The sequence below is a fragment of the Pseudomonas sp. LH21 genome, assembly GCF_036549575.1.
Taxonomy (GTDB): Bacteria; Pseudomonadota; Gammaproteobacteria; order Pseudomonadales; family Pseudomonadaceae; genus Aquipseudomonas; species Aquipseudomonas peradeniyensis.
Genome location: NZ_CP144367.1, coordinates 4751837 through 4808466 on the forward strand (window position 1 = coordinate 4751837; position 56630 = coordinate 4808466).

Below are 56630 nucleotides of genomic sequence, written 5' to 3' on the forward strand. Positions count from 1 at the left end.
CCCGGGGACGGCCTCGACCAAGGGCGTTCCCTCACTGGCACGGGCCTGCCAGAACACATCGGTAGCGCCTCCAGTTGCCAGGTGCTGCTGCAGGGCGAGCAAGGTCGGGCTGCCAAGGGGCGCGGGCGTACGGCGTTGCTCGCCGACAGGCAGGACCTGCTCCAGACTCAGGCTGAAGCGCGCCGCCGGGCGGATCGCCAGGGGTTCGGCGCGCACCGCGTAGCGACCGTCCCGCGGCGCGACGAAGAGGAACTCGCGGGGCTGGTCCAGGCCGTCGATCAGCAGGCGCAACGGCCCCCCTTTGGCGTCCAGCAGGCGCAGGCTGACATCACCGTCGACCCGGCCCCGCACCAGATCCCCGGCCTTGAGGGCCAACTGCCAGACGGGCGGATGCGCAGCATCAACCTGACCGGCGACCGGCTTTCCTACCTCGAGATCGGCGGGCGCGGCCGCCAAGGCCGCATTCGAGCAGAGCGCGGCCAGCAGCCATGCACCGCTCAGGCGCTTGAATCGCTGCATGCTCACCTCAGAAGTCGACGCTGGCGGAGAGTTTGAGCGTGCGCGGTTCGCTGACGGTGGCGTAGCCATCGTTGAACACCCCGGCCCAATAGGCGCGGTTCTCGACGTTCTCCAGACTGGCGCGCAGGGTCACCTCCCTGCTCAGCACCTTGGTCGCGTAGCGGGCGCCGAGGTCGTAGCGGGTCCACTGTGGGATCTTCAACTGGTTGGCGGAATCGAGGTACTGGGAGCTGCTGTGGATACCCAAGGCGGTCAAGGTCAGGCCCTCGACCCCAGGCAGGTCCCACTCGGCGCCAAGGTTGGCAGACCAGGCCGGCACGCCGCGGGCGGTGTTGCCGTCCATGGCGCCATTGGCGGTCTTGCTCAGCACGGCGCGGGTGTAGGTCACGCCACCGAGCAGGCGCACGCTGGGGACGACTTCGCCGAACAGCGTCCACTCCACGCCACGGTTGCGCTGCTCGCCGTCATCGTTGTAGCGATTGCTGGGCTTGTCGTAGATCATGCTGGGCTTGTCGATCTGGAACACCGCCAGCGTGTGGGTGAAGTCGCCCAGGTCCCATTTCACCCCGGCCTCCATCTGCTTGGCGACATACGGCGCGAACTGCTCGCCGTAGTTGGCGGCCTTCTGGTCGGTGACCATGCCGCCCTGGGTCAGGCCCTCGATGTAGTTGGCATACAACGACACCGGCGCGTCCCAGGGCTTGAACACGATACCCACGGCCGGGGTCAGCTTTTGCTCGTCGTACGAAGGGTTGCTCATCTTCTGCCGCACACGCTGGGAGCGGACCCCGAGGGTGAGCAGCACACGCTCGTCCATGAAGCCCAGGGTATCGGCCACGGCAAAGCTCGACAGGGTGTTGTCGCCGGTCTTGGTGCTGCTGCCGTGGTCGCCGGCGATGATCGCCTTGCCCGGGTGGTAGATGTTGGTGGGGTACTTGGCTCCGGTGACCGTCGGCGCACGACCGATATCCTGGTGCAGCAAGGTGGTGCTGAGCACCATCTGGTGGCTGACCGGGCCGGTCATGAAGTTGCCGCGCAGACCGGCCTCGGTGGACAGGCTGTGGGTGTATCCGGCCTGGTTGTAGGTTTCCCCCTTGGCCGTGCCGTCGGCCTTGTTCACCACCACCCGGGTGCCGTTGAGAAAGCCGTCGTAGCGCGTGCGGGCGCCACCGACGCTGGCGTAGGCGGTCCAGCTGTCATCCAGCTGGTACTCGCCACGCACCACCACGGCCTTGCTGATCTGCCGGGCGTGGATGCCTTCAAGGATGTTGGTGTCCGGCTTGGGTGCACGGGTTACATGATTGAGGCCACTGAAACCGGCCATCATCGGGCTGCCGTTCTCCAGTTTCTCGTGGTTTTCGTAGGCATCCAGTTCGAGCTTGAAATCATCGCCACGGTAATCCAGGGCCAGTGCCGCCAGGGTGCGGTCCTTGGACTGTTCGTCGACGCCCGTGTCGCCGCTGCCATAGACGCCATTGAAACGAATGCCGAAGCGGCCATCGGCGAAACGCCGGCCGACATCGACATGCTCGGCGACATAGCCATCGGACACGTAGCTGGTGGTCAGGCGGGTCAACGGCGCATCACCGGCACGCTTTGGCACCAGGTTGACCACCCCGCCCACGCCACCGTTGGGCGCCATGCCATTGAGCAGCGCGCCCGGCCCCTTGAGCACCTCGACGCGCTCGAGGAATTCGGTCGGTACGTGACCATCGGGCGCCAGGCCGTAGAGCCCCCCCAGCGCCAGCTCGGTGGAGTCCAGGGCATAGCCACGGATCATGAAGTTCTCGTAGGCATGCCCTTCACCGGTACTGAAGCGGATCGACGGGTCATTGCGCAACACCGCGCCGACCGTGCCGCTCTGCTGGTTCTCGATGGTCTTGGCGGTGTAGGCGGTGACGCTGAAGGGGGTGTCCATCAGGTCGCGGTTGCCCAGCATGCCGATGCGCGCGCCCCGGGCCACCTGGCCACCGCTGTAGCTTTCCGGCAGGTCGCTGTTGAAGCCCGAGGCATTGACCGTGGTCGCCCCCAGGGTCAGGGCCCCCTGGTCGGTCGGGCCGCGCAGGATGATCACACCGTTTTCTTCCACCGCCACCAGGTCGCTGCCGGCCAGCAGCTGGCGCAGGGCCTGCAGCACCGTGTAGCGGCCCTGCAAGGCTGGCGCGCTGCGCCCGGCCAGTACACGGCTGTCGGCGGCGATCGCCACCCCCGACTCATGGGCCAGGGCATGCACCGTGGCCTCCAGCGACTGACCCGGCAGGTCGAGGTTCAGCGGCGGGCTGTCGGCCAGGGCCAGGCCGCTGCCGCCGAGGGCGCAGGCCATGGCCAGGCGCCGCAGGGTGCCGGGGAAGCGGGAGGTGAAAAGCGACATGATCGGTCCTTGCAGGAGGTGGGTTCACTGCTGATGACGCGGCAGCGGCGGTTTACCCCTCAAAACAATTTCGCGGGATTTCAGCGCGGTGCGACCAGGCGCTGCGCCCCCTGTTCCAGCAGCCTGACCGGCAGGATCCCCGGCAACGCTTCGAGCAACACCTCGGGGCGGTCGCTCGGGAAACTGCCCGTCAAGCGCAGGTTGGCCACCCCCGGATCGACCCGGACGGTCCGCCCGACATAGGCATTGAGCTCGCCGATCACCTCGACCAGCGGCTGGTCGGTGAACGACCACCATCCCCGCTGCCAGTGCGCCAGGTCCGGGCCGAACCGGCCACCGCTACGCAAGCTGCCCAGCCGTCCCTGGCCATCCAGGCAGATGCGTTCGCCGGCCTGCAGCACCTGCTCGCCTCCCTGCAGGTCGCGCACCTGGACCCGTCCCCTGGCCACCGCCACCTGGACCCGGTCGCCACGGTTGCTGACCGTGAAGGCGGTGCCCAGCACCTGCACCACGCCCAGGCGCGTGCTGATCAGGAACGGTCGCCACAGCTCATGGGCGACATCGAAGAACACGTTGCCGTGCAGCAGAAGGACCTGGCGCTGGCCATGATCGAAACGCACGCGCAGGTTGCTTTCGGCCGCCACCAGCAACTGGCTGCCATCGGGCAGTGCCAGGGCCTGCGGCACCTGCGCGTGGGCCGTCTGCAGGTCGTGGTGGAGCGGCGCGGTGCGCTTGTACATCCAGCCCAGCCAGCCACCTGCGGCCAGCAGCACGGCCAGCGCGCCGCCCTGGCGCAGCACCCGCCGACGACCGACATCGCAGGCCTGCGGTTGCAACGCGCCACGCAGTTGCGGCGCGAGGCGGTGAACCATCTGCCAGCGCTGCTCGGCTTCCAGCCAGGCGCGCTCATGCTCAACGCTGCGCCCGCGCCAGCGCTGCGCCAGGCCGTGAGTCTTGCGCACGCGTTCCGGATCGTCCCCTTGCAGCGCCGCCAGGTAGACCAGCGCCTGCTGCACCTTGCGCGGCGCGGCCGGCTCAGTCATGACGGCTCGCCAGGCGCAGCTCGGACAGGTCGAAGACCGCCCGGGCGATATGCAGCTCGACCGACTTGGCCGACAGCGCCAGGGCCTCGCACACCTCTCGATGACTGTAGCCGTGCAGGCGCACGCGGACGAACACCTCGCGACGCAGCCTGGGCATGCGTTCGATGCGGGCGATCAGGTGCTGCAGCTGTTCGCGCGCGATCATGATCTCTTCCACGCTGGGGCTGAGCCGATCGGCCCGCGCCAGCCAGTCTTCCAGCGCCGCCAGTTCGGTGCTGCGCCGGCGGTACTGGTCGATGCACAGGTTGCGCGCCGCCTGGAACAACAAGGCACGGGCATTGATCACCGGTGCGTTGAGCGCATGGGCATAAGCCTGGGCGAAGCTGGACTGGGCAATGTCGGCGGCGTCGTCAGGATTGCGCAGCCGCCCGCAGAGGTAGCGGCGCAGATCGCTGTAATGGGCGAGCAGATCGTCGACGGCCGCCTTGAGGGCCGGCCGGGCGCGCCAAACGCTGGAAAGGGAGGTCATTGCGGATGTGGCGAGGGCCGTTAATAGGAATCCCTATCATTCTCACACATGTCATTCGGCCATCGCTAGTGTCCTGTCTCGGGAATACGTTCTCTTTTGGCGAGTGGCTTGGGTGTTCGGCCAAGGCGCCGCGACGAGTCATAGCAGGGCTATGGCGAGGAGTGGCAACGCCGGCCGGGCGCCCAAGACGCCGCCAAAAGTGAACAGCTTATTTCCGAGACAGGACACTAGCAATCATCTTGTCGATCAGTAACCCAGCTTGCGCAGCAACTGGCCCTCGTTCTGCGGCAACGGCCTGCCATAGAAGCGCATCAGCTCAGCGGCGCGGTTGGTGAAGATGCCATCGACGCCGGCTTTCATCGCCTTGTCGAAGTCCACCGCCTCGTCGAGGGTGTACACATGCACCAGCAGGCCCTTGGCATGGCTGGCCTGGTTCATCCAGGGCTGGATCAAGTCGGAATAGCTCTGCTCGCCCAGGTGCGTGCGGATCGCCGAAGGGCCGGTGCCGATGGCGCCGCCGGCCTTGGCGTAGTCGAGCCAGCGCTCGAACTCGGCGCGGTCCTTTGGCTGCTGACGGGCGTAGAAGGCCGACTTGTCCTGCTCGCCGGACTCGGCGAAGTCCTGCCCGGAGGCCGGTTCGATGCTGCCCTTGGCCACCCACAGCAATAGGATCTTCGGCACCTGCGGCATGGCTTCGTGCAGCAGCTTGAGGCTGTTGCGGTCGAAGGTCTGCAACACCACCCGGCCCGGCTTGTCGAGCCAGCCGCGGGCTTCGAGGCGCTTCTTCAGGTCCTGCTCGATGCCGGGGAACTGGGCCGGCTCCTTGGTCTCGATGTACAGGCCGGGGTGACGCTCGGGGTTGCCTTCGGCAATGTCGATCACCTCGTCCAGGGTCAGGATGCGCTGGCCCTTGAACGCATCCCGGGCACGCTCGGGATAGGCCTTGTTGAACCAGCTGCCGGCGTCCAGCGCCTTGAGCTCGGCCAGGGTGAAGGCGCTGACCGGGCTGGCCTTGCGCTCGGGGTAACGTTCCGCGACATCACTGGTGCGGGCCAGCACATCATCGTGGACCACCACCAGCACGCCATCGCGAGTGCGCTGCAGGTCCATTTCCAGGTAGTCGGCGCCCAGCTCTCGGGCCAGCAGGTAGGCGGGGGTGGTGGACTCGGGCGCGTCGAACGAGGCGCCGCGATGGGCGATCACGGCCGGATGAGGAATGTCCTGGGCGCTGGCGAGGGCCTTGCCGTCAGTGGCATGGGCGGCAGTGCTCGCCAGCAGGGTGGCCAGGAGAAGGGGCTTGTACATGGGGAGTCCTTTGCAGATCGGGGCCGGCCTCCGGAAGACGCCGGCAAGGTCAACGGTGCAGTCCTTGAAGGCGCAAGCCTCGCACACTCTGCATGACATGCTAAAGTCCCCGGCGTTTTCCGCCACACCCAACGGACCGCCCATGCCCGCTCTCGACGCCCACCTGCCCTCCTGGGCCGACCTCAACCAGCGCCACCCCAGCACGGCCCTGCTGCTGGGCAACGGCGCCAGCCGCGCGCTGTGGAAACCGTTCGGCTACTTCTCGTTGTTCGAGCAAGCCCAGCAGGTGCGACACAAGGCGCTGGGCGTGAGCGACCAGGCGCTGTTCAAGGCCCTGGGCAGCGAGCTGTTCGAGCCAGTGCTCAGCACCCTGAACACCACGGTACGGGCCAACGCCGCACTGGCGATCAACTCCACCGCGCCGCTTAACCGCTATTACTCGATCAAGGAAGCGCTGATCCACGCGGTGCGCGCCGTGCACCTGCCCTGGCCGCTGTTCCCCGACGCGGCGCGCACGGCCATCAACCAGGCGCTGCGCCAGTACCGCACCGTCTACACCAGCAACTACGACCTGATCCTGCCCTGGGCCATGGCCCAGGATGCGCAAGGTTTCGCCAGCCTGTTCGACGAGCAGGGTTTCTTCGATGTGCGCCGCAGCCAGGTCGAAGGCATTCGTGTGCTGCACCTGCATGGCGGCATGCACCTGCTCAAGTTGCCCGACGGCAGCACTCGCCAGCGCAGCGCGGAGCAGGCCGAACTGCTGGAAGGCTTCGCCGTCAACATCCCCGGCGAAGTGCCGCTGTTCGTCAACGAGAGCCGCAGCGAGGACAAACTGCGCGCCATCCGCCACTCGGACTACCTGTCCTGGAGCCTGGGCCAGCTGGCCCGCGAACAGGGTGGCCTGTGCCTGTTCGGCCAGCATCTGGACGCCAGCGACCAGCACCTGCTCGAGGCCATCCGCCAGGCACGGCCCCGGCACCTGGCCATCGCCATCCGGCCATTGAGCGAGGCCTCGATCATCAACCAGAAGCAGCACTTTATCGACCGTTTCGCCGATCTTGACCAAATTCCCCTGCATTTCTTCGATTCAGCCAGTCATCCCCTGGGGTTGGCCGAACTGGCGATTACCGTGCCCGCCAGTCACGCTCGTCGACATTGAATCGGCAACTTTGCAAATGTAAATAATTCTCGATAAGATCCGCACCCTTTCCTCCACGCCAGCCCGGAAAGCGTGCATGCAGCGCCCCAAGCCCGACCCTGTCGCCCACGGTTTCTATGCCGACATCCTGCATTTCCTGCGCAAGCGCATGGACAATGCCAGCGATGCCGCTGACATGACCCAGGATGTGTTCGCCCAGTGGCTGGGCTACCGGGACCGGGCCAAGGTGGAGCAGCCCCGCGCGTTCCTGTTCCAGGTGGCGCGCAACCTGCTGAGCGACCATTGGCGACGGCAGAAAGTCCGCCACGCGGTGCTGGCCGACGACAACCTGCCCGAAGCACATGAACCACCGGCCAATGACCCGCTGGACCATGCCCAACAGCAACAACGGCTGAATCAATTGCGCCAGGTGCTCAGCGAACTCTCGCCGCGACGCCGCGAAGCCCTTATGCTGCACCGTTTCGAAGGCCTGACCCAGGCCCAGATCGCCGAACGCATGAACATTTCCGTCAGCATGGTCGAGAAGCACATCGCCGCCGCCCTGCTGCAATGTAAGCAACGCCTGGACAGTGACAACGGCACGGAGCAGTTCCCATGACCCCCACCGACGAGCTCGACCCGCGCCCGATCGACGCCCAGGCGGCGAGCTGGTTCAGCCGCAACCGCAACCAGCCGTCGCGCCAGGAGCGCAAGGCGTTCGCCCTGTGGATGCAGACGCCCGAGCACACCCGCGCCTACCGCCAGTTCGAGCAGTTGTGGGATGACCTGGCCGCGCTCAAGCAGGCCAACCGCCCCGTGCCCTTGCCGGTACGCCGCGCGCCACGCTGGCGCCCGGCCCTGGCAACCGCGGCGGCCCTGCTCTGCGCGGTGCTGGCGGGCAACCTGGGGGCGGGCAGCACCGCCTTCAGCCAGCGCATCGCCGCCGGCCAGGCCTTGCAGACCCTGCAACTGCCCGACGGCAGCCAGCTCTTCGTCAACGCCCAGACCCGCCTGCGCCTGGACTTCAGCGCCGAGCGCCGGCTGATCCATCTCGATCACGGCCAGCTGTACATCGAGGTGGCGCCGGACAAGGAGCGCCCCCTGTTCGTCGACGCCGGCAGCGGCCGAGTACGCGTGGTCGGCACCGGCTTCGACCTGCGTCGTGGCGAGCGCGAGCTGGTGGTGGCGGTCGCCCATGGCCAGGTGGCGTTCGATACACCAGGTGAGCGGAACCCGCCCGTGCTGCTTGGTGCCCATCAGGGCGCCACTTACGACCTGGCCCGCGGCAGCCTGACCCGCCACGAACTCGGCGAGCAGCAGGTCGCCGACTGGCGCGAGGGCCATGTGAGCTTCCGCAACCGCGAACTGGCCAGCCTGGTCGACGAGCTCGGCCTGTATCGCCAGCACCCGGTGGTGCTGGCCGATCCGGCGCTCGGCCACTACAAGGTGTCCGGCAATCTCGACGTGCACGATCCGGACGCCCTGCTCAATGCCCTGCCCGCGCTGTTGCCGGTCAAGACCACCTTGCTCGCCGACGGGCGCCTGCGCATAGAGCGACGCTAAAAATAATTTGAGAATTTTTATCATTCGCAGGTGAGGTTTTGTCGCAACGCCGCGTCTTCCTCCCCGCCTGCCGCGTGATGGCGGGCTTTTTCCGGCCTTTTGCCGTTTGGGGGAATCCATGTTGTCCGCGTTGCGTCCATTGCACTGCCTGCCTGCCCGACCTACCCTGCTGGCCCTGTGCCTGGCCATGAGCCTGGCCGCCGAAGCCGCGCCGGTACCCTTCGACCTGCCGGCGCAACCGCTGGCCCGCTCGCTGAGCCAGTTGGCCCAGCAGGCCAAGGTCCAGTTGCTGTTCGACGAGGCCCTGCTCGGCAGCGCCCAGGCACCGGCGCTCAAGGGCGACTTCGAGGCCGAGGCGGCCATCGGGCGCCTGCTGCTGGGCAGCCGCTTCAGTGTCGTGCGCATGGGCAACACCTACGTGGTGCGCCTGCGCGAGGACGACCCGACTGCCGACAACAGCCTGCAACTTGGGGCCGTGAGCATCGTCGGTGACGGCCAGCAAGTCGACGCAGGCAACGTCGGGCGCTCGACCCTCGACCAGGAGCAGATCGACCGCTACCAGCCCAGCAACATTCCAAGCGTGCTGGCGACCCTGCCGGGCGTGAACATGGGCGGCTCGTCCAAGCCCGGCGGCCAGACCATCAACATCTGGGGCTTCGGCGACGCCGAGGACGTGCCGATGACCCTCGACGGTGCGCCCAAAAGCGGCTTCGAGCGCTATCAACAAGGCACCATATTCATCGAGCCCGAGCTGATCAAACACATCGAGGTCGAAAAAGGACCGCACTCGGTCAAGACCGGCAATGGCGGTTTCGGCGGCAGCGTCAACATGGAGACCAAGGACGCCGGCGACCTGCTGCAGGAGGGTCGCAACAGCGGTGCGATGCTCAAATACGGTTATGGCAGCAACGACCACCAGCAGATCTACAGCTCGGCATTGTTCGGCCGTACCGACGACGGTCGCATCGACGGCCTGGTGTATTACACCAAGCGCGATGGCGGCAACCTGAAGATGGCCGATAGCCTGCCCGACCCCACCGGCAAATGGCCGATCAACCCTCAGCGCATTCCCTACAGTGCCCTGGACCTGGACGGCGCCCTGCTCAAGACCAACATCCATTTCACCGACGAGCACAGCCTGGGACTGTCCTGGGCGCAATCGGAAAGCCAGCGCTGGACCACGTTCTCATCGACCGCCTTCAGCACACCGCCCACCGCGGCGGATATCAAGAAATACGGATACGAAGCTGCCCTCAAGCGTTTCCTGGCCAACCGCCGCACCATCGACACCACCTGGTCGGCCACCTACAAGTACCAACCGATCGAGAACCCGTGGGTGGACCTGCAGGTGAAGTACTCCGAATCGGACACCAAGCAGACCGATGAGCGCGACGCTACGGCGTTCTTCCAGCCCGCCACCGGTGGGCGCAAGATGGATACCGAGTACAAGGACCGCATGCTCGATGTGAAGAACACCAGCACCTTCCTCACCGGCCCCCTGGAACATGCTTTCACCGCCGGCGTGCAGGTGCGCCGCCATGACCGGGACACGCAGATGTGGATGCCCGGCAAGACCTACGAAGTACCCAAGTACAACTATGGCCACTACCAGCCGTACTTCATGCCCAGCGGCCAGGTCGACAGCCAAGGTTACTACCTGCAGGACGCCATCACCTTCGGCGACCTGACCGTCACCCCGTCGTTGCGCTACGATCACGTGACCAACGAGGGCAAGCCCAACCAGGCGCCGTACTACAACAATCCGGCGGCTGGCCACGACTACAGCGACAAGACCTACAGCGGTTGGTCGCCACGTCTGTCGCTGTTCTGGAAAATGAACGAGCAGACCGCGCTGTTCGCCGACTACAGCAAGACCTGGCGCGCCCCGGTGCTTGATGAACAGTATGAAGTGCAGGGTGTCGGCAGCCGCACCGCCACCAGCCGCAACCTCGACCCCGAGCGCATTACCGGTGTACGGGTGGGGAGCATCAGCACCTTCACCAACGTGTTCAGCCAGGGTGACAGCGCGCAGATTCGCACCATGGCATTCCACAACAAGGTCACTGACGAGATCTTCAAGGCCACCGGCATCGGCTGCCAGGAACAGCTGGTAAACGGCGGCACCATCGCCAACACCTGCGGCGACGGACTGATGGGCAACTACCGCAATATCGGTGACGTGACCTACAAGGGCTTCGAGATCGAGACCTTCTACGACGCCACCTATTGGTTCGGGGCGGTTTCGTACTCGTGGATGGAAGGCCGCCACGAGGGCGCCTACACCAATCCTTGGGGCCCCGACGTGTGGGCCAAGGATGTGCCGGCGCCGAAATGGATCACCACCCTGGGGGTCAAGATTCCGTCCTGGGACGCCCGTGTCGGCTGGACCGCACAGTTCGTCGGCGCCACCCACCACCTGCCCAGTGACAAGTACTTCGAGGGCCCGGCCAGTGCCCTCGGCGACCGCTATTACGACAACTTCGGCAACGAGAAGTACCAGATCCACGGCCTGTTCGCCAACTGGAAACCGCAGCAGCCGTACCTCAAGGGCACCGAGGTCAACCTGACCGTGGACAACCTGTTCAACAAGGCCATCCGGCCGGAGCTGTCAGGCGAGAACGCCTACACCCAGGGGCGCAATGCCAAGATCAGCGTGACCCGGTTCTTCTGATCCTGCGCAACGGCGATGATGCAATGGACTGCATCACCTGCCGCTCGCCACCCGCTCCTGTGCCCTGGCGACATTCACCTGCATCGCCACGACAGCCAGTTCATGGAGCGCCTGGGCAACGGCGTGGGTACCCCGCTCCTGCATCCAGGCCAGGATGTCGGCCAGGTGCCAGAGCGAAAGGCTGCCGTCATGTACCGGGGCCGGGAAAGTGCGGTGATGCGTGAGCATGAGCTTGCGCATGTTCTGCCGGGACACCCCCACCAGCGCCGCCACATCGGTCAGGCCGACCAGGTCGGGACAGGCCTCGATCAGGCGGGCCTCCGGCAAGACCTGCCGGACATTCTCCAGGGCGCTGTGCATCGCCTCCCATGCAGACTTCCCCTCGCGGGCAAAGGCCAGCGCCAGGCGGCCGGGCTGACCGCTACCGACCACCGCGTCATCGCAACCGGCCTCTCCCAGAAGCTCGATCAGTGCATCGACGTCCACGCCGTCGTGCAATTGGTACTTGAGGGTGAATTCGTACTCCATCACTTTCGCTCCACTGGCTGATTGACGATCCCGCGCATCGACGTGCAGTTGTCCACGACCCGGCGCAACTGGCGAGCGAAGGTGCCCGGATTTCTGGGTGTGCTCCACACGCTGGTGATGCAGAACTCGCCACAGCGGCATTCGCGGTCGTTGTTGGGGCAATAGATCCGCCCCCAGCAATGGCCACCCCGCACCGTGACTTTCCAGCCCTGCGCCTCAGCGTGAACCAGGGACTGCTCGACTTCCTTGTTTGGATGGAGAGGACGGGCCATCGATTGAGCTCCAGTATGGGCATGAAAAAAAGGTTGTCAAGTGACAACCATGCAACGCCGACGGGCGTCACCACAAGCCAGACTAGGTGCCAGGGAGGCTGCAACAGGCTCAGAAAGACTCTTTCGGAAAGGGCCTAACCGAAACTGGGAAGGTGCTGTAGGTTCAATCACCCAGCAATCAGGCCATCCGCCTGCAGCAGGGTTTCCAGGCAATGCTCGCGTACCCCATAGAACGCCTTGAGTTCGGCGATCTTCTCCAGCAACGCCGCATTGTCCTGGGGCTGTCGGCGCTTGACCGCAAGAATCATCTTGTTCTTGTTGGTGTGCTCGAGCGAGATGAACTCGAACACCTTGGTCTCGTAGCCACAGGCCTCAAGATAGAGCGCCCGCAGGCTGTCGGTGAGCATTTCGGCCTGCTGCCCCAGGTGCAGCCCGTACTGCAGCATCGGCTGCAACAAGCCGGGGCTGCGCAGTTGCGGACGAACCTGCTTGTGGCAGCACGGCGAGCACATGATGATCGCGGCGTTGCAGCGAATGCCGGTGTGGATGGCGTAGTCGGTGGCAATGTCGCAGGCATGCAGGGCGATCATCACGTCGATGGCATCAGGCACTACGCTACGCACATCACCGCATTCGAACACCAGGCCCGGATGCTCCAGACGCGCGGCGGCGGCGTTGCACAGCTCGACCATGTCCGCACGCAACTCGACACCGGTGACCTGCGCCTCACGCCCAAGGGTATTGCGCAGGTAGTCGTGCATGGCGAAGGTCAGGTATCCCTTGCCCGAGCCGAAGTCGGCGACTTTCAGGCACTGCTGTTCGTCCACCGGCGCGCCGCTCAAGGCATGGTCGAAGACTTCGATGAACTTGTTGATCTGCTTCCACTTGCGCGACATCGACGGGATCAGCGCGCCTTGCGCGTCGGTCACTCCCAGGTCGCGCAGGAAGGGTCGTGACAGTTCCAGGTAGCGCTTTTTCTCGCGGTCGTGCCCGCCAGCCCCCGTCTCGCGTGGCGCCGGCTGGGCCTGGGCCAGATGGCGGCGCAGCATCGGCTTGCCCTTCTTGCTGAACTCCAGTTGCACCTCGCCGGCGGCGGTGAACAGGTGCGCATTGCGAAAGCTCTCCGGCAGCAGCTCGGCCACCAGCGCCAACGCCGGGTCCAGCCCCAGGTTGCGGGTGATGTCGCGGGTCTGGTGACGGTAGACCAGCGACAGACAGGCCTGGCCCTTGATCTGCACCGGTTTGGCGATGATCCGCTGCAGGGTCTGGTCGGCGCCGACATGACGGGCCAGCACCAGCTTGCTCAGGCTGCCATCGGCCAGGGCATCGGCGAGCAGGCTCAGGAACTGGGCACGCGCGTCCGGCGCGGTGGGGGCGGAAGAAGGGGACGACATGGGAACGGGTGCCTCGGAATGCGGGGGGCGCTATGCGCAATGCCGGGCATTCTACGTTGATGTCCGGCCATCGCGAACCCCTGTGGGAGCGGGCTTGCCCGCGAAACCGATAACTCGATGCATGACACCGGCTTCGCCGGTGTTCGCGGGGCAAGCCCGCTCCCACGACAACAGGCATTGATTCAGACCACAAGAATCAGTCGAGAATCACCAAGCGGTTAGGCAGCTCATTGCGCGCATGGGTGGGCGGCACGTGTTCGCTGAGCAGCTCACCGCAGGCCTCGATGCATTCGACGAACCCCTGCAGGGTATGGCCCTGGCGCACCTGGTCGGTGAAGCGGGCGACGATCGCCTCGCGCGCCTGCTCCGGCAGGTGCCGGGCAATGCCTTCGTCGACCAGGATCTCGACATGACGCTCGGCTTCGCTGACGAAGATCAGCACCCCCGTGGCACCGGCGGTACGCTGCAGATTGAGCTCGAGAAACTGCTGGCGGGCCAGCCCCGACGCACGCCGGCGCCGCAGCACCGACGGCACCACCCAGGCCGCCAGGCGCGGGTGGCGCAGCAGCAGACAGAGGCTGATGAAGGTCAGCATCTGCGCCAATAGCAGGCCGTTGACGCCAATACCGCCCAGCCACAAATGCAACGCGCCGGGGATCAGCAAGGCCAACAGGGCCGCCCAGAGCAACGGCAAATAGGGGAAGTCGTCGCCGCGGCGGGCCAGCACGGTCACCAGTTCCGCATCGGTACGCCGCTCGGCGCGGGCGATCGCCTCGGCGATCTGGCGCTGTTCGTATTCGGTCATGCCTTCGTCTCTCGAGCGTTCTTATCGTTGTTATCCCGGCAATCGGGTGGGCGAGAGTGTATCTCAACAAACGCCTCATATAAGGCATAATCCGCGACTGCGCCGGATCATGGATGAATGATCCACAGAACCGCCAGCGGACGCGACAACAACAGGCGTACGAAACGTCTCGGCCAGCCGCTTATCACTCGACAACGGAATTGATGATGAAACTGTCTTTGCTGGGCCTGGCCATGGGCCTTGCCAGTCAGGCGGCCCTTGCCGCCCCCACCGCCGCGCCCCTGCAAGACAAGCAGGCGTTCATCGACCATCTGGTCGGCCAGATGACCGAGGCCGAGAAGATCGGCCAGTTGCGCCTGATCAGCATCGGCCCCGAGATGCCCCGCGACAAGATCCGCGAGGAAATCGCCGCCGGGCGCATCGGTGGCACCTTCAACTCGCGTACCGCCCCCGAGAACCGGCCAATGCAGGACGCGGCCATGCGCAGCCGCCTGAAGATCCCGATGTTCTTCGCCTACGACACCATCCACGGCGAACGCACCATCTTCCCGATCGGCCTGGGCCTGGCCTCGTCCTGGGACATGGACGCCATCGCCAAGGTCGGCCGCACCTCGGCCATCGAGGCCGCCGCCGACTCCCTGGACATGACCTTCGCGCCGATGGTCGACATTGCCCGTGACCCGCGCTGGGGCCGCACCAGCGAAGGCTTCGGCGAGGACACCTACCTGACCTCGAAAATCGGCCAGGTGATGGTCAAGTCGTTCCAGGGCTCGAGCCCGGCCAACGCCGACAGCATCATGGCCATCGTCAAGCACTTCGCCCTGTATGGCGCGGTGGAGGGCGGGCGCGACTACAACACGGTCGATATGAGCCTGCCGAAGATGTACAACGACTACCTGCCGCCCTACCGCGCCGCCCTCGACGCCGGTGCCGGCGGGGTGATGGTGGCGCTGAACTCGATCAACGGCGTGCCGGCCACCTCCAACACCTGGCTGATGAACGACCTGCTGCGCAAGGAGTGGGGCTTCAAGGGCGTGACCATCAGCGACCACGGCGCCATCCAGGAACTGATCCGCCATGGCGTGGCCCGCGACGGCCGCGAAGCGGCCAAGCTGGCGATCAAGGCCGGCATCGACATGAGCATGAACGACACCCTCTACGGCGAGGAACTGCCTGGGCTGCTGAAGTCCGGCGAAGTCAGCCAGGCCGAGCTGGACCAGGCGGTGCGTGAAGTACTGGGCGCCAAGTACGACATGGGACTGTTCAAGGACCCCTATGTACGCATTCCCAAGGCCGATACCGACCTGAAGGACTACTACGCCGACGACCGCCTGCACCGTGACGCCGCTCGCGACGTGGCACGCCGTGGCCTGGTGCTGCTGGAAAACCGCGAGCAGACCCTGCCGCTGAAGAAGTCCGGCACCATCGCCCTGGTCGGCCCCCTCGCCGATGCGCCGATCGACATGATGGGCAGCTGGGCCGCCGACGGCAAACCGCAGCACTCGGTCACCGTGCGCGAGGGCTTGCGCCGCGCCGTCGAGGGCAAGGCCAAGCTGGTCTACGCCAAGGGTTCTAACGTGACCGGCGACAAGGCCATGTTCGACTACCTGAACTTCCTCAACTTCGACGCGCCGGAAATCGTCGATGATCCACGCCCGGCCGCCGTGCTGATCGACGAAGCGGTCAAGGCCGCCAGGCAGTCGGATGTGGTGGTGGCCGTGGTCGGCGAATCCCGTGGCATGTCCCACGAATCGTCGAGCCGTACCACCCTCGAGATCCCGGCTGTGCAACGTGACCTGATCAAGGCGCTGAAGGCCACCGGCAAGCCCCTGGTGCTGGTGCTGATGAACGGCCGTCCGCTGTCGATCGCCTGGGAGCGCGAGCAGGCCGACGCCATCCTCGAGACCTGGTTCAGCGGCACCGAAGGCGGCAACGCCATCGCTGACGTGCTGTTCGGCGACTACAACCCGTCCGGTCGCCTGGCCATCACCTTCCCGCGCTCGGTCGGGCAGATCCCGATGTACTACAACCACATGCGCATCGGCCGCCCGTTCACCCCGGGCAAGCCGGGCAACTACACCTCGCAGTACTTCGAGGAACCCAACGGCCCGCTGTACCCGTTCGGCTACGGCCTGAGCTACACCAGCTTCGAGCTGTCGGGGCTGGCGCTGTCGCAGAAGGAACTCAAGCGTGGCGGCACCCTGCAGGCCAGGGTGACGGTGAAGAACACCGGCAAGCGCGACGGCGAGACCGTGGTGCAGCTGTATATCCAGGACCAGAGCGCGTCGATGAGCCGCCCGGTCAAGGAACTGAAGAACTTCCAGAAAGTCATGCTCAAGGCCGGCGAAGCGCGAACCTTGACCTTCGACATCAGTGAGCAGGACCTGAAGTTCTACAATGGCCAACTGCAGCACGTCGCCGAAGCTGGCCAGTTCAATGTGCAGATCGGCCTCGACTCGCAGGCGGTGCAGCAGCAGAGCTTCGAGCTGCGTTAAGCAGGTTCGGCCCCTTCGCGGGCAAGCCCGCTCCCACAGGGTTATGCATGTCCTGTGTGGGAGCGGGCTTGCCCATGATGAGGCCGGCACAGACAACCGAGATCCCGGATCCGCCCCATGCCCTCATCCTTCCGCGCCCTGCGCCTGGGTTTGATCATCCTGCTGATCCTGGTCGGCACCACCCTCAGCGCCGGCTGGGCCATGCACCAGGCCAAGCGCCAGGCCATGGAAACCGACGCCCGCCGGGCCAGCGAGCAACTGGGCCTGTATGCCAACGCCCTGCACACCCTGATCGAGCGCTACCGCGCCCTGCCCGCGGTGCTGGCGCTGGATCCGGAGCTGATCGCCGCCCTGCGCGGACCGGTCACCGAGCCGGTGCAGGACGCCCTGAACCGCAAGCTCGAACGCATCAACGGCGCCGCCAACTCCTCCACCCTGGAGCTGCTCGACCGCACGGGCCTGGCCATCGCCGCCAGCAACTGGCGCCTGCCGACCACCTACGTCGGCTCCAACTACGGCTTTCGCCCCTATTTCAAGCAGACCCGCAGCCAGGGTAGCGGCCGCTTCTACGCCGTCGGCGTGACCAGCGGCGTGCCGGGCTACTTCCTGTCCAGCGCGGTGAACGACGAACACGGCCGCTTCCTTGGCGCCATGGTGGTCAAGCTGGAGTTTCCCGAGCTCGAGCGCGAGTGGCGCCAGGGCAGCGATATCCTGCTGGTCAGCGATGCCCGCGGCATCACCTTCATCGCCAACCAGGACGGCTGGCGCTACCGCGAGCTGCAACCGCTGTCCGGCGCCGACCGCGCCGAACTGGCCGAAACCCGCCAGTACGACAAGCAACCGCTGGTGCCCCTGCAGCACCAGGCCCTGACCCGCTTCACCGACACCAGCCACCTGACCCGCGTCCAGGGCCCGGATGGCACCGCCGAGTACCTGTGGGAGCGCCTGCCCCTGGAGGCCGAAGGCTGGACCCTGCACCTGCTGCGCAAGCCGCAGGTCGCCGAGGACGGGCGCAACGCCGCCCTCGCCGCTGCGGCAATCTGGCTGAGCCTGGTGTTCGCCGTGCTGTTCGTCAGCCAGCGCCTGCGCCTGGCCCGCCTGCGCCAACGCAGCCGCGAAGAGCTCAAGCGCCTGGTCGAGGAGCGCACCCGCGAACTGCATACCGCCCAGGAAGGCCTGGTGCAATCGGCCAAACTAGCGGCACTGGGGCAGATGTCGGCAGCCCTGGCCCACGAGATCAATCAGCCGCTGACCACTCAGCGCATGCAGCTGGAAACCCTGCGCCTGCTCCTCGACCATGGCCGCCATGACGAAGCGCGCCAGGCCCTGGAACCGCTGGAGCAGATGCTGACCCGCATGGCCGCGCTCACCGGCCACCTGAAAACCTTCGCCCGCAACAGCCCCGGCGGCCTGCGCGAGCGCCTGGACCTGGCCACGGTGGTCGACCAGGCGCTGCACCTGCTGGACACCCGCATCCGCGCCGAAGGCGTCGAAGTGGCGCTGTACCTGGCGCGCCCGGCCTGGGTACGCGGTGACGCGATCCGTCTGGAGCAGGTGCTGATCAACCTGCTGCGCAACGCCATCGACGCCATGGCCGACAAGCGTTACAAACGCCTGGAGATCCGCATCGAGGCCGACGATGCGCAGTGGCGCCTGAGCGTGCTCGATTCCGGTGGCGGCATCCTCGACTGCGACCTGGACCGGGTCTTCGATCCGTTCTTCACCACCAAGCCGGTCGGCGAAGGGCTGGGCCTGGGCCTGGCCATCTCCTATGGCATCGTCATCGACGCCGGTGGCCGCCTGCAGGTCGAGAACCTGCCGGGCGGTGCCCGCTTCAGCCTCACCCTGCCCCGCGACCTGGAGCCTGTATGTTGAATTCGGTGATCGTCGTCGACGACGAAGCGAGCATCCGCACCGCGGTGGAACAATGGCTGAGCCTGTCGGGCTTCAGCGTGCAGCTGTTCGCCCGCGCCGAGGACTGCCTGGACAGGCTCGAGCCGCACTTCCCCGGGGTGATCCTCAGCGACGTGCGCATGCCCGGCATGTCCGGCCTGCAGCTGCTCGAACGGTTGCAGGCGAGCGACCCCGACCTGCCGGTGATCCTGCTCACCGGCCATGGCGACGTGCCCATGGCCGTGGAAGCGATGCGCAATGGCGCCTATGACTTCCTGGAAAAACCCTTCACCCCGCAACACCTGATGGGCAGCCTGCGCCGCGCCCTGGAAAAGCGCCAGCTGGTCCTGGAGAACCGCCGCCTGCATGAACAGGCCGACCTCAAGGCGCAACTGGAGAACACCCTGCTGGGCATGTCCCAAGGGCTGCAGCAACTGCGCCGCCAGGTGCTGGAGCTGGCCGGCCTGCCGGTCAACGTGCTGATTCGTGGCGAAACCGGAAGCGGCAAGGAGCGCGTGGCGCGTTGCCTGCATGACTTCGGCCCGCGCGCCGACAAGCCCTTCGTCGCGCTCAACTGCGCGGCCATTCCCGAGACGCTGTTCGAGGCCGAGCTGTTCGGCCATGAGAGCGGCGCGTTCACCGGTGCCCAGGGCAAGCGTATCGGCAAACTGGAGTACGCCAATGGCGGCACCGTGTTCCTCGACGAAATCGAGAGCATGCCCCTGGCCCAGCAGGCCAAGCTGCTGCGGGTGATCCAGGAGCACAAGCTCGAGCGGCTGGGCGCCAACCAGAGCATCAGCGTCGACCTGCGCATCATTGCCGCGACCAAGCCGGACTTGCTTGAGGAAGCTCGCGCCGGGCGCTTTCGCGAAGACCTGGCCTACCGCCTGAACGTCGCCGAGCTGCGCCTGGCGCCGCTGCGCGAACGGCGTGAGGACATCCCGCTGCTGTTCGAGCATTTCGCCCGCGCCGCCGCCGAACGCCTCGGGCGCAGCGCCCCGCCGCTGAGCGGCGTGCAGCTGGCGCGCCTGCTGGCCCACGATTGGCCGGGCAATGTGCGCGAGCTGGCCAATGCCGCCGAACGACATGCCTTGGGGCTGGGCTCGCCGGCCCTGGAGATCGAGTCCGGCGGGCAATCCCTGGTCGAGCAGATGGAATCGTTCGAAGCCCAGTGCCTGCGCGCAGCACTGCGCCAGCACAAGGGCGAAATCAAGGGCGTGATGGAGGCATTGCAACTGCCGCGACGCACACTCAATGAAAAGATGCAGCGCCATGGGTTGGTGAGAGAGGACTTTCTTGAGCGCGAATGAGCGGATTATTGCTCAGCAACCCAGGCCAACAAGCGGAAAACCGCCTATCTGGTGCCGTTGTTTCACACCTCATCGCGGGACAAGCCCGCTCCCACGAAGGTCCCTGAAACGCAGGCGGCACAGGCTTTGCGTGGAAGCAGGCTTGCCCCGCGACGCCCTCGAATGGATCACCACGCACTCATCTGGCACACCTCCTGCAAAACCCTTCTCAAGCTGCGCCTCGAGCGCGCTCCACAAAAACAACGAGAAGGTATCCCTGATGGATAACGCCAGCACTCTGCCCACCGGGGCGGCCGTTGCGCCCGCCGCGCAAAAGTCCACCGCCAGCCGCCTCAAATCGATCTTCAGTGGTTCCATCGGCAACATGGTCGAATGGTACGACTGGTACGTCTACGCCGCATTCTCGCTGTACTTCGCCAAGGCCTTCTTCCCCGCCGGCGACACCACCGCCCAACTGCTCAACACCGCCGCGATCTTCGCCGTGGGCTTCCTCATGCGCCCGATCGGTGGCTGGCTGATGGGCCTGTATGCCGACCGCAAGGGCCGCAAGGCGGCACTGATGGCCTCGGTGCTGCTGATGTGCGCAGGCTCCCTGGTCATCGCCCTGACGCCGGGCTACGAGACCATCGGCGTCGCCGCGCCGATCCTGCTGGTCGTCGCCCGCCTGATGCAGGGCCTGTCGGTAGGTGGTGAGTACGGTACCTCGGCCACTTATCTCAGCGAGATGGCCAGCAAGGAACGCCGTGGTTTCTTCTCCAGTTTCCAGTACGTCACCCTGATCTCGGGTCAGCTCATCGCCCTGGCGGTGCTGATCGTCCTGCAGAACACCCTGACCACCGAGGAGCTGTATGCCTGGGGCTGGCGCGTACCGTTCGTGATCGGCGCGCTGTGCGCGGTGGTCGCCCTGTACCTGCGCCGCGGCATGGAAGAGACCGCGTCCTTCACCAAGAAGGAGAAGTCCAAGGAAAACCTGATGCGCACCCTGCTGCGTCACCCCAAGGAGCTGATGACCGTGGTCGGCCTGACCATGGGCGGCACCCTGGCCTTCTACACCTACACCACCTACATGCAGAAGTACCTGGTCAACACCGTGGGCATGAGCATCAGCGATTCGACCACCATCTCGGCGGCCACGCTGTTCCTGTTCATGTGCCTGCAACCAGTGATCGGCGGACTGTCCGACAAGATCGGCCGACGCCCGATCCTGATCGCCTTCGGCGTGCTTGGTACCCTCTTCACCGTGCCGATCCTCAGCACCCTGCACACCATCCAGACCTGGTGGGGCGCGTTCTTCCTGATCATGGCCGCGCTGATCATCGTCAGCGGCTACACCTCGATCAACGCAGTGGTCAAGGCCGAGCTGTTCCCGACCGAGATCCGCGCCCTGGGCGTCGGCCTGCCGTACGCACTGACCGTGTCGATCTTCGGCGGCACCGCCGAGTACGTGGCCCTGTGGTTCAAGAGCATCGGCATGGAGACCGGCTTCTACTGGTACGTCACCGCCTGCATCGCCTGTTCGCTGCTGGTTTACGCGACCATGAAGGACACCAAGCAGCATTCGCGGATCACCACCGACTGATCCCTGCTCGCCGAACGTGAAAAGGGGCGCTCCGGATGACCGGGCGCCCCTTTTTAATGGATTGTGAGCCGAATAATAGCGCCATTCGGCTCACATACTGAGCCGAATGGCGCTATTATTTGGCTCATGAACCCAAAAGCGCACACGGCTGCAGACACCGCCTGGGTCTGGCAGCAGGCCGACTGGCCCGACTTTCGTTGGGATGCGTCGCAATTGGCAACCTTGCTCAGGGACTGCGTCCAGGCGCAGGGCTGCCTGCTGGGCAGAGCGGGGGCGGTGACCGAGGCCAATGCCAACCTCGATACGCTCGATACCCTGCTGCAGAACATTGTCACGTCCTCGGCCATCGAGGGCGAGCAGCTCAATGTAGAGTCCGTTCGCTCTTCCCTGGCCCGCCGGCTCGGCATCGCTGAGCCGGGGACGACCACGACACGCAGCGAGGGCTTGGCCGAACTGATGGTGGACGCGGCCATGGGCTATGTTCGGCCACTGGATCAGCAACGCCTGTTCCTGTGGCACTGCTGGCTGTTCCCCGAACATGACGATTCACTCGCACCGCCCCTGCCAGTCGGTGAATGGCGCGACGATGCTCCAATGCAAGTGGTGTCGGGGCGTATCGACAAACCCAGGGTGCATTTCGAAGCACCGCCGCGTACCGGCCTGGAGCAGCGGGTGCGGCAGTTTCTCGACTGGTTCGAGAACAGCCGCAGCGATCGGCAACTCGACCCCCTGCTACGCGCGGGGCTCGCCCATTTCTGGTTCGTCACCTTGCACCCCTTCGCCGATGGCAATGGCCGTCTGGCCCGCGCCATCACAGACCTGGCATTGGCCCAGGGCGAGCAACGGGCGGTCCGTTTCTACGCCATGTCCAGCAGCATCCTGGAAGACCGGGCCGGCTACTACGCAGTCCTTGAAAGCAGCCAGCGCGGCGGCCTGGACGTCACACAGTGGCTGGCCTGGTTCCTTGCCACCTTGCTGCGCAGCCTCCAGCAAGCGCTGGTGCGCATCGACCGGGTGCTGGCCAAGGCACGCTTCTGGCTGATCCATCGTGGCGACGGCTTGTTGCCCGAACAGGTCAAGGTGCTCAACCGCCTGCTCGATGGTGGGCCTCGCGGGTTCGAGGCCGGTATCAGCGCCAGCCAGTACCAGGCGGTGGCCAAGGTCTCCAAGGCCACGGCCACCCGACACCTTTCCGACCTGCTGGACAAGCACTGCCTGGTTCGCCTGCCCGGCGGTGGGCGCAGCACCCGCTACAGGATCAATACTCAAGAGATCTGAGCAAGGCCGGTCAAGCCGGCCAATCCATGGTTACGACAGCTCGGCCACCCGCTGCGGCTCGCGACGCTGGTAATAGGTGGCCATCAGCACCAGTACCAGCAGCACGCCGCCAAGCACCAGCGAAGAACCCACTGTGCCGAAGTCCAACCCGCCTTTCTCGTGTGACTTGGTCAGCACGTCGCCCAGCGTGGCACCGAACGGACGAGTGAGAACGAAGGCGATCCAGAACAGCACGACGCCCGAGATCTTCGTCCAGTAGCGGGCTGCGGCCACCAGCGCGATCGCCGAGCCGATCAGCAGCGCGCCACCAGCGAAGCCCAGGCCGGAATCATCGGCCAGGTAATCGCCCAGGGCGGTGCCCAGGGTGTTGGAGAACAGGATCGCAACCCAATAGAACAGCTCGCCACCACGATTGCGGATGCGACTGACGTCCAGCGGGTTGCCGCTCAGGCGCCACAGGGCAAAGGTCAGCAGGAGAATGCCGATCAGCAGTGCCGAGCCCATGGCGTAGCCCAGGCCCAGGGTCCGGTCCATGAAGTCGGACATGGTAGTACCGGCGGTACTGGTGGAGAGGATCACCAGCCAGTACAGCATCGGGTGGTAACGGCGTGAGTAGAGCTGTGTGACCAGGGTCACCAGGAACACGCTGATGAGCAACAGCGAACTCATGGCGTAGCCGATGTCCAGGGTCATCGACAGCAGGTCGCCGGCCGTCTCGCCGAGGGTGGTGGCGCAGATCTTCATGACCCAGAAGGCCAAGGTGATTTGCGGGAGTTTGTTCATGGGTGTGCCGCTCCAGGGGTTCAAGTGCGGCGATGGTGGCGAGCGAAGCCTGAAAAATCGGTTTGAGCCGCATGAAAAATCCGTTGATTGCTTAATCCCCAGGCTCGCGTGCCCTTAACTCCCCATTAATTTCCGCCTTTCATCTTTGTCGAACTGGAAAATTCATTGGCGGTCGTGCTGCACGCCACACGCGATGCCCACTGCAGGCCAGGGATAGCCGCACCCTAAACAATCGAATAAACAGATTCGTATGCGCTATTTTTTGCGCTTTTTTATCGATTTTATAGGCGTAGCATTGAACCCATAGAAACAACAACCCCTAGCAACTCACCGGAGCAACGACCATGAAAAACAAACTGATCCTCACCCTCGCCCTCTCTGTTCTGACCACTGGTGCCTTTGCCGAAGACGGCTTCGATCGTACCGGCGCCCACACCTTCGCTGCCGTGCAGAGCCAATCGGCCACCTACGCAGAAGATGGCTTTGATCGTACCGGCGGCCAGCGCTTCGCAGAAGACGGCTTCGATCGCACCGGCGGCCAACGCTTCGCAGAAGACGGCTTCGACCGCACCGGCGGCCAACGCTTCGCCGAAGACGGCTTCGACCGCACCGGCGGCCAACGCTTCGCAGAAGACGGCTTCGACCGCACCGGCGGCCAGCGCTTCGCCGAAGATGGCTTCGACCGCACCAACGGCCACCGCATCAGCTGATCGCTGATGCGTGCAACCAGCCCGGCTTCGGCCGGGCTTGATCATTTGCAGCCGGGCCAAGCCTTGGCACACTAGGCGCCTTGTCCCCCACCAGGAAGGGCCTCGCGGCCTTGCGCAGATGTACTACTACGAACCCGCAAAAGGCCACGGCCTGCCCCACGACCCGTTCAACGCCATCGTCGGCCCACGCCCCATCGGCTGGATCTCCAGCCACGACCGCGAAGGCCGTCTGAACCTGGCGCCCTACAGCTTCTTCAACGCCTTCAACTACATCCCTCCGATCATCGGTTTCTGCAGCGTCGGGCGCAAAGACAGCCTGAACAACATCGAGCAGACCGGTGAGTTCGTCTGGAACCTGGCCACCCGCCCACTGGCGGAGCGAATGAACCAGAGCTGCGCCGCCGTGGCGGCGGATGTCGACGAGTTCGTGCTCAGCGGCCTCACCCCGACCGCCTCGAAGGTGGTCAAGGTGCCGCGTGTCGGCGAAAGCCCGGTGAGTTTCGAATGCAAGGTCAGCCAGATCGTCCAGCTCAAGCGTGCGGACCAGGAGCCGGTGCCCAGCTGGCTGATCCTCGGCGAGGTGGTGGCGGTGCACATTGCCGAGCACCTGTTGAAAGACGGTATCTACGACACCGCCGCCGCCGAGCCGATCCTGCGTGGCGGCGGCCCGGCCGACTACTTTGCGCTGGGCGAGTTGTTCAAGATGGCGCGCCCACAGGTCTGATCAGAAGATCAGTTCACCTTCCTCGCTCACGCCCTGCAGGCGTTCGAGTTCGGCACACGCGGCCTCGTCGGCGGTGATCGCCGACTGGAACACCTGCCCATCCAGCACTTTGTGAAAGCGCGGCGCGCCCCCCATGCCCAGGGCCTTCACGGCGATCGCCGCGTGGTAGCCGCCGCCTTGCACCGGAACCATTGCCGAAACCGTTTCGAAGTGGGGGAATTCTCTACGTGCCATGTCGCTCTGCGCCTGTGTGATCGAGGGCGGCATTCTACACGCTAGGCGAAAGTATGCAGGTCGAGGCTGCTGACCACCTGCTCCTGCACCAGCTCCCCGAACACGTCGAGAGTGGGCGAGGCGAAATAGCCACTCATCGCCTGCTGGTCGCACCAGCTGCCGCTGAGCAGCCACAGGTCGGCATCGACCTGCGAGCGCTGCACGCTGAAGCTCAGGCAGCCCGGCGCACGTCGCGACGGCTCGAGCAGGTCGCGCAGGCGCACGCCGAGTTCCGCGGAACGACCGTTGCTGGCGCGGATGAAAGCCAGGTGTGTGACCGGTTGCTGCTGGGTCATGAACGATCTCCTTGAAGCGCTACGGACGGGAAAACCAGGCTGCCAAGGTTAGGGGTTCGCCCGCGCGGGCCGTTAGGCCATTACTGCCGGCCGATTGCCTGATCCTGCAGCGCGGCAGGATCAGGCAATCGATCTGCAGCTTTCGACTAGCATCTGCCATTGCCCAAACCTATGCTGCGTCGGTCAGCAGAGGAATCCCGCCATGACTTCATCCACGCCCCTCGATCCGCTTCTGGAGCAGCAACGCCAGGAGCTGGCCGGGCTGATCCGGCGTCACGCCCAAGGCCCCCATGGCTCGGTGTCGGCCATCGAAGACCTGTACCTGACGCGCTACGAAGAGGATGTGCGCGGCATGCCGGCCCTGGCGCAACCAGCCTTGTGCATCCTGGCCCAGGGCAGCAAGACCCTGTTTCTGGGCGACGAGCGCTATACCTACGACCCGCTGCACTACATGGTGGTCTCGGTGACGCTGCCCATCACCGGCGCCCTGCTCGAAGCCAGCCCAGAGAATCCCTGTCTGGGCCTGCGCCTGGACATCGATCCGGCGCAGATCAGCCAGTTGATAGCCGAGAGCGGGCCGATACTGGTCCCTGGCCAGGCTTCCGGCCGTGGACTGTTCGTGGAGAAAAGCGATCCGCAACTGCTCGACACGCTGCTGCGCCTGGTGCGCTTGCTCGACAGCCCGCGGGATATCGCCGTGCTCGCCCCACTGGTGCGCCGCGAACTGATGTACCGTGTGCTGCGCGGCCCCCAGGGCTGGCGCCTGTGCGAGATCGCCCTGTCCAGCAGCCAGACCCACCGGGTATGCCAGGCCATCGCCTGGCTCAACCGGCATTACCAGGAGCCCTTGCGCATCGAGGACCTGGCACGCGAGGTCAACCTCAGCACCTCGACCCTGCACCACCGTTTCAAGGCGGTGACCTCGATGAGCCCGTTGCAGTACCAGAAACAGCTGCGCCTGCAGGAGGCGCGGCGACTGATGCTCAACGACGGACTGGAGGCTGCGGTGGCCGGCTACCGGGTAGGTTATGAAAGCCCGTCGCAGTTCAGCCGCGAGTACAGCCGCTTGTACGGCGCGCCGCCGATTCGCGACGTGGCGCGCCTGCGCGCCAGCGCCAGCTGAAAAGAGACAAACATCGGGCAACTGTAGGAGCGGGCTTGCCCCGCGATCGAGGGCAAAGCCCTCGCTAAAGCTTCAGCCCTGAACCGCCCGCTGCCACTGACCTTGATCCACATGGATCAAGGTCGGTCCCTGACGCTCCACTGCCCGACCCAACGCCGCCTGCAACTGCCCCACATCGCCCACGTTCTCGGCTTCGGCCCCCAACGCCCGCGCCACGCCAATGAAGTCCGGGGTATGGATGTCCACGCCGACCGGCTCGATAGCCCGGTTGACCATGTACTTCTTGATTTCCTCATACCCCTGGTTGTTCCACAGCAGCACGATCAGCGGCACCTGCGCCTCGACCGCGCTGGCCAGCTCGGGCAGGGTGAACTGCAGCCCACCGTCACCGATCAGGCAAACCGCCGGTGCGCGTGCGGCGGGCGACTCGGCGCTGCCCAGCCAGGCGCCCATGGCGGCCGGCAACGCGTAGCCCAGCGTGCCGTAACCGGTCGAGGCATTGAACCAGCGACGCGGCCTGGCCATGTCCAGGGTCAGGTTGCCGGTATAGACCGGCTGGGTCGAGTCGCCCACCAGGATGGCGTCCGGCAGGGTTTGCAGGATGCTGGTCAGCAGACGGGTCTGGCTCAGGGTCGGCTGGTCCCAGCTGGCTGCATTGTCCTGGCGCAGGCGGGCGGCCCGCGCCGCGCCCCAATCGCTATCGCGCGGTGGTTGCGCCTGCAGGTTCAGGGCCACCAACAGCGCTTCGGTGGCCTGGGCGGCATCGGCCACCAAGGCCAGTTCGGGCAGGTAGTTACGGACCGTCTGGTCCGGGTCGATATCGATCCGCAACAGGCTGCCGGGAATCTCGAAACCACCCTTGAAGGTCACGTCGTAGTCGGTTTCGGCCAGTTCGGTGCCGATGGCCAGCACCACGTCGGCCTCGGCCACCAGCGCACGGGTGGCCGGCAGGGTCTGGGTCGAGCCGATCTGCAGCGGATGGTTGGCGGGCAACAACCCCTTGGCGTTGATGGTCAGCGCCACCGGCGCCTGCAGGTGCTCGGCCAGCCGCACCAGCCCGGCGCCCGCCTCCAGCGCACCGCCACCAGCGAGGATCAGCGGACGCCGCGCCTTGGCCAGGCGCACGGCCATGCGCTGCACGGTCTGTGGCGCGGCGCCGGCACGGGTGGTGCGCACCACCCGGCCCGGCAACAGGTGATCGGCGGGTTCCACCAGCACATCCAGCGGGATCTCGATATGCACCGGGCGCGGGCGGGCACCGTCGAACACGGCGAAGGCGCGGGCCAGCACCTCGGGCAGGTCATCGGCGCTCATCAACGTGTGCGAGAACGCCGCCACCCCCGCGACCAGGCCGGCCTGGTTGGGCAGTTCGTGCAGCTTGCCGCGTCCGCCGCCCAGTTGGCTGCGCGATTGCACGCTGGAAATCACCAGCATCGGGATCGAGTCGGCGTAGGCCTGGCCCATGGCAGTGGTGATGTTGGTCATGCCCGGGCCGGTGATGATGAAGCACACCCCAGGCTTGCCCCGGGTACGCGAGTAGCCGTCGGCCATGAACCCGGCCCCCTGCTCGTGGCGCGGGGTGATGTGACGGATCGAAGAGGCGGCCAGGCCGCGGTAGAGTTCCACGGTATGCACACCGGGAATGCCGAAGACATGATCGACGCCATAGCCTTCGAGGAGTTTGACCAGCACTTCACCACAGGTTGCCATCATCGAGTACCCGATTCTTGTTGAGACCTGTGCTCATGGAACCAAGCGCCGACTACCGCCACAATGCAAAAAAACACATACTAGCCATGACCCCACATCATGGCTTGTCACGATGAAACGCCTGCCGCCCCTCCCCGCCCTGCACACCTTCCTGGTGACCGCCCAGCACTGCAACTTCACCCGCGCCGCGCAACAGCTGCATATCACCCAGGGCGCGGTCAGTCGGCAGATCGCCGGGCTCGAGGAACACCTGGGCTACGCGCTGTTCCAGCGCCAGGCCCGAGGCCTGGCGCTGACCCGCGAAGGACAGGACTGGCTGCCCCGAGTGCAGCAGGTCTTCACCCTGATCGAACAAGGCGTGCGCGAGGTCGGCGGACGCAGCGCGACACTCCAGCTCAAGGCGCCGACCTGTGTGATGCGCTGGCTGCTGCCACGCTTGCTGGAATGGCAGGCACTGCGCCCGGATGTGCCGGTGGAGTTGACCACCACGGTGCAGCATGGCGTGGATTTTCGCCGCGAGGGCTTCGATGCGGCCGTGGTGTATGGCGCGGCGCCGAACCATGGGCTGCAGGTACGCAAACTGTTCGACGAACAGCTGACGCCGGTCTGCGCGCCATCGTTATCGAGCGGCCCCTTGCAGTTGCGGGACCTGGCGCGGCAGATGCTGCTGCACCCTTCGAGGGACGAACATGACTGGCGACTGTGGTTGCAGGCGGCCGATGCCGGGTTCGAGCCCCAGGGGCCGAAGCAGCATTTCGAGACGTTGGACATGGCGATGGCCATGGCCTCTCAAGGGACGGGAATCGCCATCGGCGATTTCTCGCTGATCGGCGACGACCTGCGCACGGGCCGGTTGTGCATGCCGTTCGAGCTGAAGGTGACGACCGGGAAGGGCTATTACCTGGTGAGCCCGTCGAAGACCATGCCCGCGGGGCTGGTCGAGTTGATGGAGTGGCTGCAGGCGCGTGCCTCAAGCCTTGCGCATCCCCTGTAGGAGCGGCCTTGTGTCGCGAAAGGGCCGCATAGCGGCCCCGGCGATTTCTGATTTGTCGCTGAAATCCTGGGCTGCTTTGCAGCCCTTTCGCGGCACAAGGCCGCTCCTACAGGTACCGCGCGACTCAGTAGCCCACTGTGAACCGCGCCCGCGAATGCGCCGGTTTATCCAGCTCGTCGAGCATGGCGATGGCGTAGTCGGCAAAGGTGATCCAGCTTTTGCCATCGGCGCCGATCAGCAGGTGGTCCTTGCCCAGGGTGTAGTGCCCGCTGCGCTCACCTTCGACGAACTCCGCCGACGGCGACAGGAAGGTCCAGTCCAGGGTCGGCTCGCGGCGCAGCGCTTCAAGAAAATGCACCCCGGCACTGGCCTCGGCCTTGTAGGCCTCAGGAAAGTCCGGGCTGTCGATCACCCGGTGCCCGGACGGCAGCAGCAGGCTGCCGGCCCCGCCCACCACCAGCAGGCGCTTGACCCCGGCCCGCTTGACCGGCTCGATGATCGCGCCCGGCTCGATAGTGGAAAAGTGCGCCGCGCTGAGCACCGCGTCGCAGCCCGCCACGGCCGCCTGCAGGGCAGCGCTGTCCTTGGCATCCAGCGCCTTGACCGTCACGCCGTCACGGCCTTGCAGGCTACCTGGATCCCGGGCGATGGCCACCACACTGTGGCCACGGCGCAAGGCCTCTTCCAGCAATTGGCTGCCGGCGCGCCCGGTGGCGCCGATGATTGCGATCTTGCTCATGGGAAACACTCCAACAGGTTGAAAGGGATTACCACTTCATCTCGCCCTTGGCGACCTTGGCCCCCAGTTCCAGGGAGCTCTCGTCGCCAAGGTTCGGGTAGCGTTGCTTCATCGCCGCGATCAGCGCGGCGGAATCGGCGGCCTTGGCGGCTTCGGTATCGAAGTCCCGGATGTAGCCGGCGGTGAAGCGCACCGCGTCCAGCGAGCGGCTGCTGTCGCCCAGGTAATGCCCAGGGATCACCGTGCGCGGAGCAAGCTGCTCGATCTTCGCCAGGGTGCTCAGCCAGTCGGTGTGGGATTGCGCGGTCTGGGTGTCGGCCATCCACACGTGGATGTGCTCGGAAACCACCACGCCACCGACCACTGCCTTGATCGAGGGAATCCAGACGAAGCTGCGGTCCGGCTGTGGACCGTCCAGGCCGACAACCTCCAGTGCCTGGCCTTCCAGCTCCAGGCGATTGCCCTTGAGGACCTGCGGCACCACCAGGCGTGCCGGCTTGTCCGCGCCCATCTGCGGGCCCCAGTAGGCCAGCTTGGCGTCCATGGTCTTGCGGATGTGCTCGACAGTGGCGGCCGAGGCGACCACCCGGGCCTTGGGAAACGCCTGGGTGATGGTGTCCAGGCCAAAGTAGTAATCCGGATCGCCATGGCTGACATAGATAGTGGTCAGTTGCTTGCCGCTGGCACGCAGGCGTTCGACCACCTGCTCGGCCTGGCCTTTGCCGAACTGCGCGTCGACCAGGATGGCATCGTGGGCGCCGCTGACGATCACCGAGCTGACCGGAAAGATCGCCGCGTGACCAGGGTTGTAGGCTTCGAGCTTGAGCGGTTCGCTGGCCATGGCCTGGCCGCCGAGGGTGAGACAAGCCAGCAGCAGGCCGCGCAGGGGAGTGAGAAGAGACATCGCAAGATCCTGTGAGTGGGACGATGCAGGCAAGCTTAGTTGCCCGAACCAATACAAAAAATGCGATGCTTCGACATAGTTTGTTTCTGAAATCGGACAGATCATGGACCGCCTCAACGCCATGCGCGTATTCGTCACCGTCGTCGACCTGGGCAGCCAGTCGGCCGCGGCGGATCATCTGGAGCTTTCCAGGCCCGTGGTATCACGCTACCTGGCGGAGCTCGAGGACTGGGTCGGCGCGCGCCTGATGCAACGCACCACGCGCAAGCTCAGTCTGACGGCGGCGGGTCTCGAAACCCTGCCCCGCTGCCGCCAGTTGCTGGAGCTGGCCGGCGACCTGCAGAACGCCGTGCGCCAGCCGGACGACGCCCCCCGCGGTGAACTGCGCATCAGCGTCAGCACTTCGTTCGGCCAAGCCCAGCTGGTGGATGCACTGGCCGCCTATGTCAAACGCTACCCCGGGGTGAAGGTGGAACTGCAGATGCTCGACCGCACCGTCAACCTGGTGGACGAGCGCATCGACCTGGCCATCCGCACCAGCAACGATGTCGACCCCAACCTCATCGCCCGGCGCCTGAGCGTGTGCCGCTCGGTGGTCTGCGCCAGCCCTGCCTACCTGCGCGAGCACGGCACGCCGCGCCAGGTCGAGGAGCTGAGCCGGCACAACTGCCTGACCCACGCCTACTTCGGTCATAGCCTGTGGCATTTCGAGGTGGATGGGCAGAACGTCGCCGTGCCGGTGCAGGGCAATATCAGCGCCAACGAGGCCATGACCCTGCAGAAAGCCGCCCTGGCCCACGCCGGCATCGCCATGTTGCCCACCTATCAGGCGGCGGCCGCGTTGCGCAGTGGCGAGCTGGTGCGGCTGTTGCCGCATGCCAGGCCACGGGAGCTGACCCTGAATGCGGTATACACCTCGCGCAAGCACATGCCGGCGACGCTGCGCAGCATGCTGGACTTCCTGGCGCAGCGGTTCGGCGACGAGCCGGAGTGGGACAAGGGATTGAGCTGAGTCCAGGCCATGCAGATCCGCGCACAAGGCCTATGCTTGAAGGTATCACCTGTTGCACCAACAGGAGGTCCGCACCATGAGCATCAAATCCAGGCGTTGCGCCCTCGTCTTCGCCCTGGTCGCGGTGGCCGGGCTCTACGGCTCGGCCTGCTGGCGGGTCGAGCTGCTGCGCAGCCAGCCCAACGCGGCCGCCAGCTGCGTCCACGAGCACTGCGTTCCCCACAGCGCAACGCTGAGCGCCGTCAGGTAGAGTGCATCACTCCTCGACGCTCATGTACTCCTTGGCCCAGCGGATGTAGTCCTCGGGCTGGGTGTAGGTGTGCGAAAGCTCGGTGGCGCCGAGGCTGTCCGACTTGTGCTGCTGGCCGCGCTGCTGGCGCAGGCAGTCGTAGGTGGCCTTGATCGCGGCGAAGTAGGCGGCATGGCCATCGACCACGATGCGCACGCCCAGGCGCGCCAGGCGCTCGTCGTCACGCAGGTTCGGGTTGGCGTAGGTGACCAGCATCAGCGGCACGCTCAGGTGCTCGGCGATCTGCTCCAACTGCTCGAAGTCCTTCACCCCCACCATGCAGATGCCATCGGCGCCGGCCTTCTGGTAGCTCTGGGTACGGACGATGATTTCCTCGGTGGTGAGCACGCCGGCATTGGTCCTGGCAATGATCGCCAGCGCCGAGTCGACACGCGCCTCCAGCGCCGCGCGGATCTTGCCCACGCCCTCCTCCACCGAGATCAGGTCGGTGGACTTGCGGCCGAACTGGGCCGGCAGCAAGGTGTCCTCGATGGTCAGCGCGGCCACGCCGGCGCGCTCCAGTTCGATGACCGTGCGCATCACGTTAAGCGCATTGCCATAGCCGTGGTCGGCGTCGGCGAGCACCGGCAACTGGGCGACGCGACCGATACGGGTGGCCTGCTCGACGAACTCGCTGAGGGTAATCAGGGCGAAGTCCGGCGCGGCCAGGACCTGCAACGAGGCGACCGAGCCGCCGAGGATGCCGACTTCGAAGCCCAGGTCCGCGGCGATACGGGCGGACATCGGGTCGAAGACCGAAGCGGTGTGATAGCACGAACCTGAAGCAAGCAGCTCGCGGAAGGCAAAACGCAGATCGTGGTGGGAAGCCTTGGGCATGATCACTCCGCTTGAACAATGAGAAATGGTGAACGGCTGACTACCGACCCCTGTATCGGGTCTACCTGACTGTTCCAACCGTCGCCATCTGGGCGGTCATGCTCGACATGCAGGCAGAGGAATAGAAGGTGTGGACATACAGCGACGCGAAACCCTGCGGCAAATGGCTGCACCATGCTGGTGCAGGCCCCGGATTTCAGCCTCTGCGGCCCTGCCACGATATCACGCGGTCATGCAGCGCTGGATGAATGCGCCAATGCCGATCTTGCATAGGGGATGCATGGAGTACATAGGTAGCTATGTAACTCAGGTTACAATGCTCCACCATGAATGAGCCCATCGCGGGGCAAGTCGCATCGGCGCACCGCCGCTCCCACGATGCCTCGCGATCGCGTCAGCGCTGACCACAAGGTATCCACCGTGACCGCCGCCCTGCCCCCCACCGTCCTGCGTAGCGTCCTGACCGCCCTGATGCTGGCAATCTTTCTCGGCGCCCTCGACCAGACCATCGTCGCCGTGTCGATGCCGGCGATTTCCGCGCAGTTCAATGATGTCGGGCTGCTGGCCTGGGTCATCTCCGGCTACATGGTGGCCATGACCATCGCCGTGCCGATCTACGGCAAGCTCGGCGACCTGTATGGCCGGCGGCGCATGATCCTCACCGGCACCGCCCTGTTCACCCTGGCTTCGGTGGCCTGCGGCCTGGCCCAGGACATGCCGCAGCTGGTGCTGGCGCGGGTGCTCCAGGGCATCGGTGCCGGCGGCATGGTGTCGGTGAGCCAGGCGATCATCGGCGACTTCGTGCCGCCCCGCGAGCGCGGGCGCTACCAGGGCTATTTCAGCAGCATGTATGCCTTGGCCAGTGTCGCCGGGCCGGTGCTCGGCGGTTGGCTCACCGAGTACCTGTCCTGGCGCTGGGTGTTCTGGATCAACCTGCCGCTGGGGCTGGTCGCCCTGTGGGTGATCCACCGGGCGCTGGACGGCTTGTCGGTCAAGCGCCGCGAGGCCCGTGTGGACTACCTGGGCGCAGTGTTGATGATCCTCGGCCTGGGCAGCCTGCTGCTGGGCATCACCCTGGTCGGCCAGGGGCATGCCTGGCTGTCGTCGCAGGTGCTGGCGCTGCTGGGCTGCGCGCTGTTTGGGCTGCTGGCGTTCATCGCCCACGAGCGCCGTTGCCGCGAGCCGCTGCTGCCGCTGGGCCTGTTTGGCAACCGGGTCGCGGTGCTGTGCTGGTGCGTGATCTTCTTCGCCAGCTTCCAGTCGATCTCGCTGACCATGCTCATGCCCCTGCGCTTCCAGGGTATCACTGGTGCCGGCGCCGACAGCGCGGCACTGCACCTGCTGCCGCTGGCCATGGGGCTGCCCATCGGCGCCTTCACCGGCGGGCGCATGACCAGCCGCACCGGCCGCTTCAAGCCACAGATCCTCACCGGAGCGCTGCTGATGCCAATGGCCATCGCCGCCATGGCGCTGACGCCGCCGCAATCGGAGTTGCTCGGCGCGCTGTTCATGCTGCTCACCGGCATCGCCTGCGGCCTGCAGTTCCCCACCTCGCTGGTGGGCACGCAAAGCGCGGTGGACAGCCGGGACATCGGCGTGGCGACCAGTACCACCAACCTGTTCCGCTCGCTTGGCGGGGCGATGGGGGTGGCGTGCATGTCCAGCCTGCTGCTAGCGCTATTGCACCAGGGTGGTTTCGAAATGTTGGGCAATCCGCTATTGGGCAGCCTCAAAGCGGGAGAGGCGGATCCGCAGACCCAGGCGCGCTTGCTGGAAACCTTCCGCGACCTGTTGCTGGTCAGCGCCGGAGCGTCGCTTATCGGGCTGCTGGCGGCGCTGGCACTGCCGGACCGGCAGTTGCGTGGGCGCTAAAAGCCTGCTCCCACAGTATTAATTCTGCCTTAACCGGAAAGGAGTAACACTTCCTCACAATCCTTAACAAAGTGTCATTTGCGCAAGCCCGGGCTCAAGCGCAGCATATCCAGCCCGGTGTCGACCCATTTTTCGACATCGCCCAACAGGTCGAAGCTGTCCGGCAGCAGCAGCCAGCGGCCGATCAGGCCGTCCACATAGGCAAACATGGCCACCGCCGCCCGCTCGATATCGAGCTCGGCGGGCAACTGGCCACGACGTACCGCATTGCCCAAGGCCAGGGCAACGCTCTGATGGCAGTCCAGCACCGCGCCCTGGCGTTGCTGGCGAATCTCACACATGTCGTCGGTGAACTCGCACTTGTGATGCAGGATTTCATTGATACGCCGGGTACGGGCATCGAGCACCAGCTCGTTGAACACTTGCAGCAACAGCTTGCGCATGCAGCCGAGCGGGTCGAGTTCGTCCTCGCTTTCACTGGCCCGGGCCAGGTGGTCATGGGTCTCGTGCAGGCTGTCGAGCAGCGCCTGCACCAGTTCCGCCTTGTTGCTGAAATGCCAGTAGATCGCCCCGCGGGTCACCCCCGCGAGCTCGGCGATGTCGGCCAGGGTGGTACGCGCGACCCCGCGCTTGTAGAAGGCCTTTTCCGCCGCCTCGATGATCTGGGCACGGGTTTCCTGGGCTTCTTCTTTGGTTCGACGGACCATGGCAGTACAACCTCATCAGGCCCCGCCCGCTCAGCTGGCGGACGGGAATCGGGCCGGGGCGAGCGCTTCATGGGCCACTCCCGGGTGCATGTGGACGATCCGCGGCGACTCACCGACGGTATTTACAAACAACCATGAATGTAAGTATATTCCTTAGCAAGCTATTTATCCACCGGATAGCGTTTTTCTCTTAAGACTCTTCCACTATATTCTTGAGCTCCCTTGCTCCTGCGACCCGAGGATCCTCATGCAATTCAAGCCAGCCGTAACCGCCCTGGTTTCCGCCGTGGCCCTGGCAACCCTGCTCAGTGGCTGTAAGAAAGAGGAAGCAGCGCCTGCGCCGCAGGCTCCTCAGGTCGGCGTCGTGACCGTGCAACCGCAAGCCTTCACCCTGACCTCGGAACTGCCGGGGCGCACCAGCGCCTACCGTGTGGCCGAGGTTCGCCCGCAGGTGAACGGCATCATTCTCAAGCGCCTGTTCAAGGAAGGCACCGACGTCAAGGAAGGGCAGCAGCTCTACCAGATCGACCCGGCCGTCTACGAGGCGACCCTGGCCAACGCCCAGGCCAACCTGCAGGCTACCCGCTCGCTGGCCGAACGCTACAAGCAACTGATCGACGAGCAGGCCGTCTCCAAGCAGGAATACGACGACGCCAATGCCAAACGATTGCAGGCCGAGGCGTCGCTCAAGAGCGCCCAGATCGACCTGCGCTACACCAAGGTGCTGGCTCCGATCAGTGGCCGTATCGGCCGCTCCTCGGTCACCGAAGGCGCCCTGGTGAACAACGGCCAGACCAACGCCATGGCCACCATCCAGCAGCTCGACCCGATCTACGTCGACGTCACCCAGTCCACCGCCGAGCTGCTCAAGCTGCGCCGTGACCTGGAAAGCGGCCAACTGCAGAAGGCCGGCGACAACGCCGCCCAGGTGCAGCTGGTGCTGGAAGACGGCAGCCTGTTCAAGCAACAGGGTCGCCTGGAGTTCTCCGAAGTCGCGGTCGACGAGACCACCGGCTCGGTCACCCTGCGCGCGATCTTCCCCAACCCCGACCACACCCTGCTGCCCGGCATGTTCGTCCATGCGCGGCTCAAGGCCGGGGTCAACGCCAACGCCATCCTGGCCCCGCAACAGGGCGTGACCCGCGACCTCAAGGGCGCGCCGACCGCATTGGTGGTCAACCAGGAGAACAAGGTCGAACTGCGCCAGCTCAAGGCCAGCCGCACCCTGGGCAGTGACTGGCTGATCGAGGAAGGCCTGAACCCGGGCGACCGTCTGATCACCGAAGGGCTGCAGTTCGTGCGCCCGGGCGTCGAGGTCAAGGTCAGCGAAGCCACCAACGTCAAGAAGCCGGCCGGCCCTGCTCAGGCCAACACGGCCAAAGCCGACGCCAAAGCGGAGTAAACCATGTCGAAGTTCTTTATCGATCGCCCGATCTTCGCCTGGGTGATCGCCCTGGTGATCATGCTGGTCGGCGCCCTGTCGATCCTGAAGCTGCCGATCAACCAGTATCCGAGCATCGCCCCGCCGGCCATCGCCATCTCCGTGACCTACCCGGGCGCCTCGGCGCAGACCGTGCAGGACACCGTGGTGCAGGTGATCGAGCAACAGCTCAACGGTATCGACAACCTGCGTTATGTGTCGTCGGAAAGTAACTCCGACGGCAGCATGACCATCACCGCCACCTTCGAGCAGGGCACCAACTCCGACACCGCGCAGGTCCAGGTACAGAACAAGCTGAACCTGGCCACCCCGCTGCTGCCGCAGGAAGTGCAACAGCAAGGTATCCGCGTCACCAAGGCCGTGAAGAACTTCCTGCTGGTGATCGGCCTGGTGTCCGAAGACGGCAGCATGAGCAAGGACGACCTGGCCAACTATATCGTCTCCAACATGCAGGACCCGATCTCGCGGACTGCGGGCGTCGGTGACTTCCAGGTGTTCGGTGCGCAGTACGCCATGCGTATCTGGCTGGATCCGGCCAAGCTGAACAAGTTCCAGCTGACTCCGGTCGACGTGCGTACCGCCGTGGCCGCGCAGAACGTCCAGGTCTCGTCCGGCCAGCTCGGCGGCCTGCCGGCACTGCCGGGTACCCAGCTCAACGCGACCATCATCGGCAAGACCCGCCTGCAGACCGCCGAGCAGTTCGAGAAGATCCTGCTCAAGGTCAACAACGACGGCTCCCAGGTACGCCTGGGCGATGTCGCCACGGTCGGCCTGGGTGGCGAGAACTACGCCATCAGCGCCCAGTACAACGGCAAACCGGCCTCGGGCCTGGCGGTCAAGCTGGCCACCGGCGCCAACGCCCTGGACACCGCCAAGGCGCTGCGCACGACCATCAGCGACCTGGAGCCGTTCTTCCCGCCGGGCGTGAAGGCCGTGTTCCCGTATGACACCACGCCGGTGGTCACCGAATCGATCAGCGGGGTGATCCACACCCTGATCGAGGCCGTGGTCCTGGTGTTCCTGGTAATGTACCTGTTCCTGCAGAACTTCCGCGCCACCATCATCACCACCATGACCGTGCCGGTGGTGTTGCTGGGTACCTTCGGCATCCTTGCCGCCGCGGGCTTCAGCATCAACACCCTGACCATGTTCGCCATGGTCCTGGCCATCGGCTTGCTGGTGGACGACGCCATCGTCGTGGTGGAGAACGTCGAGCGGGTGATGTCCGAGGAAGGGTTGCCGCCCAAGGAGGCAACCAAGCGCTCCATGGAGCAGATCCAGGGCGCCCTGGTGGGTATCGCCCTGGTCCTGTCGGCGGTACTGCTGCCGATGGCCTTCTTCGGCGGTTCCACCGGTGTGATCTATCGCCAGTTCTCCATCACCATCGTCTCGGCCATGGGCCTGTCGGTGCTGGTGGCGCTGATCTTCACCCCGGCCCTGTGCGCCACCATGCTCAAGCCGCTGAAGAAGGGCGAGCACCATGTGGCCAAGCGCGGCTTCTTCGGCTGGTTCAACCGCAACTTCGACCGCAGCGTCGTCGGCTACGAACGCAGCGTCGGCACCATCCTGCGCAACAAGATCCCGTTCCTGCTGGCCTACGCCCTGATCGTGGTCGGCATGATCTGGCTGTTCGCCCGTATCCCCACCGCGTTCCTGCCCGAGGAAGACCAGGGCGTGCTGTTCGCCCAGGTGCAGACCCCGGCCGGCTCCAGTGCCGAGCGCACCCAGGTGGTGGTCGACCAGATGCGCGAGTACCTGCTCGACAAGGAAGCCGACACCGTGGCATCGGTGTTCACCGTCAACGGTTTCAACTTCGCCGGTCGAGGCCAGAGTTCGGGCATGGCGTTCATCATGCTCAAGCCGTGGGACGAGCGTTCGAAGGAGAACAGCGTGTTCGCCCTCGCCCAGCGCGCGCAGATGCATTTCTTCAGCTTCCGCGACGCGATGGTGTTCGCCTTCGCCCCGCCTGCGGTGCTCGAACTGGGTAACGCCACCGGCTTCGACGTGTTCCTCCAGGACCGCGCCGGCGTCGGCCACGCGAAACTGATGGAAGCGCGCAACCAGTTCCTGGCCAAGGCCGCGCAGAGCAAGATCCTCAGCGCCGTGCGTCCGAACGGCCTGAACGACGAGCCGCAGTACCAGCTGACCATCGACGACGAACGCGCCAGTGCCCTGGGCGTGACCATCGCCGACATCAACAACACCCTGTCGATCGCCCTGGGCGGTAGCTACGTCAACGACTTCATCGACCGCGGTCGGGTCAAGAAGGTCTACATCCAGGGCGAGCCAAACTCGCGGATGAGCCCGGAAGACCTGCAGAAGTGGTACGTGCGCAACGGCAAGGGCGAGATGGTGCCGTTCTCCTCCTTCGCCAAGGGCGAATGGAGCTATGGCTCGCCGAAGCTGTCGCGCTACAACGGCGTTGAAGCGGTCGAGATCCTCGGTACCCCGGCCCCGGGCTACAGTACCGGTGAGGCCATGGCCGAAGTCGAGCGCATCGCCGGCGAACTGCCAACCGGCATCGGCTACTCCTGGACCGGCATGTCCTACGAGGAAAAGCTCTCCGGTTCGCAGATGCCGGCGCTGTTCGCCCTCTCGGTGCTGTTCGTGTTCCTGTGCCTGGCGGCGCTGTATGAAAGCTGGTCGATCCCGATCGCGGTCGTGCTCGTGGTACCGCTGGGCATCATCGGTGCCCTGCTCGCCACCAGCCTGCGCGGGTTGTCCAACGACGTGTACTTCCTGGTCGGCCTGCTGACCACGATCGGCCTGGCGGCGAAGAACGCCATCCTGATCGTCGAGTTCGCCAAGGAGCTGCACGAGCAAGGCCGCAGCCTGTACGACGCGGCGATCGAGGCGTGCCGCATGCGTCTGCGCCCGATCATCATGACCTCGCTGGCGTTCATCCTCGGCGTGGTACCGTTGACCATCGCCAGCGGCGCCGGCGCCGGTAGCCAGCACGCCATCGGTACCGGCGTGATCGGCGGCATGATCAGTGCGACCGTGCTGGCCATCTTCTGGGTACCGCTATTCTTCGTCGCAGTGTCGTCGCTGTTCGGCAGCAAAGAGCCGAAAGAACACGCCACCCCTGAAACTCCACGTTATGAGGCTGGGCAATGACCAAGTCTTTGTTGTCCCTGGCGGTAACCGCCTTCATCCTCGGCGGCTGCTCGCTGATCCCCGACTACCAGACGCCCGAGGCGCCGGTGGCCGCGCAGTGGCCGCAAGGCCCTGCGTACTCGCCGACCGAGTCGGCCAACGTCGCCGCTGCAGAACAGGGCTGGCGCCAGTTCTTCCACGACCCGGCGCTGCAGCAGCTGATCCAGACGTCGCTGGAAAACAACCGCGACCTGCGCGTCGCGGCATTGAACATCGACGCCTACCGCGCCCAGTACCGCATCCAGCGCGCCGACCTGTTCCCGGCCGTGTCGGCCAATGGCAGCGGCAGCCGCCAGCGTGTGCCGGCGAACATGTCGCAGACCGGTGAGGCGAACATCACCAGCCAATACTCGGCCACCCTGGGTGTCAGCGCCTACGAACTGGACCTGTTCGGTCGCGTGCGCAGCCTGACCCAGCAGGCTCTGGAAACCTACCTGTCCAGCGAGCAGGCGCGCCGCTCCACGCAGATCAGCCTGGTGGCCAGCGTGGCCAACGCCTACTACACCTGGCAGGCCGACCAGGCGCTGCTGAAGCTGACCGAAGAAACGCTCAAGACGTACGAAGAGAGCTACAACCTGACCCGCCGCAGCAATGAGGTGGGTGTGGCCTCGGCACTTGACCTGAGCCAGGCCCGCACCGCCGTCGAAGGCGCGCGGGTCAAGCTGTCGCAGTACCAACGCCTGGTCGCCCAGGACCTGAACAGCCTCACCGTGCTGGTGGGTACCGGCGTGCCGGCCAACCTGCCCAAGCCGCTGGAGCTCAATGCCGACCAGCTGGCCGAAGTGCCGGCGGGCCTGCCGTCCGACATCCTGCAGCGCCGTCCGGACATCCAGGAAGCCGAGCACCTGCTCAAGGCCGCCAACGCCAACATCGGCGCCGCCCGCGCCGCGTTCTTCCCAAGCATCAGCCTGACCGCCAACGCCGGTACCCTGAGCCCGGACATGGGCGGGCTGTTCAAGGGTGGCTCGGGCACCTGGTTGTTCCAGCCGCAGATCAACCTGCCGATCTTCAATGCCGGTAGCCTCAAGGCCAGCCTGGACTACTCGAAGATCCAGAAGGACATCAACGTCGCCAAGTACGAGAAGACCATCCAGACCGCCTTCCAGGAAGTCGCCGATGGCCTGGCCGCACGCAAGACGTTCGAAGAGCAGCTGCAGGCGCAACGCGACCTGGTGGCGGCGAACCAGGACTACTACCGACTGGCCGAGCGCCGCTACCGCATCGGTATCGACAGCAACCTGACCTTCCTCGACGCCCAGCGCAACCTGTTCAGCGCCCAGCAGTCGCTGATCGGTGATCGCCTGTCGCAGCTGGTCAGCGAGGTCAACCTGTACAAGGCCCTCGGTGGCGGCTGGTACGAGCAGACCCAGCAGCAGGCCTCGATCCAGACGCCGAAAGGCTGATTGGACCGGTAACGCATCAAGCCCACCCTTGCGGTGGGCTTTTTGTTGCCGGTACGGGCCTCATCGCGGGGCAAGCCCGCTCCCACGTTGCTCTTCAACCTGAGGTATCCGTGGGAGCGGGCTTGCCCCGCGATACCAGTCAGCCAACATTACGTTCGATAATCGCCCCATTCCGCGTTCCACGAATTGCCTCGCCCCCACCCTCCCCCGCACCATCGCCCACGCAACGTTGCACAAGCTCTCTCTTAAGACGCCCGACCCTGCGGCCCGCACCCGCAGCGCCCCGGCTCGCCCAATAAAAACAAGAGATCCACGACAGATGAGCACTTTGCAACCCGCACGCCAGCTGCTGCCGGGCCTGTTGGCCCTGTCCTGCGCCTTGCCCGCCGTCGCCGCCGAAAGCGGCTTTCTGGAGGACGCCAAGGCCAGCCTCAACCTGCGCAACTTCTACATCAACCGCAACTTCGTCGACCCGGCCAACCCCCAGGGCAAGGCCGAGGAATGGACCCAGAGCTTCATCCTCGACGCCCGTTCCGGCTTCACCCAGGGCACCGTCGGCTTCGGTATCGACGTGCTGGGGCTGTACTCGGTCAAGCTCGACGGTGGCAAGGGCACGGCCGGCACCCACCTGCTGCCGGTGCATGACGATGGCCGCCCGGCCGATGATTTCGGCCGCCTGGGCGTGGCGCTGAAGGCGCGCCTGTCGCAGACCGAACTCAAGGTCGGCGAGTGGATGCCGGTGCTGCCGATCCTGCGTTCGGACGATGGCCGCTCGCTGCCGCAGACGTTCCGCGGCGGCCAGCTCACCTCGAAGGAGATCGACGGCCTGACCCTCTATGCCGGCCAGTTCCGCGGCAACAGCCCGCGCAACGACGCGAGCATGGAAGACATGTTCATGCAGGGACGCGCCGGCATCACCTCCGACCGCTTCAACTTCGCCGGTGGCGAATACAGCTTCAACGACAAGCGCACGATGGTCGGCCTGTGGGACGCCCGCCTCAAGGACATCTACCGCCAGCAGTACCTGAACCTGGTGCACAGCCAACCCTTGGGCGACTGGACCCTGGGCGCCAACCTGGGCTACTTCCTCGGCAAGGAAGACGGCAGCGCCCGCGCCGGCGACCTCGACAACCGCACCGCCTCGGCCATGCTCTCGGCGCGCTACCAGGGCCACACCTTCTACGTCGGCCTGCAGAAGGTCAGTGGCGATGACGCCTGGATGCGGGTCAACGGCACCAGCGGCGGCACCCTGGCCAACGATAGCTACAACGCCAGCTTCGATAATGCCAAGGAGCGCTCCTGGCAGGTGCGCCATGACTTCAACTTCGTCACCGTGGGCATCCCCGGGCTGACCCTGATGAACCGCTACATCAAGGGTGACAACGTGCATGCGGGCGGGGTGGACGATGGCAAGGAGTGGGCCCGGGAGACCGAGCTTGCCTATGTAGTGCAGGCAGGGACCTTCAAGGACCTGTCGGTGAAATGGCGCAACTCGACCATGCGCAGGGATTTCAGCAGTAATGCGTTCGACGAGAACCGGTTGATCGTCAGCTATCCGCTCAACCTGCTTTAGCAGGTCTGGCCTCTTCGCGGGTAAACCCGCTCCCACAGGGACAGCACAGCCTTGGAGTCCAGTGTTATACCTGTGGGAGCGGGTTTACCCGCGAAGAGGCCGGTGGCCACACTAAAGAATCTAAAGGAATATATAAATCAAATAACATTCTTTGACGTTATATATGGCAACCCGCTAAAACCGAGCCCTGATCCCCGCACCAGAGCCCGAGCATGGACCTCCGCCAACTGCGCTATTTCATCGCCCTCACCGAATACCGCAGTTTCGTCCGCGCCGCCGAAGCCATGGGCATCACCCAACCCGCCTTCAGCCGCGCCATCCAGAACCTCGAACAGGCCTTCGGCTGCGCCCTGGTCGATCGCGCCAACAAGTCACTGCGCCCAACTCCCGAGGGGCAAGTGGTACTGCAACACGCCCGCCGCCTGGTGCAAGGCGCCGCGCAGTTGAACAACGAAGTGCTGCAGATGACCAAGCTCGATGCCGGCGAACTGCATTTCGGCAGCGGCCCGGCCCTGGCCGTGCGCCTGGTGCCCCAGGCCCTGCAACACTTCATCGAGCGCCATCCAGGCATCCGCACCGCGCTGCTGGTGGACAACGCCGAACGCCTGGGCCAGGCCCTGCGGCGCGAGCAGATCGAGTTCTTCGTCGATGATGTGCGCCCCTTCGAGGCCGATCCTAACTTCCACACCGAAGCGCTGACCCCGCGCCCCGGCCTGTTCTTCTGCCGCCCGGGGCACCCATTGCTGGCCAAGGACAGCCTGTCGACCAACGACCTGTTCGCCTACCCATTGGCCAGCGCGTTGCTGGCACCGGGCGTGCGCAAGCGCCTGGCCAACCTCAGCGGACGCAGCGACTTCATCCCGCACCTGCAGACCGAGCATCTGGCGGTGCTGCGCAGCGTGGTGCTGGCCAGCGATGCCATCGGCACGGCCAGCGAGGAAGCAGTGGCCGAGGACCTGGCCGCCGGCGACCTGGTGCGCCTGCACTGGCGCAACCTGCCCCCGGGCCTGGAGGTGCTCAGCGTATGCTGCGGGGTGATCAGTCGCAGCGGCTATCGCCTGTCACCGGCGGCGCGGGCGATGATCGACACCCTGGTCAGCCTGGATGCTGCCCCATCGCCCGCAGACGCCGGGCATCGAGAATCTCCACCTCGCCATAGCCCAGGCGTACCACGCCGGACTGCTCGAGGCTCCTGAGGATCTGGTTGATGGTCTGGCGCGACAGCGACAACATCAGGGCAAGCTGTTCCTGGGACACCTGCAGCCGCCACTGGGCGACATCGCGCTCACCGTAGCCTTCGGCCATCTGCAGCAGACGCTGGGCCACCCGCGGCGCGGCGGCCAGCAGGCTCTGCTGCTCCAGGGCAACGAACACCCAGCGCAACTTGTGGCTCATCAGCAACGCCAGCTCACGCCAATGCACAGGCTCGCGCGCCAGCCACTCGAGCAGCGGCGCCTGGGGGATCCACAGCAGGCGCGTCGGCCCTTCGGCATAGGCGTCGTGGGTACGCGGCTGACCGTCGAACAGACTGATCTCACCAAACCAGTGGGGTGACTCGACCAGCGTCAGCAGTGCCTCCTTGCCCTCGCTGCTGACCGCGCCGACCCGCATCGCCCCCTCGAGCACCGCATACAGGCCACAGGGCGCATCGCCGCGCTGGAACAGGCATTGCCCCGGCGCCAGCTCGCGCGCACGGCCCAGGGCCAGCAGGCTATCCTGAACGGTAGCGGGCAATTGCCGGAACCACTGGCCATGCAGCAGCTGGATACGCGGGTCGTGCATGGCGCCTCGCAAAACGAACTCTGTCGGCCAGGCGACAGACGACGGTGACTGAACAGGGGCAAGCTGCGCTCACCCCTGATGGAGGAACAACAATGAAAAACCTCGTCGAGCACCTGAGTCAATACGCGGCCTACCACCGCGATCCGCGCAACATCGCCACCCACTTCATCGGCATTCCGCTGATCGTGCTGGCCGTGGCCATCCTGATGTCGCGTCCCGGCTGGGACCTGGCCGGCATCTGGCTGTCGCCGGCGCTGTTGCTGGCGGGCTGGTCGGTGTGGTTCTACCTGCGCCTGGACCTGCGCTTCGGGCTGCTGATGGGCCTGCTGCTGGGGCTGTGCCTGTGGGCCGGCCAGGCACTGGCCGTGCAGGGCACCGGGCTGTGGCTGAGCGCCGGGCTGGGGGCGTTCGTGGTGGGCTGGATCATCCAGTTCATCGGCCACTGGTACGAAGGGCGCAAGCCGGCGTTCGTCGATGACCTGAGCGGGCTGATCATCGGGCCGCTGTTCGTGGTGGCTGAGCTGGCGTTCATGGCCGGGTTGTGCCCTGAGCTGAAAAAGGCCGTGGAGGCCAATGCCGGGCCGGTGGCCATCCGCCAGAAGAAAGCGGCGATCTGACCCCACCTTGAGGCCTGTAGGAGCGGCCTTGTGCCGCGAATGGGCCGCAAAGCGGCCCCGCCAGCTTCAGCGTCCCCCGCGATGGGGCTGCTGCGCAGCCCATTCGCGGCACAAGGCCGCTCCTACAGGGAAGCATGCAAGCCTACAGCCGCGACTCCACCCCCAACTCATCCCACACCGACTCGGCCAGGTGGAACGTGGCGTTGGCCGCCGGGATCCCGCAGTAGATCGCGCTTTGCATGATCACCTCCTTGATCTCCTCCCGCGTCACGCCATTATTGGCGGCGGCGCGCAGGTGCAGCTTGAGCTCTTCATTGCGGTTCATGCCGATCAACATGGCGATGGTGATCAGGCTGCGGGTATGCCGCGGCAACCCCGGACGCGTCCAGATATCGCCCCAGGCGTGCCGGGTGATCATCTCCTGGAACTCACCGTTGAAGTCATTGAGTTTCTCCAGGCTGCGGTCGACATGGGCGTCGCCCAGTACCGCGCGGCGCACCTGCATGCCCGCCTCGTAGCGTTGTTTCTCGTCCACGGTGTACTCCTCAGCGGCTCGACAGAAAGTCGAGCACACGGCGGCTGAACGGCGCGCCTATCTCGACATTGGACAGGTGCGCCGCCGCAAACTCGACGTACTCGGCGCCGAGGATCCCGGCCTGCATGAAGCGACCGTGCTCGGGGGTGGTCACCGCATCGGCGGTGCCAGCAACAATCAGGGTCGGCACCTGGATATGGTTGAGCTGGTCACGGAAATCGGCATCGCGCACCGCGGCGCAATTGGCCGCGTAGCCCTCCGGCGAAGTCTGCGCCAGCATCTGGCAGATACGCAGGGTGCGCTCCGGCTCGGCGGCGGCGAACGCCGGGGTGAACCAGCGAGCGATGGACGCATCGCGCAAATCGGCCATGGCCTGTCGGCCGCCCGCAAGCACGGTGTCGATGCGGGTATTCCACACCTCGTCGTTGGCGATCTTCGCCGCAGTGTTGCACAGGGTCAGGCTGAGCAGGCGGTTACCCGCGTTGATGCCCAGCCACTGACCAATCAGGCCGCCCATGGACAGGCCGATGAAGTGGGCCTTCTCGATATCCAGGGCATCGAGCAAAGCCAACACGTCGCCCCCCAGTTGCTCGATGCTGTAGGGGCCCTCAGTGACCAGCGAACCGCCATGCCCCCGGGTGTCATAGCGCAGCACACGGAAATGCTCGGCCCATGCCGGGACCTGCGCATCCCACATGTGCAGGTCAGTGCCCAGCGAGTTGGACAGGACCAGCACCGGCGCATCGGCCGGACCGTCGAGTTGGTAATGCAATGCGCCATCGGCCAGTTGCAGGTGCGCCACAGCGGTCTCCTTTCAGGCAGTGAATCGTTGATGTTCGGCCACGGCGCGTGCCACCCAGACACGGGCCTGGCCGAGGTAATGGGCAGGGTCGAGCAGACGGTCGAGTTCGTCAGCGGACAGTTCGGCGCTGACCTGCGGTTCGTCGCCGAGCACGGCACGCAGGTGGCGCCCCTCGGCCACGGCGCGCTGGCAGCATTGCTCCAGCAGGTGATGGGCACGCTCGCGCCCCAGGCGCTGGGCGAGCACGATACTGACCGCCTCGGCCAGCACCAGGCCCTGGGTCAGGTCCAGGTTGCGGCGCATGCGGGCGGCGTCCACCTCCATGCCCTCGGCGATCAGCTGCGCCTGGCGCAGGGCGCCGGAGACCAGGCAGCAGATTTCCGGCAGGGTTTCCCATTCGGCGTGCCAAAGGCCAAGGCTGCGCTCGTGCTCCTGAGGCATGGCGGCGAACAGTGTCGAGACCAGTCCCGGCACGCGGGTGGCGGCACCGATCAGCACCGCCGCGCCCACCGGATTGCGCTTGTGCGGCATGGTCGAAGACCCGCCCTTGCCCGGCGCGCCGGGCTCGAACAGCTCGCCCGCCTCGGTCTGCATCAACAGGCTGACATCCCGGCCGAACTTGCCCAGGCTGCCGGCGACCAGGCCCAGTACCGAGGCGAATTCCACCAGGCGGTCCCGCTGGGTGTGCCACGGCTGTTCGGGCAAGGACAGTTTCAACTGCGCGGCCAGGGCCTCGGCCACCGGCAAGGCCTTGCTGCCCAACGCCGCCAGGCTGCCGGAGGCGCCGCCGAACTGCAGCACCAGCAGGCGCGGGCGCAGCTCCTTGAGCCGCTGACGATGACGAGTCAGGGCGCCGAGCACACCGGCCAGCTTCATCCCCAGCGTCACCGGCGTCGCATGCTGCAGCCAGGTACGCCCCACCAGCGGCGTGTCGGCATGCTGCAACGCCTGGCGGGCCAGGGTGTCGGCCAGCTTGCCGAGGTCACGGTCGATCAGCCCCAGGGCGTCACGCAGTTGCAGCACCAGGCCGCTGTCCATCGCATCCTGGCTGGTGGCGCCGAGGTGCACGTAGCGCTCGGCCTCGGGCACGCCGCTGGCAACCACCTTGCCCAAGGCCTTGACCAGCGGAATCGCCGAGTTGCCAGCGGTGGCGATGGCATCGGCCAGGGCACGCGCGTCGTAGCGCTCGGCCTTGCAGGCCGCCTCGATGGCGCTCACCGCCGTGTGCGGCACCAGTCCGGCACCCGCCTCGGCGCGGGCCAGGGCGGCTTCGAAATCGAGCATGCCCTGCAGCCGGCCACGGTCGGAGAAGATCTCGCGCATCGCCGGCGCGGTGAAGTAGGCATCGAACAGTTGGTTGCTCATGCAACGTCCTTAGTGGTCATGGTGCAGATACGCCGCCTGCTTGGGCAGGCGCAGGCTGAACAGGAAGGCCACCGCCATCATCGCGGTCACGTACCAGTAGAAGGTGTTCTCCATGCCTAAGGTTTTCAAGCCCAGCGCCACGTATTCGGCGGAGCCGCCGAACACCGCGTTGGCCACCGCGTAGGCCAGCCCCACCCCCAGCGCACGGACCTGTGGCGGGAACATCTCGGCCTTCACCAGGCCGCTGATGGAGGTGTAGAAGCTGACGATGCACAGCGCCAGGGTCACCAGCACGAAGGCCATGAACGGGCTGCTCACGGTCTTCAGCGCCATCAGCAGCGGCACGGTGAAGAGCGTCCCGAGGGCGCCGAACAGCAGCATCGAATTGCGTCGGCCAATGCGGTCGGAGAGCATGCCGAACACCGGCTGCAGGATCATGAACAGGAACAGCGCGCCGGTCATGACGAAACTGGCGCTCTTGGCGTTCATGCCGGCGGTGTTGACCAGGTACTTCTGCATGTAGGTGGTGAAGGTATAGAAGATCAGCGAGCCACCGGCGGTGTAGCCCAGCACGGTGATGAAGGCGGCGGCATGATTACGGAACAGTCCGCGGATGGTACCGGCCTCCTTGTCCTGACGGGTCTCGGCGCTGCTGGTCTCCTTCAGCGAGCGGCGCAGCATCAGCGAGATCAGCGCGGCGATGGCACCGACCACGAACGGGATGCGCCAGCCGTATGCCCGCAGCTCCTCCTCGCTGAGCAGCTGTTGCAGGATCACCACCACCAGCACCGCCAGCAACTGGCCGCCGATCAGGGTGACGTACTGGAACGAGGCGAAGAAGCCGCGCTGGCCGCGCAAGGCCACTTCGCTCATGTAGGTGGCGGTAGTGCCATACTCGCCGCCCACCGACAGGCCCTGGATCAGCCGCGCCAGGAGCAGCAGCGCCGGCGCCCAGGCGCCGATGCTGGCGTAGGTGGGCAGGCAGGCGATGATCAGCGAGCCGCCGCACATCATCAGTACCGAGATCATCAGCGAATTCTTGCGCCCGTGGCGGTCGGCCAGGCGGCCGAAGATCCAGCCACCGATAGGGCGCATCAGGAAGCCCGCGGCGAACACGCCGGCGGTGTTGAGCAACTGCACGGTGGGGTCGTCGGAGGGGAAGAAGGCCGGGGCGAAGTAGATCGCGCAGAAGGCGTAGACATAGAAGTCGAACCATTCCACCAGGTTGCCCGACGAAGCGCCGACGATGGCGAAGATCCGCTTGCTGCGTTCTTCACCGGTGTAATAACTGGAAGTCATGGTGTTTTTACTCCTGGGAGGTCACTGCAAAGTCTAGACATACCCAGTAACAATCTCGTTCCACTGTCGCCCAATCGCGGGGCAAGCCCGCTCCCACGATTGCCCGCGCAATTGCCAGGAAACAGCGTGGGAGCGGGCTTGCCCCGCGATTGGGCCGGTGCCGGTCAAACCCGCTCGATGGCCAACGCCAGGCCCTGACCGACGCCCACGCACATGGTCGCCAGCCCCTTGCGCCCGCCACTCTTCTCCAGCTGATGCAACGCCGTCAGCACCAACCGCGCCCCGCTCATCCCCAGCGGGTGCCCCAGGGCGATCGCACCGCCGTTGGGATTGACCTGCGGCGCATCATCCGCCACGCCCAGCTCGCGCAGCACCGCCAGCCCCTGACTGGCAAACGCCTCATTGAGCTCGATGACATCGAAATCCGCCACCGCCACACCCAGCCGTTCAGTCAGCTTGCGCACCGCCGGCACCGGGCCGATACCCATTACCCGCGGTGCCACGCCGGCACTGGCCATGCCCAGCACCCGGGCCCGTGGGGTCAGGCCATGCTTTTTCACCGCCTCGGCCGAGGCCAGGATCAATGCGGCGGCGCCATCGTTGACGCCCGAGGCATTGCCTGCGGTAACCGTCTTGTCAGGGCCATTGACCGGCTTGAGCCTGTTCAGCGCCTCCAGCGTGGTGTCCGGGCGCAGGTGCTCATCCTGCTCGACCACGGTCTCGCCTTTTTTATGGGCGATACGCACCGGCACGATCTCTTCGGCGAAGTAACCGGCAGCCTGCGCGGCGGCGGCCTTCTGCTGGCTGCGCAGGGCGAAGGCGTCCTGATCCGCGCGCGACACCTGGTAATCGTCAGCGACGTTGTCGGCGGTCTCGGGCATGGAGTCCACGCCATGCTGCGCCTTCATCAACGGGTTGACGAAGCGCCAGCCGATGGTGGTGTCCTCGAGCTTCATGTTGCGCGAGTAGCCGCTCTCGGCCTTGCCCATCACGAACGGCGCGCGGGACATCGACTCGACGCCACCGGCAATGGCCAGTTCCATCTCGCCACTGGCGATGGCGCGAAACGCGCTGCCGATGGCGTCCATGCCCGAGGCGCACAGGCGGTTGAGGGTCACGCCGGGAATGCTCTGCGGCAAGCCTGCCAGCAGCAGCGCCATGCGCGCCACGTTGCGGTTGTCCTCGCCGGCCTGGTTGGCGCAGCCGAGGAACACTTCGTCGAGCAGCTCCCACTGCACCTGCGGATTGCGCTCGACCAGCGCCTTGAGCGGCACCGCCGCCAGGTCATCGGCGCGCACACTGGCCAAGGCGCCGCCAAAGCGGCCAATGGGGGTACGGATGGCGTCACAGATAAAGACATCACGCATCAGGCTTCTCCTGCCGTCTGGCCATGGGCGGCGGCGGTGCGCGCTTCGAGGTCGCGCAGGGCGGACAGCTCGACGTCGCTGGGTGCTGCGGTCTGCTGCACGTCGTCGGCGAAGCGGATCGCCCAGCCAGTGGCGGCAACGATCTGCTCGCGGGTCACGCCCGGGTGGATCGACGTGACCACGAATTCATGGGTGTCCGCTTCCGGCTCCATGATGCACAGGTCGGTGATGATGCCGACCGGCCCATCGCCAGGCAGGCCCAGGCGCTTGCGCGAGTCGCCGCCTTCGCCGTGGCCGACCGAGGTGATGAAATCGAGCTTGTCGACGAAGGCGCGCGGCGACTGCTTGAGGATGATCAGCACCTGCTTGGCGGAACCGGCGATCTCCGGCGCGCCGCCGGCACCCGGCAGGCGAGTCTTCGGCGCGTGGTAGTCACCGACCACCGTGGTGTTGATATTGCCGAAGCGGTCGACCTGGGCCGCGCCGAGGAAGCCGACATCGATGCGCCCGCCCTGCAGCCAGTAGCGGAAGATCTCGCCGGTCGGCACCACGGTGTCGGCAGTCTCGGCCAACTCGCCGTCACCGATGGACAGCGGCAGCACGCTCGGCTTGGCGCCGATCGGGCCGGACTCGTAGATCAGCACGACATCGGGCGAGGAGGTCAGGCGCGCCAGGTTGGCGGCCTTCGACGGCAGGCCGATACCGACGAAGCACACGGCACCGTTGCGCAGGCGGCGGGCCGCCGCGACGGTCATCATCTCGGAAGTGGAATAGCTCATTGCGCGGCCTCCGCGGTGCTGGCCAGCCTGGCCTGGAATTCGGTGAAGTCTCGGGTGCCACGGATGAAGGTGTCGATCCAGGCGGTGAACGACTCGCGGTTGCGGGCGATCGGGTCCCAGGCCTGGTAGAAGCGGTTGTCGCGCTCGTAGTAGCCGTGGGCGTAGGACGGGTGGGCGCCGCCGGGCACCAGGCACACCGCGCTGAGCGCCCAGGTCGGCAACACGCAGGCATTCATCGGCGCATTCAAGTCATCGACGATCTCCTCGACGGTGACGATGCAGCGCTTGGCCGCCAGGGCCGCTTCCTTCTGTACGCCGAGAATGCCCCACAGCAGCACGTTGCCCTTGCGGTCGGCTTTCTGCGCGTGGATCACGGTGACGTCCGGGCGCACCGACGGCACGGCGGCGAGCACTTCACCGGTGAACGGGCAGGTGACGCTCTTGATCAGCGGGTTGACCTTCGGCAGGTCGGAGCCGGCGTAGGCGCGCAGCACCGCGAACGGCAGGCCGGAGGCGCCGGCGACATAGGCGTTGGCCAGGTCGGCGTGGCTGTGCTCCTCGATCTCGATGGCGTGCGGCCACTGCTTCTCCACCGCGTCGCGCAGGCGGTGCAGCGAACCGACGCCGGGGTTGCCGCCCCAGGAGAAGATCAGCTTGCTCGCGCAGCCGGCACCGATCAGCTGGTCGTAGATCAGGTCCGGAGTCATGCGCACCAGGGTCAGCTCGCGCTTGCCCTGGCGGATGATCTCGTGACCGGCCGCCGTCGGGATCAGGTGGGTGAAACCTTCAAGGGCGACGCTGTCGCCATCCTGGATAAACTGCTTCACGGCCTCGTGAAGCGAGAGGATTGCTGCCATTGGAGACTCCTGGTCAGGTCGAGTCGAGTCAGTGAGCAGCGGGCCTTTGCGTCGCTGCGATGGGCCCAGATTACGGCGGCTGTCGGGGCGGTAACAATCCGATAATCGCACTTTCGTGCGATTATCGAACCATTTGTTGCTCTGCTATCTAACGCGTCCCTATCGCCTCAGGTCGCGTCGGCGTGGCTTACCAGCCCCTTTACCACTACGCCGATGGTGGCCAGCGCCGCCGGCACCAGCAGCGCGGTCAACACCTGCTCGAAGGTCCACCCCAGACCCAGCAGCGTCGCCCCGCTCCAGGCACCGAGGATTGCGCCGAAGCGACCGATCCCGAGCATCCACGACACCCCGGTGGCGCGCCCCTGGGTTGGGTAGAACCGCGCCGCCAACGACGGCATGGCCGATTGCGCGCCGTTCACGCACATGCCGGCGACCAGCACCAGCGTGGCCAGCAAGGTGATGTTGCCCAGGCTCTGCCCCACGGCATAGGCGAATACACCCGCCAGCAGGTAGAAGACGCCGATCACCTTGTGCGGGTTGAACCGGTCCATCGCCCAACCCACGGCCACCGCGCTGAGCACGCCGCCGAACTGGAACAATGCGCCGATGAAGGCGGCCTGCTCCATGCTCGCGCCGCTGTCACGCATCAGGGTCGGCAGCCAGCTGGTCAGCAGATAGACGATCACCAGGCCCATGAAGTAGGTCAGCCACAGCAGCACGGTGCCCAGGCCATAGGTGCCCGAGAAGATCACCGCGAACACGTTGCGCGCCGCCACCGCCTTCTGCTCCGGCACACTGAAGCTCGCGGCCTGGGCCACCAGGGCCGGGGCGATCGGTGCCAGGGTCCGGCGTACCTTCTCGGTGCCGCGGTTGCGCACCACCAGGAACCGCGCCGACTCCGGCAGCCAGACCAGCAGCACCAGCGCCAGCAGCAATGGCAGCACCCCGCCGATCACCAACAGACTGTGCCAGCCGTAGGCCGGGATCAGCTTGGCCGAGATGAAACCGCCCCCGGCCATGCCCAGGTTGAAACCACAGAACATGCTGGTCACCAGCAGCGACTTGAGCCGCTCCGGGGTGTACTCGGAGAGCAAGGTGGTGGCATTGGGCATGCCCGCCCCCAGGCCCAGGCCGGTCAGAAAGCGCAGCACCAGCAACTGGTCGACATTGGTGGCGTAGGCCGAGGCCAGGCTGAAACCGCCGAACACCAGCACCGCCCCCACCAGCACGCCCTTGCGCCCGAAGCGGTCGGCCAGCGGCCCGGAGCCGAGGGCGCCGAACACCATGCCGATCAGCGCGGCGCTCATCACCGGGCCGAGGCTGGCACGGTCGATGCCCCATTCCTGGGACAGCGCCGGGGCGATGAAACCCATGGCGGCAGTGTCCAGGCCATCGAGGAAGACGATCAGGAAGCACAGGATCACCACCCGCCATTGATATCGCGACAGCGGTTGGTCGTTGATGAGGGACTGGACATCGAGGCAGTTGCCGACAGCGGATTGTGGCTTGTTCATTGTTGTTATCCGGGAGTTGGGCACAGGCAGGCTACCGCGCATCGCTGATGCGCAGGAACAGGAAACGGTGGATACGACGACTGGGGATCAGCCGGCGTGAAGCAGCACTGCGCGCGGGTGCGGCCGCGACAGCGAAGGGATGGTCTTCATGGGGATGCCCTCGGGCCTGTTGTTATTGTCCGGTCGGCGAAGCCGACTCGTGCGACAGACATTAATCAGCAGGCGTGGGCGGCGCAATTCGTCGGGAACGACACTGTGCGTTTATCGAACAGGAAACGGCAGCCCGTGTTCGACTATTCAGCGCACCCGGTGCAGGAGCCGGTTTACCGGCGATGGGGCGCAGCGCGCCCCCGGTGTTGTTCAGCCAAACAACTGGTGACACAGGTCCCGGCTGGCCGCCAGCAGGATCGGCAGGAAGCGCTGCTCCAGTTCCCCACGGCTGACCCGACCGACATGAGTACTCACGTTCAACGCCGCCAGCACCTGCCCCGAGGCGTCATAGATCGGCACGGCAATCGAACGCAACCCCTGTTCCAGCTCCTGGTCGACCACACACCAGCCCTGCTCGCGCACCTGTTGGATACAGGCGAACAGCGATGCCGGGTCGTGCAGGGTACGGCTGGTCCGCGCCTTGAGGTCCGCCCGTTCCAGGTACTCGTGCAGGCTTGCGTCGTCCAGCGCCGCCAACAAGATACGCCCCATCGACGTGCAATAGGCCGGTAACCGCCCGCCGACCGACAGGTCGACCGAGATCAACCGTTCGACCGTAGCCGAGCGCGCTATATAAAGGATGTCGTCGCCTTCCAGCGTGGCCATGTTGGCCGCTTCGTGAAGCTGGTCGCTGATCCGGTCGAGGTAGGGCTGTGCCGACACCGCCAGCGGTGTGGACGACAGGTAGGCATGGCCAAGGGTCAGCACCTTGGGCAACAGCGAATAGGTGCGCCCGTCGGTGGTGGCGTAACCCAGTTTCATCAAGGTATGCAGGCAACGCCGCACCGCCGCCCGGGGTATTTCCGTACGGTGGCTGATCTGGGCGATGGTCAGGTGCCGCTTGCGCTCCTGGAACGCCTGGATCACCGCCAGGCCACGAGCTAGGGAGGTCATGAAATCCGGATCACCGGTGAAGGCCTGGATGCGCTTGGCCGCGGACGCCACGATCGGTGGTGCCAGGGTGGGGCTGGTATTGCGCGCGGGCTCGTTCGCTGGCGGGCCGCTGGTTTCTTCGCTCATGGACATGCCTCAAAAAAATCGCTACCTCGTTCGATTATCGAACGAACGGCCGATAATCGCAATTGACCGCTGACACTTTTGCTTATACCTTTCCCCTGCCACATGTGGCTTCTTTGGAGAGACTGGTCAGGTACCCACCGTAGAAGTCCCAGGCAACGGCCTCGCCTCCCAGCGAGGCCGTTTTCATTTCCGACACCCACCGGCAAACTTGCCTACCACAACAACTTGAACTTTCAGCAGTCCGCTCGGACAAAACCTCTCAAAGAATAACTTCAGGTCTATTGTCAATGGCGGGTAAAGAACGATAGCCTTCGAATTGCCGATTGCTATACTCGGTTCATGTTGATTGTCTGCGCTGTATAACGGATCCAATCGACAAACTTTCGTTGCCTTCCTGACGCCTGCCCGCTGCCTGAGCAGTGGCTTGTCGTGTGGTGCGCCGCAGGTCGCCCTTCCACACCCTGTCCTTGCAGTGCAACGATGTGTTCGCGTTGCCGAATTTCCACATCCTGCGTGTGTATTTAACGGCTGACGCCCAACTTCAACTTATTCAGGTATTACTGTGACGAAAGAAGAACTGCGCGCGGAACTCGAGCGCCAGGCCGAACGTTACAAGGATGTATACGGTGGTGAAGTCACCACCTATGCCGCACAACCCGACCCGGAACGCAAACCCTGGCGTAAACGCGCCAGCATTCTCGACCAGGCCTTCGCCCAGGAAATCGAGAAGATCGAAAAGGAACTGCGCAGCGACGGCGAGTGAAGCCAAGAGATGTCATAGCGCCACTATCGAGCAACGATTGCGGCAAGGCATCCTGGGTGAAAATGCTCGATATGAAATGGAATCACACAAATTTCATACAAGCGTTTAAATTGCGGACTCTCTACGAAAATCGTCTCAAATCGCTGATTTTTCTGAGATTTATCGATTTTTTACGACGATTTTGCGCGAAAGCTCACCTGCGCCATGCAGGTGCGGGGTCGCCATTCCCCTGCCATCGGTCAGTGGCGGGTGCATCGATTGCCATGGTTTTCTGGCATAATCCGCCCCCCCTAAGACCGCCAGACAACCTTCATGATCGATTTATTCAGCGGACTGGATGCCTGGGTTATCGTGAGCCTGACGCTCGCTCTGACCTTCGTGCTCGCATTCGAGTTCATCAATGGCTTTCATGACACCGCCAACGCGGTAGCCACTGTCATCTATACCAAGGCCATGCCACCGCACCTGGCCGTGTTCTTCT

At 65.3% G+C, this 56630-nt stretch carries 51 protein-coding genes (2 of these 51 running past the window's edge); 24 read left to right on the top strand and 27 right to left on the bottom strand.

Annotated features, from left to right (window positions below; genetic code table 11):
• From VUG52_RS21695 to VUG52_RS21715, 5 genes are all read right to left on the bottom strand, one after another.
• Positions 1-519 carry the 5' portion of an alpha/beta hydrolase gene (locus tag VUG52_RS21695; protein WP_262974226.1) on the bottom strand. The gene continues 1077 nt to the left of window position 1, outside the view, so 519 of the gene's 1596 nt are visible here — the first part of the coding sequence; its start codon is at positions 517-519; its stop codon lies off the left edge, out of view.
• Between the two features lie 7 nt (positions 520-526).
• Entirely contained in the window at positions 527-2890 is a 2364-nt protein-coding gene (locus tag VUG52_RS21700) for a TonB-dependent receptor (protein ID WP_050703949.1), read from the bottom strand.
• Positions 2891-2970: 80 nt separating this feature from the next.
• Complete coding sequence (locus VUG52_RS21705; protein WP_050703948.1) at positions 2971-3933, bottom strand: FecR family protein; 963 nt, start codon at positions 3931-3933, stop codon at positions 2971-2973.
• A complete protein-coding gene (locus VUG52_RS21710) occupies positions 3926-4462 on the bottom strand; it encodes an RNA polymerase sigma factor (RefSeq protein ID WP_050703947.1) in 537 nt (178 codons plus the stop codon). The genes VUG52_RS21705 and VUG52_RS21710 overlap by 8 nt, the downstream gene beginning before the upstream one ends.
• A 246-nt stretch (positions 4463-4708) precedes the next feature.
• The gene (locus tag VUG52_RS21715; protein WP_050703946.1) at positions 4709-5767 is read right to left on the bottom strand and encodes a glycerophosphodiester phosphodiesterase family protein; all 1059 of its coding nucleotides are present in this window, start codon (positions 5765-5767) and stop codon (positions 4709-4711) included.
• Between the two features lie 142 nt (positions 5768-5909).
• Between VUG52_RS21715 and VUG52_RS21720 the strand changes: the two genes are divergently transcribed.
• The 4 genes from VUG52_RS21720 (at position 5910) to VUG52_RS21735 (ending at position 11139) form a co-directional block, all read left to right on the top strand.
• On the top strand, positions 5910-6926 hold the full coding sequence (locus VUG52_RS21720) for a DUF4917 family protein (protein WP_050703945.1): 1017 nt from the start codon (positions 5910-5912) through the stop codon (positions 6924-6926).
• A 76-nt stretch (positions 6927-7002) separates the two neighbouring features.
• A complete protein-coding gene (locus VUG52_RS21725) occupies positions 7003-7524 on the top strand; it encodes an RNA polymerase sigma factor (RefSeq protein WP_050703944.1) in 522 nt (173 codons plus the stop codon).
• Positions 7521-8468 carry a FecR family protein gene (locus VUG52_RS21730; RefSeq protein WP_262950170.1) on the top strand — a complete coding sequence of 316 codons (948 nt, stop codon included), beginning with the start codon at positions 7521-7523 and terminating at the stop codon, positions 8466-8468. The genes VUG52_RS21725 and VUG52_RS21730 overlap by 4 nt, the downstream gene beginning before the upstream one ends.
• A gap of 118 nt (positions 8469-8586) precedes the next feature.
• A complete protein-coding gene (locus VUG52_RS21735) occupies positions 8587-11139 on the top strand; it encodes a TonB-dependent receptor (RefSeq protein ID WP_050703942.1) in 2553 nt (850 codons plus the stop codon).
• Between the two features lie 33 nt (positions 11140-11172).
• Here VUG52_RS21735 and VUG52_RS21740 read toward each other — a convergent pair whose 3' ends face one another.
• The 4 genes from VUG52_RS21740 to VUG52_RS21755 all read right to left on the bottom strand — a co-directional run bounded on the left by VUG52_RS21740 (position 11173) and on the right by VUG52_RS21755 (position 14138).
• Positions 11173-11667, bottom strand: coding sequence for a helix-turn-helix transcriptional regulator (locus tag VUG52_RS21740; RefSeq protein ID WP_050703941.1), 495 nt, complete (start codon positions 11665-11667; stop codon positions 11173-11175).
• Positions 11667-11939 (bottom strand): hypothetical protein, encoded by a 273-nt coding sequence (locus VUG52_RS21745; RefSeq protein ID WP_050703940.1) that lies wholly within the window; start codon positions 11937-11939, stop codon positions 11667-11669. Before VUG52_RS21745 ends, VUG52_RS21740 begins: the two co-directional genes overlap by 1 nt.
• Before the next feature lie 167 nt (positions 11940-12106).
• Complete coding sequence (locus VUG52_RS21750) at positions 12107-13333, bottom strand: class I SAM-dependent methyltransferase (RefSeq protein WP_050703939.1); 1227 nt, start codon at positions 13331-13333, stop codon at positions 12107-12109.
• A 196-nt stretch (positions 13334-13529) separates the two neighbouring features.
• A complete protein-coding gene (locus VUG52_RS21755) occupies positions 13530-14138 on the bottom strand; it encodes a TPM domain-containing protein (protein ID WP_050703938.1) in 609 nt (202 codons plus the stop codon).
• Between the two features lie 203 nt (positions 14139-14341).
• On the opposite strand from VUG52_RS21755, the gene bglX reads away from it, so the two are divergent.
• From bglX to VUG52_RS21780, 5 genes are all read left to right on the top strand, one after another.
• Positions 14342-16633, top strand: a complete 2292-nt coding sequence (bglX, locus tag VUG52_RS21760) for a beta-glucosidase BglX (protein ID WP_050703937.1) — start codon at positions 14342-14344, stop codon at positions 16631-16633.
• A gap of 117 nt (positions 16634-16750) precedes the next feature.
• Positions 16751-18508, top strand: coding sequence for an ATP-binding protein (locus VUG52_RS21765; RefSeq protein WP_050703936.1), 1758 nt, complete (start codon positions 16751-16753; stop codon positions 18506-18508).
• Positions 18502-19836 carry a sigma-54-dependent transcriptional regulator gene (locus tag VUG52_RS21770; protein WP_050703935.1) on the top strand — a complete coding sequence of 445 codons (1335 nt, stop codon included), beginning with the start codon at positions 18502-18504 and terminating at the stop codon, positions 19834-19836. The genes VUG52_RS21765 and VUG52_RS21770 overlap by 7 nt, the downstream gene beginning before the upstream one ends.
• Before the next feature lie 259 nt (positions 19837-20095).
• On the top strand, positions 20096-21415 hold the full coding sequence (locus VUG52_RS21775) for an MFS transporter (protein WP_050703934.1): 1320 nt from the start codon (positions 20096-20098) through the stop codon (positions 21413-21415).
• A 126-nt stretch (positions 21416-21541) separates the two neighbouring features.
• Positions 21542-22693: a Fic family protein gene (locus tag VUG52_RS21780; RefSeq protein WP_050703933.1), complete on the top strand. Its 1152-nt coding sequence runs from the start codon at positions 21542-21544 to the stop codon at positions 22691-22693.
• Between the two features lie 30 nt (positions 22694-22723).
• On the opposite strand, the gene VUG52_RS21785 is transcribed toward VUG52_RS21780, so the two are convergent.
• The gene (locus tag VUG52_RS21785; protein ID WP_050703932.1) at positions 22724-23476 is read right to left on the bottom strand and encodes a COG4705 family protein; all 753 of its coding nucleotides are present in this window, start codon (positions 23474-23476) and stop codon (positions 22724-22726) included.
• 344 nt (positions 23477-23820) lie between these two features.
• Between VUG52_RS21785 and VUG52_RS21790 the strand changes: the two genes are divergently transcribed.
• Complete coding sequence (locus VUG52_RS21790; protein ID WP_050703931.1) at positions 23821-24186, top strand: hypothetical protein; 366 nt, start codon at positions 23821-23823, stop codon at positions 24184-24186.
• 118 nt (positions 24187-24304) lie between these two features.
• Positions 24305-24910 (top strand): flavin reductase family protein, encoded by a 606-nt coding sequence (locus VUG52_RS21795; protein WP_050703930.1) that lies wholly within the window; start codon positions 24305-24307, stop codon positions 24908-24910.
• Here the strand turns inward: VUG52_RS21795 and VUG52_RS21800 are convergent, their stop codons facing one another.
• Positions 24911-25177 carry a hypothetical protein gene (locus VUG52_RS21800; RefSeq protein WP_050703929.1) on the bottom strand — a complete coding sequence of 89 codons (267 nt, stop codon included), beginning with the start codon at positions 25175-25177 and terminating at the stop codon, positions 24911-24913.
• A gap of 8 nt (positions 25178-25185) precedes the next feature.
• Positions 25186-25479 carry a putative quinol monooxygenase gene (locus tag VUG52_RS21805; protein WP_050703928.1) on the bottom strand — a complete coding sequence of 98 codons (294 nt, stop codon included), beginning with the start codon at positions 25477-25479 and terminating at the stop codon, positions 25186-25188.
• 202 nt (positions 25480-25681) lie between these two features.
• On the opposite strand from VUG52_RS21805, the gene VUG52_RS21810 reads away from it, so the two are divergent.
• Positions 25682-26602 carry an AraC family transcriptional regulator gene (locus VUG52_RS21810; RefSeq protein ID WP_050703927.1) on the top strand — a complete coding sequence of 307 codons (921 nt, stop codon included), beginning with the start codon at positions 25682-25684 and terminating at the stop codon, positions 26600-26602.
• Positions 26603-26674: 72 nt separating this feature from the next.
• On the opposite strand, the gene VUG52_RS21815 is transcribed toward VUG52_RS21810, so the two are convergent.
• Entirely contained in the window at positions 26675-28312 is a 1638-nt protein-coding gene (locus tag VUG52_RS21815) for a 5-guanidino-2-oxopentanoate decarboxylase (RefSeq protein ID WP_050703996.1), read from the bottom strand.
• Between the two features lie 112 nt (positions 28313-28424).
• Between VUG52_RS21815 and VUG52_RS21820 the strand changes: the two genes are divergently transcribed.
• A complete protein-coding gene (locus tag VUG52_RS21820) occupies positions 28425-29306 on the top strand; it encodes a LysR substrate-binding domain-containing protein (protein WP_050703926.1) in 882 nt (293 codons plus the stop codon).
• 124 nt (positions 29307-29430) lie between these two features.
• Here the strand turns inward: VUG52_RS21820 and VUG52_RS21825 are convergent, their stop codons facing one another.
• Together VUG52_RS21825 and VUG52_RS21830 are read right to left on the bottom strand one after the other, a co-directional pair.
• Complete coding sequence (locus tag VUG52_RS21825) at positions 29431-30045, bottom strand: NAD(P)-dependent oxidoreductase (RefSeq protein ID WP_331832072.1); 615 nt, start codon at positions 30043-30045, stop codon at positions 29431-29433.
• 28 nt (positions 30046-30073) lie between these two features.
• Entirely contained in the window at positions 30074-30949 is an 876-nt protein-coding gene (locus VUG52_RS21830) for an MBL fold metallo-hydrolase (RefSeq protein WP_050703924.1), read from the bottom strand.
• Positions 30950-31052: 103 nt separating this feature from the next.
• Between VUG52_RS21830 and VUG52_RS21835 the strand changes: the two genes are divergently transcribed.
• Together VUG52_RS21835 and VUG52_RS21840 are read left to right on the top strand one after the other, a co-directional pair.
• Positions 31053-31961: a LysR family transcriptional regulator gene (locus tag VUG52_RS21835; RefSeq protein ID WP_028690200.1), complete on the top strand. Its 909-nt coding sequence runs from the start codon at positions 31053-31055 to the stop codon at positions 31959-31961.
• Between the two features lie 76 nt (positions 31962-32037).
• Positions 32038-32211, top strand: coding sequence for a hypothetical protein (locus VUG52_RS21840; protein ID WP_177330819.1), 174 nt, complete (start codon positions 32038-32040; stop codon positions 32209-32211).
• A gap of 6 nt (positions 32212-32217) precedes the next feature.
• Here VUG52_RS21840 and VUG52_RS21845 read toward each other — a convergent pair whose 3' ends face one another.
• Entirely contained in the window at positions 32218-33087 is an 870-nt protein-coding gene (locus tag VUG52_RS21845) for an isocitrate lyase/PEP mutase family protein (protein WP_028690201.1), read from the bottom strand.
• Between the two features lie 330 nt (positions 33088-33417).
• Between VUG52_RS21845 and VUG52_RS21850 the strand changes: the two genes are divergently transcribed.
• Positions 33418-34959 (top strand): MDR family MFS transporter, encoded by a 1542-nt coding sequence (locus VUG52_RS21850; protein WP_371263122.1) that lies wholly within the window; start codon positions 33418-33420, stop codon positions 34957-34959.
• A 74-nt stretch (positions 34960-35033) separates the two neighbouring features.
• Here the strand turns inward: VUG52_RS21850 and ttgR are convergent, their stop codons facing one another.
• Positions 35034-35666: an efflux transport transcriptional regulator TtgR gene (gene ttgR, locus VUG52_RS21855; protein WP_050703922.1), complete on the bottom strand. Its 633-nt coding sequence runs from the start codon at positions 35664-35666 to the stop codon at positions 35034-35036.
• A 247-nt stretch (positions 35667-35913) separates the two neighbouring features.
• Between ttgR and ttgA the strand changes: the two genes are divergently transcribed.
• The 5 genes from ttgA (at position 35914) to VUG52_RS21880 (ending at position 44435) form a co-directional block, all read left to right on the top strand.
• Positions 35914-37068, top strand: coding sequence for a toluene efflux RND transporter periplasmic adaptor subunit TtgA (gene ttgA, locus VUG52_RS21860; RefSeq protein WP_028690204.1), 1155 nt, complete (start codon positions 35914-35916; stop codon positions 37066-37068).
• Positions 37069-37071: 3 nt separating this feature from the next.
• Complete coding sequence (ttgB, locus tag VUG52_RS21865; RefSeq protein WP_050703921.1) at positions 37072-40224, top strand: multidrug efflux RND transporter permease subunit TtgB; 3153 nt, start codon at positions 37072-37074, stop codon at positions 40222-40224.
• Positions 40221-41666, top strand: a complete 1446-nt coding sequence (locus VUG52_RS21870) for an AdeC/AdeK/OprM family multidrug efflux complex outer membrane factor (protein WP_050703920.1) — start codon at positions 40221-40223, stop codon at positions 41664-41666. The genes ttgB and VUG52_RS21870 overlap by 4 nt, the downstream gene beginning before the upstream one ends.
• Before the next feature lie 319 nt (positions 41667-41985).
• Complete coding sequence (locus VUG52_RS21875) at positions 41986-43239, top strand: OprD family porin (protein WP_050703919.1); 1254 nt, start codon at positions 41986-41988, stop codon at positions 43237-43239.
• A gap of 212 nt (positions 43240-43451) precedes the next feature.
• Positions 43452-44435: a LysR family transcriptional regulator gene (locus tag VUG52_RS21880; protein ID WP_050703918.1), complete on the top strand. Its 984-nt coding sequence runs from the start codon at positions 43452-43454 to the stop codon at positions 44433-44435.
• On the opposite strand, the gene VUG52_RS21885 is transcribed toward VUG52_RS21880, so the two are convergent.
• On the bottom strand, positions 44335-45021 hold the full coding sequence (locus VUG52_RS21885; RefSeq protein ID WP_050703917.1) for a Crp/Fnr family transcriptional regulator: 687 nt from the start codon (positions 45019-45021) through the stop codon (positions 44335-44337). The two genes, VUG52_RS21880 and VUG52_RS21885, sit on opposite strands and share 101 nt — an antisense overlap.
• Positions 45022-45113: 92 nt before the next feature.
• Between VUG52_RS21885 and VUG52_RS21890 the strand changes: the two genes are divergently transcribed.
• Positions 45114-45638, top strand: coding sequence for an Mpo1 family 2-hydroxy fatty acid dioxygenase (locus tag VUG52_RS21890; protein ID WP_050703916.1), 525 nt, complete (start codon positions 45114-45116; stop codon positions 45636-45638).
• Between the two features lie 142 nt (positions 45639-45780).
• On the opposite strand, the gene pcaC is transcribed toward VUG52_RS21890, so the two are convergent.
• The 9 genes from pcaC to pcaR all read right to left on the bottom strand — a co-directional run bounded on the left by pcaC (position 45781) and on the right by pcaR (position 55386).
• Complete coding sequence (pcaC, locus tag VUG52_RS21895) at positions 45781-46173, bottom strand: 4-carboxymuconolactone decarboxylase (protein ID WP_050703915.1); 393 nt, start codon at positions 46171-46173, stop codon at positions 45781-45783.
• 10 nt (positions 46174-46183) lie between these two features.
• Entirely contained in the window at positions 46184-46975 is a 792-nt protein-coding gene (pcaD, locus tag VUG52_RS21900) for a 3-oxoadipate enol-lactonase (RefSeq protein ID WP_050703914.1), read from the bottom strand.
• Positions 46976-46987: 12 nt separating this feature from the next.
• Complete coding sequence (locus VUG52_RS21905) at positions 46988-48340, bottom strand: 3-carboxy-cis,cis-muconate cycloisomerase (RefSeq protein WP_050703913.1); 1353 nt, start codon at positions 48338-48340, stop codon at positions 46988-46990.
• A gap of 9 nt (positions 48341-48349) precedes the next feature.
• A complete protein-coding gene (locus tag VUG52_RS21910) occupies positions 48350-49639 on the bottom strand; it encodes an MFS family transporter (RefSeq protein WP_050703912.1) in 1290 nt (429 codons plus the stop codon).
• Positions 49640-49803: 164 nt separating this feature from the next.
• The gene (gene pcaF / locus VUG52_RS21915) at positions 49804-51009 is read right to left on the bottom strand and encodes a 3-oxoadipyl-CoA thiolase (protein WP_177330820.1); all 1206 of its coding nucleotides are present in this window, start codon (positions 51007-51009) and stop codon (positions 49804-49806) included.
• Complete coding sequence (locus tag VUG52_RS21920) at positions 51006-51785, bottom strand: CoA-transferase subunit beta (protein WP_050703910.1); 780 nt, start codon at positions 51783-51785, stop codon at positions 51006-51008. Before VUG52_RS21920 ends, pcaF begins: the two co-directional genes overlap by 4 nt.
• On the bottom strand, positions 51782-52642 hold the full coding sequence (locus VUG52_RS21925) for a CoA transferase subunit A (RefSeq protein ID WP_050703909.1): 861 nt from the start codon (positions 52640-52642) through the stop codon (positions 51782-51784). Before VUG52_RS21925 ends, VUG52_RS21920 begins: the two co-directional genes overlap by 4 nt.
• A 167-nt stretch (positions 52643-52809) precedes the next feature.
• Positions 52810-54156, bottom strand: a complete 1347-nt coding sequence (locus tag VUG52_RS21930) for an MFS transporter (RefSeq protein WP_050703908.1) — start codon at positions 54154-54156, stop codon at positions 52810-52812.
• A 360-nt stretch (positions 54157-54516) separates the two neighbouring features.
• On the bottom strand, positions 54517-55386 hold the full coding sequence (gene pcaR / locus VUG52_RS21935; RefSeq protein WP_050703907.1) for a pca regulon transcriptional regulator PcaR: 870 nt from the start codon (positions 55384-55386) through the stop codon (positions 54517-54519).
• 562 nt (positions 55387-55948) lie between these two features.
• Here pcaR and VUG52_RS21940 point away from each other — a divergent pair.
• Both VUG52_RS21940 and VUG52_RS21945 read left to right on the top strand, forming a co-directional pair.
• Positions 55949-56149: a hypothetical protein gene (locus VUG52_RS21940; RefSeq protein WP_050703906.1), complete on the top strand. Its 201-nt coding sequence runs from the start codon at positions 55949-55951 to the stop codon at positions 56147-56149.
• 312 nt (positions 56150-56461) lie between these two features.
• Positions 56462-56630, top strand: partial view of an inorganic phosphate transporter gene (locus VUG52_RS21945; protein WP_028690222.1) — the beginning only. It continues 1304 nt past the right edge of the window; the window shows 169 of its 1473 coding nt (coding positions 1-169); its start codon is at positions 56462-56464; the stop codon falls past the right edge of the window.

What these genes read in the sequence shown, in the direction of transcription:
- VUG52_RS21700 (WP_050703949.1), bottom strand. Translation starts at nt 2,890, where the DNA reads ATGTCGCTTTTCACCTCCCGCTTCCCCGGCACCCTGCGGCGCCTGGCC.
- VUG52_RS21705 (WP_050703948.1), bottom strand. Translation starts at nt 3,933, where the DNA reads ATGACTGAGCCGGCCGCGCCGCGCAAGGTGCAGCAGGCGCTGGTCTAC.
- VUG52_RS21710 (WP_050703947.1), bottom strand. Translation starts at nt 4,462, where the DNA reads ATGACCTCCCTTTCCAGCGTTTGGCGCGCCCGGCCGGCCCTCAAGGCG.
- VUG52_RS21715 (WP_050703946.1), bottom strand. Translation starts at nt 5,767, where the DNA reads ATGTACAAGCCCCTTCTCCTGGCCACCCTGCTGGCGAGCACTGCCGCC.
- VUG52_RS21720 (WP_050703945.1), top strand. Translation starts at nt 5,910, where the DNA reads ATGCCCGCTCTCGACGCCCACCTGCCCTCCTGGGCCGACCTCAACCAG.
- VUG52_RS21725 (WP_050703944.1), top strand. Translation starts at nt 7,003, where the DNA reads ATGCAGCGCCCCAAGCCCGACCCTGTCGCCCACGGTTTCTATGCCGAC.
- VUG52_RS21730 (WP_262950170.1), top strand. Translation starts at nt 7,521, where the DNA reads ATGACCCCCACCGACGAGCTCGACCCGCGCCCGATCGACGCCCAGGCG.
- VUG52_RS21735 (WP_050703942.1), top strand. Translation starts at nt 8,587, where the DNA reads ATGTTGTCCGCGTTGCGTCCATTGCACTGCCTGCCTGCCCGACCTACC.
- VUG52_RS21740 (WP_050703941.1), bottom strand. Translation starts at nt 11,667, where the DNA reads ATGGAGTACGAATTCACCCTCAAGTACCAATTGCACGACGGCGTGGAC.
- VUG52_RS21745 (WP_050703940.1), bottom strand. Translation starts at nt 11,939, where the DNA reads ATGGCCCGTCCTCTCCATCCAAACAAGGAAGTCGAGCAGTCCCTGGTT.
- VUG52_RS21750 (WP_050703939.1), bottom strand. Translation starts at nt 13,333, where the DNA reads ATGTCGTCCCCTTCTTCCGCCCCCACCGCGCCGGACGCGCGTGCCCAG.
- VUG52_RS21755 (WP_050703938.1), bottom strand. Translation starts at nt 14,138, where the DNA reads ATGACCGAATACGAACAGCGCCAGATCGCCGAGGCGATCGCCCGCGCC.
- bglX (WP_050703937.1), top strand. Translation starts at nt 14,342, where the DNA reads ATGATGAAACTGTCTTTGCTGGGCCTGGCCATGGGCCTTGCCAGTCAG.
- VUG52_RS21765 (WP_050703936.1), top strand. Translation starts at nt 16,751, where the DNA reads ATGCCCTCATCCTTCCGCGCCCTGCGCCTGGGTTTGATCATCCTGCTG.
- VUG52_RS21770 (WP_050703935.1), top strand. Translation starts at nt 18,502, where the DNA reads ATGTTGAATTCGGTGATCGTCGTCGACGACGAAGCGAGCATCCGCACC.
- VUG52_RS21775 (WP_050703934.1), top strand. Translation starts at nt 20,096, where the DNA reads ATGGATAACGCCAGCACTCTGCCCACCGGGGCGGCCGTTGCGCCCGCC.
- VUG52_RS21780 (WP_050703933.1), top strand. Translation starts at nt 21,542, where the DNA reads ATGAACCCAAAAGCGCACACGGCTGCAGACACCGCCTGGGTCTGGCAG.
- VUG52_RS21785 (WP_050703932.1), bottom strand. Translation starts at nt 23,476, where the DNA reads ATGAACAAACTCCCGCAAATCACCTTGGCCTTCTGGGTCATGAAGATC.
- VUG52_RS21790 (WP_050703931.1), top strand. Translation starts at nt 23,821, where the DNA reads ATGAAAAACAAACTGATCCTCACCCTCGCCCTCTCTGTTCTGACCACT.
- VUG52_RS21795 (WP_050703930.1), top strand. Translation starts at nt 24,305, where the DNA reads ATGTACTACTACGAACCCGCAAAAGGCCACGGCCTGCCCCACGACCCG.
- VUG52_RS21800 (WP_050703929.1), bottom strand. Translation starts at nt 25,177, where the DNA reads ATGCCGCCCTCGATCACACAGGCGCAGAGCGACATGGCACGTAGAGAA.
- VUG52_RS21805 (WP_050703928.1), bottom strand. Translation starts at nt 25,479, where the DNA reads ATGACCCAGCAGCAACCGGTCACACACCTGGCTTTCATCCGCGCCAGC.
- VUG52_RS21810 (WP_050703927.1), top strand. Translation starts at nt 25,682, where the DNA reads ATGACTTCATCCACGCCCCTCGATCCGCTTCTGGAGCAGCAACGCCAG.
- VUG52_RS21815 (WP_050703996.1), bottom strand. Translation starts at nt 28,312, where the DNA reads ATGGCAACCTGTGGTGAAGTGCTGGTCAAACTCCTCGAAGGCTATGGC.
- VUG52_RS21820 (WP_050703926.1), top strand. Translation starts at nt 28,425, where the DNA reads ATGAAACGCCTGCCGCCCCTCCCCGCCCTGCACACCTTCCTGGTGACC.
- VUG52_RS21825 (WP_331832072.1), bottom strand. Translation starts at nt 30,045, where the DNA reads ATGAGCAAGATCGCAATCATCGGCGCCACCGGGCGCGCCGGCAGCCAA.
- VUG52_RS21830 (WP_050703924.1), bottom strand. Translation starts at nt 30,949, where the DNA reads ATGTCTCTTCTCACTCCCCTGCGCGGCCTGCTGCTGGCTTGTCTCACC.
- VUG52_RS21835 (WP_028690200.1), top strand. Translation starts at nt 31,053, where the DNA reads ATGGACCGCCTCAACGCCATGCGCGTATTCGTCACCGTCGTCGACCTG.
- VUG52_RS21840 (WP_177330819.1), top strand. Translation starts at nt 32,038, where the DNA reads ATGAGCATCAAATCCAGGCGTTGCGCCCTCGTCTTCGCCCTGGTCGCG.
- VUG52_RS21845 (WP_028690201.1), bottom strand. Translation starts at nt 33,087, where the DNA reads ATGCCCAAGGCTTCCCACCACGATCTGCGTTTTGCCTTCCGCGAGCTG.
- VUG52_RS21850 (WP_371263122.1), top strand. Translation starts at nt 33,418, where the DNA reads ATGAGCCCATCGCGGGGCAAGTCGCATCGGCGCACCGCCGCTCCCACG.
- ttgR (WP_050703922.1), bottom strand. Translation starts at nt 35,666, where the DNA reads ATGGTCCGTCGAACCAAAGAAGAAGCCCAGGAAACCCGTGCCCAGATC.
- ttgA (WP_028690204.1), top strand. Translation starts at nt 35,914, where the DNA reads ATGCAATTCAAGCCAGCCGTAACCGCCCTGGTTTCCGCCGTGGCCCTG.
- ttgB (WP_050703921.1), top strand. Translation starts at nt 37,072, where the DNA reads ATGTCGAAGTTCTTTATCGATCGCCCGATCTTCGCCTGGGTGATCGCC.
- VUG52_RS21870 (WP_050703920.1), top strand. Translation starts at nt 40,221, where the DNA reads ATGACCAAGTCTTTGTTGTCCCTGGCGGTAACCGCCTTCATCCTCGGC.
- VUG52_RS21875 (WP_050703919.1), top strand. Translation starts at nt 41,986, where the DNA reads ATGAGCACTTTGCAACCCGCACGCCAGCTGCTGCCGGGCCTGTTGGCC.
- VUG52_RS21880 (WP_050703918.1), top strand. Translation starts at nt 43,452, where the DNA reads ATGGACCTCCGCCAACTGCGCTATTTCATCGCCCTCACCGAATACCGC.
- VUG52_RS21885 (WP_050703917.1), bottom strand. Translation starts at nt 45,021, where the DNA reads ATGCACGACCCGCGTATCCAGCTGCTGCATGGCCAGTGGTTCCGGCAA.
- VUG52_RS21890 (WP_050703916.1), top strand. Translation starts at nt 45,114, where the DNA reads ATGAAAAACCTCGTCGAGCACCTGAGTCAATACGCGGCCTACCACCGC.
- VUG52_RS21905 (WP_050703913.1), bottom strand. Translation starts at nt 48,340, where the DNA reads ATGAGCAACCAACTGTTCGATGCCTACTTCACCGCGCCGGCGATGCGC.
- VUG52_RS21910 (WP_050703912.1), bottom strand. Translation starts at nt 49,639, where the DNA reads ATGACTTCCAGTTATTACACCGGTGAAGAACGCAGCAAGCGGATCTTC.
- VUG52_RS21920 (WP_050703910.1), bottom strand. Translation starts at nt 51,785, where the DNA reads ATGAGCTATTCCACTTCCGAGATGATGACCGTCGCGGCGGCCCGCCGC.
- VUG52_RS21925 (WP_050703909.1), bottom strand. Translation starts at nt 52,642, where the DNA reads ATGGCAGCAATCCTCTCGCTTCACGAGGCCGTGAAGCAGTTTATCCAG.
- VUG52_RS21930 (WP_050703908.1), bottom strand. Translation starts at nt 54,156, where the DNA reads ATGAACAAGCCACAATCCGCTGTCGGCAACTGCCTCGATGTCCAGTCC.
- pcaR (WP_050703907.1), bottom strand. Translation starts at nt 55,386, where the DNA reads ATGAGCGAAGAAACCAGCGGCCCGCCAGCGAACGAGCCCGCGCGCAAT.